This window comes from Aeromicrobium sp. (genome assembly GCF_023146395.1).
GTDB lineage: Bacteria > Actinomycetota > Actinomycetes > Propionibacteriales > Nocardioidaceae > Aeromicrobium.
In genome coordinates, this window is sequence record NZ_JAGLCD010000014.1 from 1 (window position 1) to 52,880 (window position 52,880).

50 protein-coding genes and 1 riboswitch are annotated in these 52,880 nt (G+C 72.7%); of the genes, 15 read left to right on the forward strand and 35 right to left on the reverse strand.

What is annotated here, in order from left to right; genetic code table 11:
* Window positions 1–281 precede the first annotated feature (281 nt).
* Complete coding sequence (locus KAG51_RS11095; RefSeq protein WP_290583621.1) at window positions 282–902, forward strand: hotdog domain-containing protein; 621 nt, start codon at window positions 282–284, stop codon at window positions 900–902.
* Between the two features lie 112 nt (window positions 903–1,014).
* Here the strand turns inward: KAG51_RS11095 and fdxA are convergent, their stop codons facing one another.
* Both fdxA and KAG51_RS11105 read right to left on the reverse strand, forming a co-directional pair.
* Complete coding sequence (gene fdxA, locus KAG51_RS11100) at window positions 1,015–1,338, reverse strand: ferredoxin (protein WP_290583623.1); 324 nt, start codon at window positions 1,336–1,338, stop codon at window positions 1,015–1,017.
* Entirely contained in the window at window positions 1,335–1,868 is a 534-nt protein-coding gene (locus KAG51_RS11105) for a flavin reductase family protein (RefSeq protein WP_290583625.1), read from the reverse strand. Before KAG51_RS11105 ends, fdxA begins: the two co-directional genes overlap by 4 nt.
* 104 nt (window positions 1,869–1,972) lie before the next feature.
* On the opposite strand from KAG51_RS11105, the gene KAG51_RS11110 reads away from it, so the two are divergent.
* Entirely contained in the window at window positions 1,973–2,554 is a 582-nt protein-coding gene (locus KAG51_RS11110) for a copper resistance CopC family protein (RefSeq protein WP_290583627.1), read from the forward strand.
* A gap of 50 nt (window positions 2,555–2,604) precedes the next feature.
* Here the strand turns inward: KAG51_RS11110 and KAG51_RS11115 are convergent, their stop codons facing one another.
* Window positions 2,605–3,462: a 3-hydroxybutyryl-CoA dehydrogenase gene (locus tag KAG51_RS11115; RefSeq protein WP_290583629.1), complete on the reverse strand. Its 858-nt coding sequence runs from the start codon at window positions 3,460–3,462 to the stop codon at window positions 2,605–2,607.
* Window positions 3,463–3,560: 98 nt separating this feature from the next.
* On the opposite strand from KAG51_RS11115, the gene KAG51_RS11120 reads away from it, so the two are divergent.
* Together KAG51_RS11120 and KAG51_RS11125 are read left to right on the forward strand one after the other, a co-directional pair.
* Window positions 3,561–3,956: a hypothetical protein gene (locus KAG51_RS11120; RefSeq protein ID WP_290583631.1), complete on the forward strand. Its 396-nt coding sequence runs from the start codon at window positions 3,561–3,563 to the stop codon at window positions 3,954–3,956.
* Between the two features lie 90 nt (window positions 3,957–4,046).
* Complete coding sequence (locus KAG51_RS11125; protein WP_290583633.1) at window positions 4,047–4,970, forward strand: haloalkane dehalogenase; 924 nt, start codon at window positions 4,047–4,049, stop codon at window positions 4,968–4,970.
* A gap of 46 nt (window positions 4,971–5,016) precedes the next feature.
* Here the strand turns inward: KAG51_RS11125 and KAG51_RS11130 are convergent, their stop codons facing one another.
* The 13 genes from KAG51_RS11130 to dnaK form a co-directional block, all read right to left on the reverse strand.
* A complete protein-coding gene (locus KAG51_RS11130) occupies window positions 5,017–6,462 on the reverse strand; it encodes a hypothetical protein (protein ID WP_290583635.1) in 1,446 nt (481 codons plus the stop codon).
* A complete protein-coding gene (locus tag KAG51_RS11135; RefSeq protein WP_290583637.1) occupies window positions 6,459–7,199 on the reverse strand; it encodes a hypothetical protein in 741 nt (246 codons plus the stop codon). The genes KAG51_RS11130 and KAG51_RS11135 overlap by 4 nt, the downstream gene beginning before the upstream one ends.
* On the reverse strand, window positions 7,196–7,603 hold the full coding sequence (locus KAG51_RS11140; RefSeq protein WP_290583639.1) for a hypothetical protein: 408 nt from the start codon (window positions 7,601–7,603) through the stop codon (window positions 7,196–7,198). The genes KAG51_RS11135 and KAG51_RS11140 overlap by 4 nt, the downstream gene beginning before the upstream one ends.
* Window positions 7,604–7,677: 74 nt before the next feature.
* Window positions 7,678–9,051 carry an FAD-dependent oxidoreductase gene (locus tag KAG51_RS11145; protein WP_290583641.1) on the reverse strand — a complete coding sequence of 458 codons (1,374 nt, stop codon included), beginning with the start codon at window positions 9,049–9,051 and terminating at the stop codon, window positions 7,678–7,680.
* Window positions 9,052–9,159: 108 nt separating this feature from the next.
* Complete coding sequence (locus tag KAG51_RS11150) at window positions 9,160–9,681, reverse strand: 2'-5' RNA ligase family protein (RefSeq protein WP_290583643.1); 522 nt, start codon at window positions 9,679–9,681, stop codon at window positions 9,160–9,162.
* Between the two features lie 22 nt (window positions 9,682–9,703).
* A complete protein-coding gene (locus KAG51_RS11155; protein ID WP_290583645.1) occupies window positions 9,704–11,809 on the reverse strand; it encodes a VWA domain-containing protein in 2,106 nt (701 codons plus the stop codon).
* A gap of 16 nt (window positions 11,810–11,825) precedes the next feature.
* Window positions 11,826–13,241 carry a sigma 54-interacting transcriptional regulator gene (locus tag KAG51_RS11160; RefSeq protein ID WP_290583647.1) on the reverse strand — a complete coding sequence of 472 codons (1,416 nt, stop codon included), beginning with the start codon at window positions 13,239–13,241 and terminating at the stop codon, window positions 11,826–11,828.
* Window positions 13,242–13,308: 67 nt separating this feature from the next.
* On the reverse strand, window positions 13,309–17,787 hold the full coding sequence (locus KAG51_RS11165; RefSeq protein ID WP_290583648.1) for a lamin tail domain-containing protein: 4,479 nt from the start codon (window positions 17,785–17,787) through the stop codon (window positions 13,309–13,311).
* Window positions 17,788–17,962: 175 nt separating this feature from the next.
* On the reverse strand, window positions 17,963–18,208 hold the full coding sequence (locus KAG51_RS11170) for an RDD family protein (RefSeq protein WP_290583716.1): 246 nt from the start codon (window positions 18,206–18,208) through the stop codon (window positions 17,963–17,965).
* Window positions 18,205–18,603, reverse strand: a complete 399-nt coding sequence (locus KAG51_RS11175) for a MerR family transcriptional regulator (protein ID WP_290583649.1) — start codon at window positions 18,601–18,603, stop codon at window positions 18,205–18,207. The genes KAG51_RS11170 and KAG51_RS11175 overlap by 4 nt, the downstream gene beginning before the upstream one ends.
* 76 nt (window positions 18,604–18,679) lie before the next feature.
* Complete coding sequence (dnaJ, locus tag KAG51_RS11180) at window positions 18,680–19,789, reverse strand: molecular chaperone DnaJ (RefSeq protein ID WP_290583650.1); 1,110 nt, start codon at window positions 19,787–19,789, stop codon at window positions 18,680–18,682.
* A gap of 76 nt (window positions 19,790–19,865) precedes the next feature.
* Window positions 19,866–20,516, reverse strand: a complete 651-nt coding sequence (gene grpE / locus KAG51_RS11185) for a nucleotide exchange factor GrpE (RefSeq protein WP_290583652.1) — start codon at window positions 20,514–20,516, stop codon at window positions 19,866–19,868.
* Window positions 20,513–22,354 (reverse strand): molecular chaperone DnaK, encoded by a 1,842-nt coding sequence (dnaK, locus tag KAG51_RS11190; protein WP_290583654.1) that lies wholly within the window; start codon window positions 22,352–22,354, stop codon window positions 20,513–20,515. The genes grpE and dnaK overlap by 4 nt, the downstream gene beginning before the upstream one ends.
* Before the next feature lie 263 nt (window positions 22,355–22,617).
* Between dnaK and KAG51_RS11195 the strand changes: the two genes are divergently transcribed.
* Window positions 22,618–23,691, forward strand: coding sequence for a porin PorA family protein (locus tag KAG51_RS11195; RefSeq protein WP_290583656.1), 1,074 nt, complete (start codon window positions 22,618–22,620; stop codon window positions 23,689–23,691).
* Between the two features lie 76 nt (window positions 23,692–23,767).
* On the opposite strand, the gene KAG51_RS11200 is transcribed toward KAG51_RS11195, so the two are convergent.
* From KAG51_RS11200 to KAG51_RS11220, 5 genes are all read right to left on the reverse strand, one after another.
* On the reverse strand, window positions 23,768–24,169 hold the full coding sequence (locus tag KAG51_RS11200; protein ID WP_290583658.1) for a DUF6157 family protein: 402 nt from the start codon (window positions 24,167–24,169) through the stop codon (window positions 23,768–23,770).
* A 62-nt stretch (window positions 24,170–24,231) separates the two neighbouring features.
* Window positions 24,232–25,809, reverse strand: a complete 1,578-nt coding sequence (locus KAG51_RS11205; RefSeq protein ID WP_290583660.1) for a hypothetical protein — start codon at window positions 25,807–25,809, stop codon at window positions 24,232–24,234.
* Window positions 25,806–26,702 carry an ABC transporter ATP-binding protein gene (locus KAG51_RS11210; protein WP_290583662.1) on the reverse strand — a complete coding sequence of 299 codons (897 nt, stop codon included), beginning with the start codon at window positions 26,700–26,702 and terminating at the stop codon, window positions 25,806–25,808. The genes KAG51_RS11205 and KAG51_RS11210 overlap by 4 nt, the downstream gene beginning before the upstream one ends.
* A 47-nt stretch (window positions 26,703–26,749) precedes the next feature.
* Window positions 26,750–27,868 carry a glycosyltransferase family 4 protein gene (locus tag KAG51_RS11215; protein WP_290583664.1) on the reverse strand — a complete coding sequence of 373 codons (1,119 nt, stop codon included), beginning with the start codon at window positions 27,866–27,868 and terminating at the stop codon, window positions 26,750–26,752.
* Between the two features lie 64 nt (window positions 27,869–27,932).
* Window positions 27,933–29,117, reverse strand: a complete 1,185-nt coding sequence (locus KAG51_RS11220) for an MFS transporter (RefSeq protein WP_290583666.1) — start codon at window positions 29,115–29,117, stop codon at window positions 27,933–27,935.
* 116 nt (window positions 29,118–29,233) lie between these two features.
* On the opposite strand from KAG51_RS11220, the gene KAG51_RS11225 reads away from it, so the two are divergent.
* Both KAG51_RS11225 and KAG51_RS11230 read left to right on the forward strand, forming a co-directional pair.
* The gene (locus tag KAG51_RS11225; RefSeq protein ID WP_290583668.1) at window positions 29,234–29,842 is read left to right on the forward strand and encodes a hypothetical protein; all 609 of its coding nucleotides are present in this window, start codon (window positions 29,234–29,236) and stop codon (window positions 29,840–29,842) included.
* 46 nt (window positions 29,843–29,888) lie between these two features.
* Window positions 29,889–31,292 (forward strand): amidase, encoded by a 1,404-nt coding sequence (locus KAG51_RS11230; RefSeq protein ID WP_290583670.1) that lies wholly within the window; start codon window positions 29,889–29,891, stop codon window positions 31,290–31,292.
* A 107-nt stretch (window positions 31,293–31,399) separates the two neighbouring features.
* On the opposite strand, the gene map is transcribed toward KAG51_RS11230, so the two are convergent.
* Entirely contained in the window at window positions 31,400–32,170 is a 771-nt protein-coding gene (gene map, locus KAG51_RS11235) for a type I methionyl aminopeptidase (protein ID WP_290583672.1), read from the reverse strand.
* A 64-nt stretch (window positions 32,171–32,234) separates the two neighbouring features.
* Here map and KAG51_RS11240 point away from each other — a divergent pair, with 64 nt between their 5' ends.
* Window positions 32,235–32,900 (forward strand): SGNH/GDSL hydrolase family protein, encoded by a 666-nt coding sequence (locus KAG51_RS11240; protein ID WP_290583674.1) that lies wholly within the window; start codon window positions 32,235–32,237, stop codon window positions 32,898–32,900.
* A 43-nt stretch (window positions 32,901–32,943) separates the two neighbouring features.
* Here KAG51_RS11240 and KAG51_RS11245 read toward each other — a convergent pair whose 3' ends face one another.
* From KAG51_RS11245 to KAG51_RS11280, 8 genes are all read right to left on the reverse strand, one after another.
* Window positions 32,944–33,321, reverse strand: coding sequence for a hypothetical protein (locus KAG51_RS11245; protein ID WP_290583676.1), 378 nt, complete (start codon window positions 33,319–33,321; stop codon window positions 32,944–32,946).
* A 98-nt stretch (window positions 33,322–33,419) separates the two neighbouring features.
* On the reverse strand, window positions 33,420–34,271 hold the full coding sequence (locus KAG51_RS11250) for an SDR family oxidoreductase (RefSeq protein WP_290583678.1): 852 nt from the start codon (window positions 34,269–34,271) through the stop codon (window positions 33,420–33,422).
* Window positions 34,258–35,481, reverse strand: a complete 1,224-nt coding sequence (locus tag KAG51_RS11255) for an acyl-CoA dehydrogenase family protein (RefSeq protein WP_290583680.1) — start codon at window positions 35,479–35,481, stop codon at window positions 34,258–34,260. Before KAG51_RS11255 ends, KAG51_RS11250 begins: the two co-directional genes overlap by 14 nt.
* 1 nt (window position 35,482) lies before the next feature.
* The gene (locus KAG51_RS11260) at window positions 35,483–35,941 is read right to left on the reverse strand and encodes a MaoC family dehydratase (RefSeq protein ID WP_290583682.1); all 459 of its coding nucleotides are present in this window, start codon (window positions 35,939–35,941) and stop codon (window positions 35,483–35,485) included.
* Between the two features lie 115 nt (window positions 35,942–36,056).
* Window positions 36,057–36,749 carry an energy-coupling factor transporter transmembrane component T gene (locus tag KAG51_RS11265; RefSeq protein ID WP_290583684.1) on the reverse strand — a complete coding sequence of 231 codons (693 nt, stop codon included), beginning with the start codon at window positions 36,747–36,749 and terminating at the stop codon, window positions 36,057–36,059.
* The gene (locus KAG51_RS11270) at window positions 36,746–38,170 is read right to left on the reverse strand and encodes an ATP-binding cassette domain-containing protein (RefSeq protein ID WP_290583686.1); all 1,425 of its coding nucleotides are present in this window, start codon (window positions 38,168–38,170) and stop codon (window positions 36,746–36,748) included. The genes KAG51_RS11265 and KAG51_RS11270 overlap by 4 nt, the downstream gene beginning before the upstream one ends.
* 15 nt (window positions 38,171–38,185) lie before the next feature.
* The gene (locus KAG51_RS11275) at window positions 38,186–38,821 is read right to left on the reverse strand and encodes an ECF transporter S component (RefSeq protein WP_290583688.1); all 636 of its coding nucleotides are present in this window, start codon (window positions 38,819–38,821) and stop codon (window positions 38,186–38,188) included.
* Window positions 38,812–38,942: riboswitch (TPP riboswitch) on the reverse strand. It overlaps the preceding gene by 10 nt.
* Window positions 38,943–38,995: 53 nt before the next feature.
* Complete coding sequence (locus KAG51_RS11280; protein WP_290583690.1) at window positions 38,996–39,433, reverse strand: FxLYD domain-containing protein; 438 nt, start codon at window positions 39,431–39,433, stop codon at window positions 38,996–38,998.
* Window positions 39,434–39,592: 159 nt separating this feature from the next.
* Between KAG51_RS11280 and KAG51_RS11285 the strand changes: the two genes are divergently transcribed.
* From KAG51_RS11285 to KAG51_RS11315, 7 genes are all read left to right on the forward strand, one after another.
* Window positions 39,593–40,135, forward strand: coding sequence for an NUDIX hydrolase family protein (locus tag KAG51_RS11285; protein ID WP_290583692.1), 543 nt, complete (start codon window positions 39,593–39,595; stop codon window positions 40,133–40,135).
* A complete protein-coding gene (locus tag KAG51_RS11290; RefSeq protein WP_290583694.1) occupies window positions 40,132–40,590 on the forward strand; it encodes a GNAT family N-acetyltransferase in 459 nt (152 codons plus the stop codon). Before KAG51_RS11285 ends, KAG51_RS11290 begins: the two co-directional genes overlap by 4 nt.
* Window positions 40,591–40,633: 43 nt before the next feature.
* A complete protein-coding gene (locus KAG51_RS11295; protein WP_290583696.1) occupies window positions 40,634–41,812 on the forward strand; it encodes an MFS transporter in 1,179 nt (392 codons plus the stop codon).
* 110 nt (window positions 41,813–41,922) lie between these two features.
* Window positions 41,923–43,539 carry a sigma-70 family RNA polymerase sigma factor gene (locus KAG51_RS11300; RefSeq protein WP_290583698.1) on the forward strand — a complete coding sequence of 539 codons (1,617 nt, stop codon included), beginning with the start codon at window positions 41,923–41,925 and terminating at the stop codon, window positions 43,537–43,539.
* Between the two features lie 72 nt (window positions 43,540–43,611).
* A complete protein-coding gene (locus KAG51_RS11305) occupies window positions 43,612–44,223 on the forward strand; it encodes a class F sortase (RefSeq protein ID WP_290583700.1) in 612 nt (203 codons plus the stop codon).
* A 133-nt stretch (window positions 44,224–44,356) separates the two neighbouring features.
* Window positions 44,357–44,881 carry a hypothetical protein gene (locus KAG51_RS11310; RefSeq protein ID WP_290583702.1) on the forward strand — a complete coding sequence of 175 codons (525 nt, stop codon included), beginning with the start codon at window positions 44,357–44,359 and terminating at the stop codon, window positions 44,879–44,881.
* 182 nt (window positions 44,882–45,063) lie between these two features.
* A complete protein-coding gene (locus tag KAG51_RS11315) occupies window positions 45,064–48,192 on the forward strand; it encodes a heterodisulfide reductase-related iron-sulfur binding cluster (protein ID WP_290583704.1) in 3,129 nt (1,042 codons plus the stop codon).
* 165 nt (window positions 48,193–48,357) lie between these two features.
* On the opposite strand, the gene sigJ is transcribed toward KAG51_RS11315, so the two are convergent.
* From sigJ to KAG51_RS11340, 5 genes are all read right to left on the reverse strand, one after another.
* A complete protein-coding gene (gene sigJ, locus KAG51_RS11320) occupies window positions 48,358–49,248 on the reverse strand; it encodes an RNA polymerase sigma factor SigJ (protein ID WP_290583706.1) in 891 nt (296 codons plus the stop codon).
* Window positions 49,241–50,050 carry an NAD(P)H-binding protein gene (locus tag KAG51_RS11325; RefSeq protein WP_290583708.1) on the reverse strand — a complete coding sequence of 270 codons (810 nt, stop codon included), beginning with the start codon at window positions 50,048–50,050 and terminating at the stop codon, window positions 49,241–49,243. Before KAG51_RS11325 ends, sigJ begins: the two co-directional genes overlap by 8 nt.
* An 82-nt stretch (window positions 50,051–50,132) precedes the next feature.
* The gene (locus KAG51_RS11330) at window positions 50,133–50,948 is read right to left on the reverse strand and encodes an ABC transporter permease subunit (RefSeq protein ID WP_290583710.1); all 816 of its coding nucleotides are present in this window, start codon (window positions 50,946–50,948) and stop codon (window positions 50,133–50,135) included.
* A complete protein-coding gene (locus KAG51_RS11335; RefSeq protein WP_290583712.1) occupies window positions 50,945–51,868 on the reverse strand; it encodes an ATP-binding cassette domain-containing protein in 924 nt (307 codons plus the stop codon). Before KAG51_RS11335 ends, KAG51_RS11330 begins: the two co-directional genes overlap by 4 nt.
* A 94-nt stretch (window positions 51,869–51,962) precedes the next feature.
* Complete coding sequence (locus KAG51_RS11340) at window positions 51,963–52,799, reverse strand: alpha/beta hydrolase (protein WP_290583714.1); 837 nt, start codon at window positions 52,797–52,799, stop codon at window positions 51,963–51,965.
* Window positions 52,800–52,880: the final 81 nt, after the last annotated feature.

The following is a 52,880-nucleotide window of genomic DNA, read 5'->3' on the forward strand; positions in this document are numbered from 1 at the left end:
GCGCCCGAGCCCGCCGACCCAGCTCGGCATAGGTGATCTCGCCCCACGACTGCGCCGGCTGGGCCGGCTCGTCGACGACCGCGATCCGGTCGGGATAGACCGTGACGGCACGGTCGAGAAAGTCACTGATCGTCAAGGGATAGAACACGGGCACCTCCGGGAGTGGCGTGGCTCACGTCATTCCTATCCTGCCCAGGGCTGCCGGCACGTTGCAGGCCGCCTGGCCACCTGGCCGGCGAGCGGCTGCGGACCTGCGCCGAGCGGTCGGTACCGTGCGGGACATGTCCTGGGAGACGATGTTCAGCAGCAACCTCGACGCCGACGACGCTGCGGCGTACGGCCGACTCGTCAGCAATCTCCGGGCCGCGCAGGACCGCGTGGCGGCGATGCGCTTCGACCGGGAGACGGTCGACGGGCTCGCCGACGACCTCGCCGCGTGGACCGAGCGCCTCGAACCGCTCGCCGGACCGGAGTCCGAGCAGACCAACGGCCGCGTGCCCAGCCTGCCGGTGCGAGGCCACGCGATGGTGCCGGAGCTCCGCGTCACCTCCGCCGGCGGCGGCCGCGTCGACGGCACCGTGACGTTCGGCCGCTGGTTCATGGGCGGTGGCATGGCCGCCCACGGCGGCGCGGTGGCGCTGCTGTTCGACGAGGCCCTCGGCATCCTGGCCTCGGCCAGCGCGAAAGCGATCACCCGCACGGCCTACCTGCGCACCGACTTCCGGGCGCTGACCCCGATCGACACCGCGCTCGGGGTGTCGGCATGGATCGACCGCGTGGAGGACCGCAAGATCTTCGTGCGCGGCGAGATCCGCCACGGATCGGTCGTGTGCGCGGAGGCCGACGCGCTCTTTCTGCGCCTGCGTCCCGACCAGGGCCTCGGCCGCCGCACCGACGGCTAGCCCCAGCGTTCGGTCCCCGTGGGAGCGGTGAGCAGGCAACCTTCCGATTGAGTCGAAAGGTTGCTGACTCACCGCTCCAAGGTCGGTGCAGGCAGGGTCAGTGCTGGTTCGGTCAGTCCTGGTTCTGGGGCGGGAGCGAGGCGATCAGCGGGTGATCGGCGTCGATGACCCCGGTGCGGGCGGCGCCGCCGGGCGAACCGAGCTCGTCGAAGAAGTGCACGTTCGCGTCGTAGTAGCTGGCCCACTCCTGCGGCGTGTCGTCCTCGTAGAAGATCGCCTCCGGCGGACACACCGGCTCACACGCCCCACAGTCGACGCACTCGTCAGGGTGGATGTAGAGCATGCGCTTGCCCTCGTAGATGCAGTCGACCGGACACTCGTCGACGCACGCGCGATCCTTCACGTCCACGCACGGCTGGGCGATCACATACGTCATCGGGACAGGTCCTCTCGATCGAGCGCGGATCCGACCACGCGGTAGGCGCGGTCGAGGTGGAGCAGCGGCTCCGCGGGCGGGCCGATCGTCGTGGCGACGACGTCGACCAGCACGAGGGTCGAGCCCGCCACCGGCACGGTCTGCCGGACGGTGCCGGCCAGGCTCACGACGGCGTCCGGCAGGTGCGGCGGGGCGTCCGCGGCGACGACCCAGCCCTGCTCCGGGGTGAAGCGCGGCTCGCCGCTGCGGGCGAAGGCGTCGGCCAGCGCCGCGCGCCCCACGGGCAGCACGTGCACCGCGACGTCACCGGCGGCCAGGATCGCTCCCGCCGACCGGGTGGCCGTGGAGACCGAGAACGAGACGACCGGTGGCTCGGCCGACACCGAGGCGAGGCTCGACACCGTCAGGCCCACCGGTCCCGCGGGCGTCAGGGCGGTGACGATCGCGACGCCCGACGGGTACAGGCGGAAGGCCTGCCGCAACCAGGCGGCCCCGGGCGGGGGAGCGCTCGCGGGTGTCACATCGTCCATGAGCACCGACGGTAGGACCTCAACCGTGGTTGAGGTCAAACCGGCGACGTGTGACGCAGGACACCCCTGCACGGATCCTGGACGACGTCCGTAGAGTGAAAGCCGTGTCGACCCTCCGTACTGCCGCCCTGACCGTCGCCTCCGGCCTCGTCCTGCTGCTCACGCTGAGTCCGCTGCCGGCGTCCGCCCACGACGAGATGATCGAGGCCACGCCGTCCCAGGGCGCGTCCCTCGGCCCGGACGATCCGCCGTACGCGGCGTTCCGGTTCTCGGGGAACATCTTCCCCGAGGCCGCCTTCGTGTCCGTGGTCGATCCGTCCGGCGCCGACGTGTCGGTCGGCGAGGCCGTCGTGGCCGGCGACACCGTCTCGCGGGAGTTCAAGCCCGGCGCCCCGGGCACCTACACGGCCTCGTACCGCGTCACGTCGTCCGACGGCCACCCGATCGACGGGTCGGTCAACTTCACCTACAACGGACCCGGCCCGAGCGACCCCAGCCCCGACACCCCGAGCGACGCCACCCCGGGCGCCACGGACGGGTCGGGCGAGTCGGACGACGCGTCCTCCTCGGCCGACGCCACGACCGACCGCGACTACTCGACCGTCGCGATCATCGTGGTCGCCACGGCCGTGCTGGTCATCGGCACCGCCGTCGCGATCAGCACCCTGCGGCGCCGGCGTCGCTGAGGCCCGCGGCCTCTGTCGATTCGCGAGGACCCGGTCGGGTCGGCGGTGGGTCAGCTGTAGGGGTAGAAGCCGTGCCCGGACTTCTTGCCGAGCAGGCCGGCGTCGACCATGCGGTCCAGCAGCGGCGGCGGCGAGTAGAGGGGCTCCTTGAACTCCTCGTACATCGACACCCCGATCGCGCGGATCGTGTCGAGGCCGATCAGGTCCGACAGCGCGAGCGGACCCATCGGGTGCCCGCAGCCGAGGACCATGCCCTGGTCGATGTCGGCCGCCGAAGCGTAGCCGGCCTCGTACATCCGGATCGCGCTCAGCAGGTACGGCACGAGGAGGCTGTTGACCACGAAGCCGGCCCGGTCCGTGGCCTCGATCGGCTCCTTGCCCAGACCGTCGGTCACGTAGCCGCGCATGCGCTCGAGCGTCTCGGGGCTGGAGGTCAGCGACGGGATCAGCTCGACGAGCTTCATGACCGGCGCCGGGTTGAAGAAGTGCACGCCCATGACCCGGTCGGCGCGGCCCGAGACGGCACCGAGCTTCACGATCGGGATCGACGAGGTGTTGGAGGCGAGGATCGCGGACTCGTCGGTCACGATCTGGCCCAGGCGGCGGAACAGGTCGAGCTTGATGTCCTCACGCTCGCTCGCGGCCTCGATCACGAGCTGACGGTCGGCCAGCGACTCCAGGTCGTCGGTGAAGGTGATGCGACCCACCGTGGCGTCGAAGTCCTCCTGGGAGATCTTGCCGCGACCCAGCGCCCGCTCCAGCGAGGACGTCACCCGCGACTCGGCCGCCTTCGCGGCATCGGCCGAGACCTCCACCAGCACGACATCGATCCCCGCGCGCGCGTTGACCTCCACGATCCCGGAGCCCATGAGGCCCCCACCGATGACTCCGACCCGCTCGACCGACATGCTGACTCCCGTTCATGAGGTTTCCCTCATATTCTCACGCCGGGCCTCAGCGGCCGTGGCGCACCCCGCCGGGGTCGTGCCCGTGATGGGATGAGCCCATGCGTCGTCCGGCCCTGCTGCCCCTGCTGATCGCCCTCGTCCTCGGCGTGAGTGCGTGCGGCGGCTCGTCCGGCGGCGGGCCCGACCCCTCGGCCACGCCGTCCGGTGAGGCCACGTCCTCCGCGGCCCCCGAGGCCCTCTCGAACTTCTCCTGCGTGCCGGGCGAGGACGGACTGTGGTCGGCCACGGGCACGATCTCGAACTCCGGCGACGAGGCGGAGTCCTTCACGGTCGACGTCTACATCGGCCCGGCCGACGGCCAGGAGCGCCCCGTGAACCGCACCGAGCTCGCGAACGTGCAGCCCGGCGGGTCGACCCCGCTGTCGGTCTCCGGCCTCGCGGCCCAGGGCGAGCCCGCGACCTGTCACGTGCGGGTCCTGCGCGCGCAGCCCTGATCGGCGAGAACCCTCGACATCGGTGAGCCACCGACCTAGTTTGTGACGCATGCACCGGCCACCAGGTCCCCCATCGTCGAGCAGCGCCTCGTGAGCGGCCCCACCGACGCGGGGCCGCGGCCCGGCGTCCACCGCACCCCGGACTCGCGTTTCAGCGACCTCCCGAACTTCGACCACGTCCCCCACTACCGCACGTGGGACGGCCTGCGACTGGCTCACGTCGACGTCGGCGAGGGATCGCCGGTCGTGCTGCTGCACGGGGAGCCCACGTGGTCGTTCCTGTGGCGCCACGTCATCGCCGAGCTCGCGCCGGCCGGGTACCGGTGCATCGCGCCGGACCTGCCCGGGTTCGGGCGCTCGGACAAGCCGTCCGACGACTGGTTCACCTACGACCGGCTGGTCGCCTCGGTCATCTCGCTCTTCGAGGACCTGGACCTAAACGACGTCACGCTCGTGGTGCACGACTGGGGTGGTCCCGTCGGGCTGCGGGTCGCCACGACCGAGATCCCCGAACGCATCTCCCGCCTGGTCGTCATGGACTCCGGGCTGTTCACGGGTCACCAGCGCATGGGCTCGGCCTGGCAGGCGTTCCGGGACTTCGTCGACGCGACGCCCGACCTGCCGATCGGCATGCTCGTGTCGGGAGCCGTCGCGACGCCGATGAGCGACGCCGTCCTGGCGGCCTACGAGGCGCCCTTCGACAGCATCGACGCCAAGGGCGGAGCCCGGACGCTGCCGGGCCTGATCCCCCAGGCTCCCGACGACCCCGGGGCGGCCGAGGGACGCGCAGCCGTGCAGGCGCTCGCCGCCGACACCCGACCCGCGCTGCTGCTGTGGGCCGATCAGGACCCCGTGCTCCCGTTGGAGGCCACGGGCCGGCAGATGGAGCAGCTCCTGACCCTGCAGCAGCCGTTGCAGGTCGTCGAGAACGCCGGCCACTTCCTCCAGGAGGACGCCGGTCCCGCGATCGGTCGGACGATCGCCCGCTGGCTCGACTCCGCCGGCCCGGCCTGACGGACCGGCGCGACAGGCTCCCGCTCCCGCGTCACGGGCCTCGGCGTCAGCCGCCCGCCATCGCGCCGATCTGATACTGCTGCGCCTGCCCGGAGCCGAAGAAGCTGCGGTTGTCGTCGCGCCAGCGCTCCAGCGAGGAGTCGTGCGACGCATCGGCGGCGGCGCCGGTCGCGGCGTAGTTGTCGAGGGAGTGCGCTCCGCCGGGACCGCGGTCGGCCGCGTCCCCGCCACCGCCCTCGGCGTCGCTCAGCTCACGACGCACCGTGGTCCACTCCGGGCGGTCGGGGTTGTCGGCGCCGTCGAGCATCGGCACGACGTCCTGGGTGTGCTCCAGCGACAGCACCGAGACGCCGTCGGGGACGTCGATCCGGCCGACCGGCGACCCGCCCGTCACGACGCTGGTGATCGAGAACTCGCGCTGCAGGTCGGGGTCGGCCGCCATCGTCATCGCGGTGATGCCGCCCTGGCTGTGCCCCGTGAGCATGACGGGCGCTCCGGGCGTGATGCCGGCCTCGCGCATCGCATCGGCCACGAGCCCCGCCATGACGGTGTCGTCGCCCGCCATCAGGGCCACGTTGGTGGTGAGGTCGACGGGGTTGTCGCCGCGCTGCGACGACCAGTCCTGCGTGCCCGGGATCTGGACGACGTAGGACGGCGGGTGGCCCTCCAGCGTGATGATCTGGATCCGGCCGTCGTGGGCCGAGGTGACCGCCTGCTGGTCGAAGATCGTCTCGACCGCGTGCCGTTCGTCGATCCGCAGGTCCGACGGGCCTCCAGCCGCCGCGACCCCGAACTCGCCCGTGTCACGCAGGTGACCCAGGTTGCGCGCGAGCGCGGCGAGCCCCGCGACCGAGGTCTCGTAGTCGCCGCTGGGCCAGCGGCCCCGCGTGAGCCCCATCAGCGCCAGCGGCCCGAGCGGCACGAGGGCCGCCAGCGTGAAGCTCGTGCCCTGGACCGCGCCGGGCGCCATCCGGGTGAGGGCCTCGAGCAGCCACGGGTCGTCGTAGGCGAGCTCCTCGACCTCGTTCAGCAGCTCGTCCTTGTCGCCGAGCAGCAGCATCACGAGCTCAGGGTTGGTGATGAGCACCCCGGCGGCACCGACCGCGGCGACGGGCAGCACCGCGCCGAACGTCCAGCCCCCGGCGGTCCACAGCGCTTCCTCCCCGGCCGCGAGGGTCGCGTCGGCGAAGCGGTAGACGTCCACCGCGACGCGCAGGTAGCGCGCCGTGACCTCGACCTCGCCCCCCGCCCACAGGGCGCCGTCGGGACCGCTCGAGGCCTCCACGATCGCGACCTGGACGGCGGCGACCTCGCCGGGGCACAGGACCGCGGCCTGCCACACGTCGCCCTCGCCGAACATCCCCGCGAGCCCGGTGCCGACCTCGCGCAGGTCGTCGCCCGCCAGGTCGAGCACGTCCGCCTGCGTCAGCATGTCCTCGTAGCTCGCCGCGACGCCGCCGGCGCCGCCCGAGACCTCGATGTCGCCCGTCACGACGCCCGCTCCCGTGCCACCAGCGCGGCGTCCCAGGCGCCCGCCAGCATCGAGGTGGTGGCCGCCGTCAGCTCGGCCCGGCTGCTCGCGGTGTGCGTGACCCGGCGGCCGCGCACCGTGAGGCTGACCCAGCCCCGGTCGGTCAGCAGCCACTGGCGCACCGCGTGCAGCGGCCCCCCACCCGTCGAGACCGTCATCGTGACGCTCGCCGAGGTGCCGCGGGCCAGCGCCTGCAGCACCGGCGGGACATCCTCCAGACCTGCGTGCCGCACCGCCGCCAGGGCGACGTCGGGATCGCTCACGGCCGTGCGCCCCGCGATGAGCGCCGCCTCCTGGTCAAGCGTCACGGGACCGCGGGGCAGGCGCCGCTCCTCGCCACCGGGCGGCACGAGCCGCATGACCTCCCGGGTGAGCTGACCCGGCGCGTGCGCGCCGAGCCGCACCCCGGGCACGGCCACCGGGCCCGCATCGCCGGCCACCACGGCGCGGATCGCCACACCCAGCGCGTGCTGGTCGGAGCCGAGCTGCGCGAGCACCCCCCGCTCCCCCGTCCCAGACATGACGGTGAGGCCGACGTCGGCGCGGCTCAGCGCCAACGCCGCGGCCTCGACCAGCGCGGGCTCGGCGGGCCCGCCGCCCGCGTGATCGTGACCGAGCGGTCGCAGCGGCACGCCGGCGCCGTCCAGGCCCGTGGCTCGCACGACGCCGGCCCACGACGCCTCGTCGAGGGTTCTCACAGTCCCGCCCACCTGAGCACGTCCCGCCCGGCGCCGGCCGCGTCGCGGGCGAAGCTCTCGGCGACGTCGAAGACCTCACCGGCCCCGTCGGCCACCGCGGCGGCGAGCTCCTCGACCGTGCGTCCCGCGGTGGCCAGGAGGCTCGTGAGCACCTGCTGGCGATCCTCCAGCGCCGCGGCCAGCTCGTCGAGGCGGTCGGCCGTGGTGCGGTACCGCTCGGCGATCACCGTGACCTCGCGCTGGCGGGCCTCGAGCTCGCCGCGGAACCGGTCGGCGGCGTCACTGACCCAGGCCACCGACGACGACTGCAGCACCTCGGCCGCGACGGCGTCGACCCGCTCGGCCCACGCCCGGACGCGACGCGCGTGCTCGCGCACCTCGCCCGGATCGCCACCGATCATCATCGGTCCACGGTAGGACGGCGGCCGGGCCGCGTCAGCCCCTCACGCGGAAGTGGGGAGAGGTCCCCATGACGGCGTCAGGACCGGGAGATGCTGACCATCTCGTCGCGCGCGACGACCTTCTTGCGCTCGCGCTGGTGCGTGTCGTTGGCCCCGAGCTCGACCTCGTGGGCGTCGAGCTTCTCCCAGCCCTCCCAGGTCGTGTACTCGATGCCGCGACCGTCGAGGTAGCGGTCGAACGCCGCCGGATCGGGCTGCTCGGCGGCCGTGAGCTGCGGCGCGTCGGCGACGAGCATCCCGATCGTCTCGGCCGCGTCCGACTTGGTGTGGCCGATCAGGCCGACCGGACCGCGCTTGATCCAGCCCGTGGCGTAGACGCCCGGGATGGGGCTGCCGTCGATGTCGACCACATGACCGCCGTCGTTGGGCAGCACGGCCGCGTTCTGGTCGAACGGCAGGCCCGGGAGGTTGTCGGAGTGGTAGCCGATCGCCCGGTAGACGGCCTGGACGGGCCAGTCCTGGTACTCGCCGGTGCCGCGCACGTTGCCCGTGCCGTCGAGCTCGGTGATCTCCGTGCGCAGGCCGACGACCTTGCCGTCCTCGCCGAGCACCTCGACGGGGTTCTGGCAGAAGTGGATGTGGATGCGGTGCGGTGCGCCCGAGGGCTCCTTCGCGAGGTAGTTCTGCAGCACGTCGACCACGAGCTTCTGGCTCTTGGCCGCCCGGATGGCCTCCATCGAGCCCTCGTCGAACTCGAAGCCCTCGGGGTGCACGATGACGTCGATCGTGGGCGAGTGCGACAGCTCGCGCAGCTCCATCGGCGTGAACTTGACCTGGGCCGGACCGCGACGCGCGAAGACGTGGACGTCCTTGGCGACGTTCTTCTGCAGGCCCGCGTAGACGTTGTCGGGGATCTCGGTCACGAGCAGCTCGTCGGCCGTCTTGGCCAGGATGCGGGCGATGTCGAGGCCCACGTTGCCGACGCCCAGGACCGCGATGGTCTCGGCGTGCGGCTGGAAGTCCCACTCGCGCGGGGCGTCGGGGTGACCGTCGTACCAGTACACGAAGTCGGCCGCGCCGTAGGAGCCCTCGAGGTCGATGCCCGGGATCGTCAGGTCACGGTCGCGGCGGGCGCCCGTGGCGAACACGACCGCGTCGTAGAACTGCTGCAGCTCCTCGAGCTTGACGTCGGCGCCGAAGCTGACGTTGCCGAAGAAGCGGATGTCGGGGTTGGCCATGACCCGCTTGAGCGCCTTGATGATCTCCTTGATCCGCGGGTGGTCCGGCGCGACGCCGTAGCGGATCAGGCCGAACGGCGTGGGGTCGCGATCGAGGAGGTCGACGGCCACCCCGTCGAACCCCTCGGGCAGCTCGGCCTTCGTGAGGATGTCGGCGGCGTAGACGCCGGCAGGTCCGGCACCGACGATGCCGACACGCAGCTTCCTGGTCATTTCGGGCACTCCTGAGGAGAAGACAACGAAGGCAAGCCTAAAGCGACCCGACAACTCCCGGGAAATCCAGTCCGCGATGTGGGTGCCGGTCGCGTGACCCGCGTCACATCAGCGGGCCCTCAGGACGCGGACGGCCTTGGCGTCGGAGTCCCAGTGGCGCAGGGCGCTCGGCTCACCGACGAGCTCGCGCGGGATGTCGGCGAGGAGGTCGAGCGCCTGCGCGAGCCGGGCGTCGTCGAGGCGCCGCGCGAGCGTGACGTGCGGGGTCCAGCGGCCGGGCCGCGTGAGGTCCGGTCGGCCCGGCGCGCCGGCCATCGCCGCGTCGACCGCGGCGTGGGTCGCGAGCAGCGCAGCGCTCGGGATCACTGCGCGCGACACCACCGAGGACCGCCGCCCGCGGAACACCAGGAGGCCCCCGAGCCGGATCTGATCCGGGAGGGGCACGGCCGTGAGACGGCCGGCCGTCGCGGCGTCGAGCGCCGAGGCGACGCCCAGGGTGACGTGCGGTGCATTCGTGAGGCCGAGGTGCAGCGCCTGGCTCGGCAGGCCCGCGGCGGCGAGCACCTCCCACTCCGCCCGGACGGCTGAGTCGAGCTCGTCGTCCAACGTCAGCTCGATGGTCTGCGGCACGGTCTCGACCGTAGCGACCGGATCAGCCGGCCCAGAAGCCGCGGCCGGGCCAGCCGCCCCGGAAGCCGGGGTCGGAACCGGGACCGAACCCACCGGCACCGCCAGTACCGCCAGGACCGCCGCCGCGGCGCGACCCGAGATAGGACTCCACGACCGCGACGCCGAGGTCGTCGAGCTCGGGCGAGACGACCGAACCGCCCACGCGACGCGCCATCTGGTCGATGAAGCGCGCCAGCCCCGGATCCTCGCCGAGGCGGAAGAACGTGGTCTGCGCACCGAGGCGCATCGAGGCCTCCAGCTCGCGCACCGACACCGCGATCGTGACCGGGTGCGGCGGATAGCTGAACCAGACGTCGCCGCTGCCCTCCAGGTGCGAGGTGGGTTCGCCGTCGGTCACGATCAGCAGCACCGGCTGGGCGTTCGGATGCTGGCGGAAGTGCCGGTTCGCCAGCAGCAGGGCGTGGTGCAGGTTGGTGCCCTTGGCGTACTCCGGCTCCAGGGCGGTCAGCTCCTCGATCTCCATCGTCTCGGCGTGGCGCCCGAACGCGACGAGCTGCAGCGCGTCTCCGCGGAACCGCGTGCTGATGAGCGTGTGCAGGGCGAGCGCCGTGCGCTTCATCGGCACCCACCGCCCGTCCATCGCCATCGAGAACGAGGTGTCGACGAGTAGCGCCACGCAGGCCTGGGTGCGGTCCTCGGTCTCCTGCACCTCGACGTCGCCGATCTGCAGCCGCACCCCGCCCGTGGACATCGACTCCGGCGTGCCGCCCTCGCCCACGGTGCGCTGGATCGCGTTGGTGACGGTGCGGGTGACGTCCCACGGCTCGGTGTCGCCGAACGCCCACTCACGGGTGGCGCCGGAGCGTTCACCCGCCGCGCCGGCCCGCCGTGTCTCGCGCTGGCCCCGGCGTCCCGACATCGCCTGCGCGACGTCGCGGAGCAGCGCCTTGCCCAGCTGGCGCATCGCCTTCGGCGTGAGCCGGAGCTGTCCGTCGGTGCCGCGCTGCACCGCCCCCGACTCGCGCAGGGCGCGTTCGAGGTCCTTGAGGGTCGACAGGTCGACGACGCCGTCGTCTCCGAGCTGTCGCGACAGGGCGTCGAGATCGACGTCGTCGAGGCTCGCACCGCGATAGGACTGCGCGAGCTGCTCGGCCAGCGCGTCGAGATCGGCCAGGTCCTGGAACACCCCGGTGCCGTCGCCGAGCCCGACGCCCTGCTCGCCGTCCATCGGCGTGGAGCCACCCCAGTCCTCGCCGGGACGCAGCGACTGCAGACTCGCATCGAGCCGGCCGAGCGCGTCGTTCAGCTGCGGCGACCCGAACGCCTGCGCCGAGAGCTGCATCAGCTCCTGACGCTGCTCGGGCGTCATCGAGCTCATCATGCGCTGGGCCGCCGCCGACCGTCGCGCCATCTGGTCGAGCAGCTCGTCCAGGTCCTGCGGAAGCGTGCCGTCGTCGGCGCGGAAGAACTCGCCGTGCTCGTCCATGAAGGCGTCGAAGTCGGCCTGCGTGTCGGTGCCCTCGCGGCGCTGGTCGAGCAGGTCGTTGAGGTCGTCGAGCATCCGGTTGACGGCGGCGCGGTCGGCGTCCGTGGCGTTCTCGAGCGCGTCCTTCATCCCGGCGAAGCGCTGGTCGAGCAGCTCGCGCCCCAGCAGGTCCTTGATGCGTTCGTAGTCCTCGCGCGCCTGCGTGCTCTTCCACGGGTAGGTCGAGAGCTCGCGCACCGCGGCGGCCGGCGAACCGGGCAGCGCATCGAGCTGCAGCTCGGCGAGGGCCCGCTCGCCGTCGTCGAGGTCGACGTCGCGCGCGAGCTGCCCACGCTCGGCCAGCACGGCCCGGTCGAGCAGCTCCTTGACCTCGGCCAGCGTGCCGTCGAGCTTGTGCCGCTGCATCAGGTCACGGCGCTTCTCGGCGACGCGACGCGCGAGGTCGTCCAGGCCCCGCTGGTCGGTGCCACCGCGCCGGAGGAACTCGCGCAGGGCGCGCTCGGGCGAGTACCCCGCCATGACGTCCTCACCGATCGCGTCCAGCGCCTCGCTGAGGTCGACCGGCGGCGCGAGCGGATCGGGGCCGCCGGTGTAACGGCCGTAGCGCGACGCGCGGGTCAGGCGCCGGTTCTGACGGGTCATGGATCGACTCCCACCCTCAGCCGTACACCGTCTCGCCGCCAGCCGAGTCCTTGGCGATCCGGCGAGCCAGGAACAGGCCCTCGAGCGCCAGCTCGATCGCGCTGGCCCGTTCGCCGTCGTCGCCGGCCCCGACGCGATCGGCGACCTGGTCGTAGAGATCGGACTCGCCCAGCACGGGCAACCCCGCCAGGAAGTCGCGGGCGCTGACCTGCTCGCCGGTGGCGACCAGGTCGCCGCCCTCGAGCGCCTCGACCACCAGATCGAAGTCGATCCCCGTGAAGAGCCCCTGGACCGTCGCGGCCGTGGCGGTGCGCAGGAGGTGGTCGAGCACGAGCTCCTCGCGACCCTCCTCGCCCGACTCGAACTCGATCTTGCCGCCGAGCACATCGACCGCGGTCTCCAGGTCGACGGGGCGCGCCACCGCCCGCTCCTCGCCCTGCCGCGTCGCGCGGTGCAGCGCGGCCGCCGCGATGGTCTCGGCTCCGGCGATCGCGAACCGGGCGCTGACGCCGCTGCGCTGGTCGACCGCCGACGACTCGCGCAGGGCGCGGGTGAACCGCGCCAGCACCTCGATGAGCTGGTCGGGCACCTCGGCGACGAGCTGGGCCTCCTGGCGGATGACCGCGATCTCGTCGACGAGCGCGAGCGGGTAGTGCGTGCGGATCTCGGCCCCGAACCGGTCCTTCAACGGCGTGATGATGCGGCCGCGGTTGGTGTAGTCCTCCGGGTTGGCGCTGGCAACGACCAGGACGTCGAGCGGCAGCCGCAGCACGTAGCCGCGGATCTGGATGTCGCGCTCCTCCATCACGTTGAGCATCGCGACCTGGATGCGCTCGGCCAGGTCGGGCAGCTCGTTGATGGCCACGATGCCGCCGTGGCTGCGCGGGATCAGTCCGAAGTGGATCGTCTCCGGGTCGCCCAGGCTGCGCCCCTCGGCGACCTTCATCGGGTCGACGTCGCCGATCAGGTCGGCGACGCTCGTGTCCGGCGTGGCCAGCTTCTCGGCATAGCGGGTGTCGCGGTGCCGCCAGACGACGGGCAGGTCGTCACCGAGCTCCTTGGCACGGCGGATGCTGGTCGTGGTGATCGGCGCGTAGGGGTGCTCGCCGAGCTCGGAGCCGTCGATGACCGGCGTCCACTCGTCGAGCAGGCCCACGAGCGTGCGCAGGAGGCGCGTCTTGCCCTGACCGCGCTCGCCGAGCAGCACGATGTCGTGCCCGGCGATGAGCGCACGCTCGAGCTGAGGCACGACGGTGTCCTCGAAGCCGTGCAGGCCCGGCCAGGGGTCGCGGCCCTCGGCGAGCGCAGCCAGCAGGTTGTCGCGGATCTCGACCCGCAGCGGGCGCTGGACGTGACCCGAGGCACGCAGCTGGCCGACGGTCGTGGGGGACGGGGCCGTGGGGAACGGGGCAGACGGGGACTGGGCAGTCACGACGCCGACGCTACTCCCGCCCTCCACGCCGCGCCCGGCGTCCGGCGCCGGCCGCACCGGCCCCCGGTCAGGTCGCCCGCCGACCGCGGGCCACCAACCATCCGCCGACAGCCACGAGGCCGATCGCGGCGAGCAGGAGCGACAGGTCGAGCGGGAGGCCGGTACCGGGCAAGGTCCGGTCGGTGCCGGCGGGCCCGGTCGAGCCACCCGCGCCACCGCCACCGTCGCCGGAGCCACCCGTCCCGCCATCGCCACCGGAGCCACCCCCGGAGCCACCGCCGGAGCCGTCACCGCCCGGGCCGGCCGCCGCCGGGACGAGGGTGAACGTCGAGACCGTGGTGTCGTGGGTCGCGCCGTACGGGTCGACCGTGTGGACGTACCAGCCGTGGTCACCGAGCTCAGTCAGGTCCCAGGCCATCGCGGCGACCGTGCCGCTCGGCACGTCCTGCACCGCGCCGATCTCCTGGGTCGTCAGGACCTCCGCCGTGAACCCCGACGTCGCGAGGGTCTTGTCGCTCGGGGTGATGCGCAGCGCGTCGTAGCCGATCTCGAAGTCCTGGTACCGGTACGGGTCGGGACCGGGCTCGAGCAGCGACGGGTCCTCGGAGTTGTAGACGTCCAGCGACGGCGAGTACGTGCGCACCCGCATCGACTGGCCCTCGTTGTCGAACTGCAGGAGCCGCAGGAAGCCCTGGCCACCCTCCGGCAGACCCTGGTAGTCGAAGAGCATCGCGTACACGTCGCGGTCGACCACGCCGTCGCCGTCGTCGTCGAACTGGTCGACCCGCGTGAAGGCGTCGTGATAGTGCCCCGACAGGACCATCCGCACGTTCGGGTTGGTCGCGACGACCTCGTCGAGGATCTGCTGCGGCACCGGGCCGAGCCCACCCGTCGTCAGCATGAACTCGTGCAGGTTCACGATCGCGACCCGCTCGGGGTAGCGCGCGAGCACGTCGTTCATCCAGGCGATGTGGTCGGCCTGCGGGTCCCAGCCCATGGAGAGCATCAGGAAGTCGATGCCCCCGGCCGAGATCAGGTCGTAGTGGCCGCGGTTGTCCTGGTACGAGCCGCCGTACCAGGGGTTGCCGGCGTACCGGGCCTCCCCGAAGAACGCGGAGTACTGCGAGTAGTCCGAGAGCCCGCTGCCGACGTCGTGGTTGCCCGCGAGCACGCCGTAGGGCAGTCCGGCAGCGTCGAGCCGCGCGTACTCGGCGTCGGCGTTGGCCCACTGGTACGGCTGGTCGTAGTCGTCGACGATGTCGCCGGTGTGGATCAGGTACTGGATGTTCTGGTTCTCGCGCTGCGCCAGGACGTAGTCGTGGATCGCCGTCTGGTGCTGCACGAACTCCTCGTTGTAGTACTGCGTGTCCGACTCCCACGCGATCGAGAAGTCGTAGTCCGACCGCGGGGTGTCGAGCGGGTTCGCCGGGGTCACGACCGAGTCGCGGGTGCTGAGGTCGGCACCGGCGAAGCCCTCCGAGTGCTGCACGAGCACCGTGATCGTGCCGTCGCGCACCGTCTCGCCCACGACGGCCGAGCCCTGCAGCGTGAAGGCCTCGTCGTCGACGCTCGTGCGGTGCCGGTCGAGCTCGATCCAGCGGGTGCCGTCGGTGGCCAGGGCGTACAGGATGACCTGCGAGTCCCGGTCGGCCGCGCCGTCCCAGGTGACCCGGACCCGCGCATCGGCGCCCGCCTCGGGCGGCACGGCGACGTCGAACGTGTAGTACGGCAGGGCGTCGGTGGCGGTGACCGGCGCGAGGCCGGCCTGGGCCGCGAGCTGCTGCGAGGCCAGCAGGCGGGCGGGCGAGGGCGCGGCCGGGTCGACCGGCGCCCCGCCACGCTCGAGCGAACGCGCGTCGTGGGTCGCGCCGCTCGCGGCCGTGACCTCGTCGTCGCCGAGCGCGAGCCGCTCCCCGCGACGGAACGAGACGTCGAGCGGATCGGCGGTGGGGTCCTCGACGAGCGCCTGCAGCACGACCTTGCCGACCTCGACCTCGGAGCCGTCGACCGGCGCAACGCCGTCGGCGCCCGGCTGCTCCTCGGGGACCACGAACGTCACGGCGCGCTCGGTGAGGTTGCCCACCGCGTCGGTCGCGACGACCGTGAGCACGTGGTCGCCCGCAGCGAGCACGACCGACGAGGTCGTGAACGGCAGCACGACCGGATTGCCGTCGAACGTGGCGACCAGGTCGACGACCCCCGAGCCGGCCCCGTCCTCGACGGCCGCGTCGAGGACGATCTCGCCCTGGTAGACCCGTCCGTCCTCGACGCTCGGCGTCACGACGGGGGCGGTGTTGTCGACGAGCACCTGCGCCGAGGCGCGGTCGGGGCCGTCGGTCGCCACCACCTCGTGGGCACCGTCGTCGACGGTCGTCGTGTCCCAGTCGTGGGCCAGCGCGGTGAAGGCGTCGTCGCCGAGGTCGAAGACCGACGCGTAGACGTCGTTCTTGCCGGCGCTGTCGCCCATCAGGATCAGCTGCGACGGATCGTCGTAGCCGGCCGGGCGCAGGGTGCGCCCGTCGGGCAGCACCAGGCGCATGCCCGAGATCACGAAGTCGTCGTTGTTCTCGGCCTCGTCGATCCACGGCCCGGCCTTGGTGCCGGCCCAGACGTCGACCGACAGCGGCTCACCCTGCGTGACGTAGGTCAGCGGCACGGGCACGGCGATCGTCTCGGTGCGCTCGTAGGTGCCCTCGTCGAAGATGTGCAGCACGTCCTCGCCGATGCGCACGCCGTTGCGGAAGTAGAAGTCGGTCTGCGAGGTCTCGAACACGAAGTACGGCGTCGACTCCAGCGACGCGCGGGTCTGGACCGAGACGCCGTCGATCGTGAGGTCCAGGCTCGGCGGGTAGCTCTCGCCCGCGGCCGAGACGGTCGTCGTGCCACCGACGAAGTCGCCGTCGGCCACGTTGAGGCGGACCGGGTCGGAGCTCGCGCCGTCGACCAGGACGCGGCGGGTCTCGGTGCGGGTCACCTGCGTGCCGTCGGAGGCCTCGACGACGTACTCGAACCACTGCTTCCCCGCGACGTCCGCCGGGTGCACGACCGTGCCGAAGGCCTGCGGGTCCGCCGCGGCGTGCACCAGGTTGAGCGAGCGCGGCTCGGTATCGACGTCGTTGCTGATCCGCGCCGTGACGGTGCGCACCTGGACGTCGTCGCTGATGCGCAGGTCGAGCACGAACCCGGTCAGGGGGTCGATGGTCGGCGCGGTGCGGTCCTCGACGACGGGCGGCGCGGTGTCGTCCGCGACGACCACGAGACCTCCGGCGACCTGGTCGACCTGAACCCGCCCCGGCGACGGGTCGCGGCGCGCGACGATCGCCTGCAGGCCGGGATCACCCGCCACCGGTCCGTAGAGGATCGCGACGTCGGCGTCGACGTCGTCGGCGCCCGCCATGTTGTAGTAGGCCCGGTTGACCGGGAACCCGGTGTTGGTGCGGATCGCCACGCCGCGCGCTGATCCGTTCGCCAGGCCCGCCGCGGAGATCTCGACCAGGTCCTCGCCCAGCGTCAGGTCGCTGCGGTGGTGGGCGTTGAAGTCGGCAGCGGTCAACGCGTCGTTCGCGCCGTTCTTGATCCAGAACGTCAGCGTCCGGCCGGCCGGGATCACGACGTCCGCCGGCACGGCCGGCCACGCCGCCTCGTTGGTGTTGGTCGTCGTGTCCTGCGGGTAGAGGTAGGTCAGCGCGTAGTCGGAGAAGTCGACGGGCCGGTCGGAGGCGTTGAAGACCTCGATGAACTCGAAGCCGTCGGAACCGCCGACGTTGGCGGTGTCGGGCACGATCTCGGTGATCTGCAGCGGTGCCGCGACGAGCGTCGGGTCGGGATCGAGCACCCCGATGTCAGCCGGCACCTCGGGCTCGGGGTCGACCGGGACCGTCGGCACGAGCGCCTCGGGCACGACCGCCCCGGGCGTCATCGGGGACTGGGTCGCCAGCACCGGTGCCGCCTGCCCGCGGGCCGCCGGCACCGAGAAGTCGACGCCGAGGTCGATCGCCTGCGACCCGGACGGGTAGTGCGACCACGTCACGATCCCGGCGGAGTCGCTGATGCGGATCCCCCGGTCGCCGCCGTTGGCCATGCCCGGCTGACCCGTGAGGCGCAGGATCTGTGTGCCGGCCGGGGCGCCGGTGGCCGCCCGGAACTCCTCGACCGTGCGCGCGAAGGAGTCGAGCCCGCTCGCCGTGTAGCTCAGCCACAGCACGACCGACTCCCCCGGAGCCACCGTCGCGGTGCCGTCGACCGTGAGCGCGACGTCGCGGGCGGTGTCGGTGCCGTCGACGTAGCTGTAGGCGAACGTGAACCCGTCGAGGGCGACCGGCACGCTGTCCGGATTCGTCACCTCGACGTACTCGAACTCGTCGACCCCGGACGGATTGGCCACGATCTCCGACACGAACAGCGGCGGCAGGTCCGCGGCCCGGGCCGGCGCGGCGAGCCCCGCCACCGCGGTGGCCGCGAGCAGCGCCGTGCCGAGCACCAGGTGCAGCAGCACGCGCCAGCGACGCGTCGAGGTGGTGGGCAGGGGCGAGGCAGCCAACGACATGTGTCTCTTCCGTCCGAGGAGGCACCCTCAGCGGCCCCCGTGCGGATCGGACGCTAAGCAGGCTCGACGAACGACAGCCGCCTCACCGGCGAACGCCAGGTGGACGGGCGACGTCCCCCTCCCCCTCCGGGGCGGTGAGAGAGCGTCCGTCTCGGCCGGCCGCGACCCTGCGGCGTCAGCGCTTGACGACGCGCGTGGACAGCATCATGTCGGCGAACGTGCGGTTCTCCCTGTCCCACAGCGGCCACAGCAAACCGAGGTAGCACGGGATCGCGTCGACGACGTGCACGATCTGTCGCGCGAACGACAGCCCGAACCCGAGCGGACGACCCGTCTGGGCACCGCGACAAAGTAGTACGACTGCCCCAGAGGCGCATCTACGCGGCCGATCAGCCTCACCGCTCCCGGCGACCGGGGTCAGCGGCGGCGGTAGAGCGTGACGTGAGCGGCGGTGGCGCGGACCGGGAGGTTCGCGACCGTGCCCAGGGCCCGGTGCGCGACCTCGAGGTCGGCCTCGAGCTCGGTGACCCGGGCCGCGAGCGCCGCGACCTGGCGCTCGAGCTCGATGACGCGCTTGACGCCCTCCAGACCGAGACCCTCGGCGGTCAGGTCGGCGATGCGGCGCAGCAGCTCGATGTCGACCAGCGAGTAGCGGCGACCGCCACCCCCGGTGCGGCCGGGCTCGACGAGGCCGAGCCGGTCGTACGCGCGCAAGGTCTGCGGGTGCAGGCCGGACAGCTCCGCGGCGACACTGATGACGAAGACCTTGGCCTCCGGCCCCGGCGGCGTGAACGGGTTGCCGACGTTGGGGTTCATGACCTCACCGCCTTCGAGAAGCAGAGAATAGGCGGCGCCGTCATGAAGGGACTCACGGTCGCTCGCTCGCGCTCGCTCATGACTTCACCGCCTTGAAGAGTTCCTCTCGAGGATCTCGTCCCGCCCGCGCGACGCGCAAGGCCTCCACGGCCTCGCGCTCGGCGTCGGACAGGCTGGCCGGCACGGCGACGTCGACCGTGACGAGCAGGTCGCCCCGGCGGCCCGACCGGGCCAGACCGCCCTTGCCGCGCACCCGGAGGGTACGGCCGTGCGGGGTGCCCGGCGGGATGCGCAGCGTGACCGACGTGCCGTCGATCGTGGGCACCGCGACATCGGCGCCGAGCGTGGCCTCGTCGTAGGCGACCGGGACCGAGAGCGTGAGGTGCTCGCCCTTGCGGCCGAACACCGGGTGCGGGTCGACGTGCACCAGCAGCAGGAGGTCGCCCGCCGGGCCACCTCCGGTGCCGGGCGCGCCCTTGCCCTTGAGGCGGATGCGCTGACCGTCCTGCACGCCCGCCGGGACCCGCACCTGAAGGGTGCGGCTCGACGGTGAGCGCCCCGACCCCGAGCACGTGGGGCACGCGTGCTCGACGACCATGCCGCGACCGCGGCATCCCTGGCACGGCTCGGTCATCGCGAAGACGCCACCGCTGGCACTGGTCTGCATGCCGCTGCCCTGGCACTTGGGGCACACCGACGGTGCCGTGCCGGGGCGGGCACCCGTGCCGTGGCACGTGCCGCACGCCTCGTCGCTGGGCAGGCGCAGACTGATCGTGACGCCCTCGACAGCCTCGCTGAAGCCGATCGACGCCTCCGACTCGAGGTCGTCACCGCGCCGCGCGGTGGACTGCCGGCGCCGGCGTCCACCGCCACCGCCGAACATCCCGCCGAGGATGTCGCTGAGGTCGAAGTCGGACTGCATGCCCGCACCGCCCCCGCTGCGGAACTGGCCGAACATCGACTTCTGCTCGTCGTACTGCTTGCGCTTGCCGGCGTCGGACAGCACGGCGTAGGCCTCGGAGACGCTCTTGAACCGCTCCTCCGCCGCCTTGTTGTTGGGGTTGGCGTCGGGGTGGTTCTCGCGCGCCAGCTTGCGGTAGGCCTTCTTGATGTCGTCGGCCGTGGCGTCCTTGGTGACGCCGAGGACCCCGTAGAAGTCCTTGCCGGACCAGTCAGTGGTGCTCACGTGGGCACCTCCCCTCGCGCTCGTCGTGTGGTGGGTGGGGGTGGTGGGCCGGCCCCGCAGGACCGGCCCACCTCCGTCAGGACTCCTCGGAACCGGCCTCCTCGGCCGGCGGCTCCTCAGGAGTGGGCTCGTCGGCATCGCCGGCCTCGGCGCCCTCAGCGGCCGGGGACGCCGGGTCGACGACTCCGACGATCGCGGTGCGGAGCACCCGGTCGCCGACGCGGAAGCCCGTGCGCATCACGAGCTCCACCGAGGTGACCTCGACGTCGGGCGACTCGCCCGCATGCGTGACGGCCTCGTGCAGCGACGGGTCGAACGGATCGCCCTTGGCGCCGAACGTCTCGAGGCCGTGCTTGGCGACGGCCGTCTGCAGGGAGTCGGCGACGGCCTTGAAGCCGCCCTCGAGCTGCTCGTGCTGCGCGGCCCGCGCGATGTCGTCGAGCACCGTCAGGAGCGACTCGAGGACCTTGGCCTCGCCCTGCGCCCGCACGAGCTCACGGTCACGGTCGACGCGCCGCTTGTAGTTGACGTACTCGGCCTGCAGCCGCTGGAGGTCGGCGGTGCGCTCGGCGAGCTGCTGCTCGGCCGTGGGCTCCGCCGACTCCTGCGAGCCCGAGCCCTCGGGCGCCGGCGTCGCAGGAGGCTGCTCCTGCGACGCCTCGCCCTCGGGCTCGGCCGCGACGTCCTCGGTGTGCTCCGGGTCGGAGTGCTCGGGTCCCTGCGTCACTTGGTGCCCTCGGTGTCGTCGTCCTCGACGATCTCGGCGTCGACGACGTCATCGTCAGCGGCACCGTCGGCATCACCGGACGGGGCGCTGGCGGCCTCAGCGGCCGCTGCCTCGTACATCGCCGTGCCGAGCTTCTGGCTCGACTCCGCGAGCTTGGCCGTGGCCGTCTTGATGGCCTCGGTGTCGTCGCCGTTCAGCGACTCCTTGAGGGCGTCGACGTCGGCCTGGACCTCGTTCTTGAGCTCGTCGCCGACCTTGTCGCCGTTCTCGGCCAGGAACTTCTCGGTCGTGTGCACGAGCGAGTCGCCCTGGTTGCGGACGTCGACGGCCTCGCGGCGCTGACGGTCCTCCTCGGCGTACTGCTCGGCGTCCTTGACCATCTTGTCGATGTCGTCCTTGCTGAGCGCCGAGCCGCCGGTGATCGTCATCGACTGCTCCTTGCCGGTGCCGCGGTCCTTGGCCGAGACGTTGACGATGCCGTTGGCGTCGATGTCGAACGTGACCTCGATCTGCGGCACGCCGCGCGGCGCCGGCGGCAGGCCCGTCAGCTCGAACGTGGCGAGCAGCTGGTTGCCCGCGGCCATCTCGCGCTCACCCTGGTAGACCTGGATCGCGACGGACGGCTGGTTGTCGTCGGCCGTCGTGAAGACCTCGCTGCGCTTGGTCGGGATCGTGGTGTTGCGCTCGATGAGCTTGGTCATGACGCCGCCCTTGGTCTCGATGCCGAGGCTCAGCGGGGTGACGTCGAGGAGCAGGACGTCCTTGACCTCGCCCTTGAGCACGCCGGCCTGCAGGCTGGCGCCGATCGCGACGACCTCGTCGGGGTTGACGCCCTTGTTGGGGTCCTTGCCGCCCGTGAGGCTCTTGACGAGCTCGGTGACGGCCGGCATGCGCGTCGAGCCGCCGACCATGACGACGTGGTCGATGTCGCCGACCTTGACGCCGGCGTCGCGGATGACGTTGTTGAACGGCGCCTTGGTGCGCTCGAGCAGGTCGGCGGTGATCTTCTCGAACTCCGAGCGGGTCAGCGTCTCCTCGAGGAACACCGGGCTGCCGTCCTGCACCGTGATGTACGGCAGGTTGATCGACGTGCTGGTCGAGCTCGAGAGCTCGATCTTCGCCAGCTCGGCGGCCTCGCGGATGCGCGGCATCGCCATCTTGTCCTTCGTGAGGTCCAGGCCGGTCTTGGACTTGAAGCCGTCGACGATCCACTTCACGACGGCCTCGTCCCAGTCGTCGCCACCGAGGTGGTTGTCGCCGCTGGTGGCCTTGACCTCGATCACGCCGTCGCCGATCTCCAGCAGCGAGACGTCGAACGTGCCGCCACCAAGGTCGAAGACGAGGATCGTCTGGTCCTCGCCCTTGTCGAGGCCGTAGGCCAGGGCGGCCGCGGTGGGCTCGTTGATGATGCGGCTGACGTTGAGGCCCGCGATCTCGCCGGCCTCCTTCGTGGCCTGACGCTGGTGGTCGTTGAAGTACGCCGGCACCGTGATGACGGCGTCGGTGACGGGCTCGCCCAGGTACGACTCGGCGTCGCGCTTGAGCTTCTGCAGGATGAAGGCGCTGATCTGCTGCGGCGTGAAGTCCTTGCCGTCGAGCGACTGGGTCCAGTCGGTGCCCATGTGGCGCTTGACCGAGCGGATCGTGCGGTCGACGTTGGTGACGGCCTGGTTCTTGGCGACCTTGCCGGTCAGGACCTCGCCGTCCTTGGCGAAGGCCACGACCGACGGGGTGGTGCGAGCGCCCTCGGCGTTCGCGATGACGGTCGGCTCGCCGCCCTCCAGGACGGCGACGACGGAGTTGGTGGTACCGAGATCGATGCCGACGGCACGTGCCATGGTGGGGTCCTCCTGGGGATCGGGTGGATCGTGGCGGGCGGTCGACTGCTGTGTCGCGACCGCCTTGACGTTTCTCAGTCAGATGACTTGAGTCTGATCGTATCAACTTCGATCAAGGCCGTCGCATTCCCGTCCCCGGCACCGACCGGCGCGGAAGTTGGATCTGACACCGGCGGGGAGTACCGTGATCCATGTCACTCGTGAGGGACGAGAGACTTCGATGCGTCGGCCCCTGGGCGACGTGTGTCCGAGGGAGTTGCACCATGGCCAAGCGCCACACCGATTCGTCGACCGCTCGCGCAGGTCGCGGCACGGCATTCACCATCAGCGGCCTGCTGCTCGTCGCGCTCGCCGCGCTCACCGTCTTCGTGATCGCACCGAAGCTGACCCAGCTGCCCGGAGACTTCAGCAGCACCGTCACCTACGACGGCGAGTCGGCGCAGCTCGATCCCGCCACGCTGAAGCTGGACGAGCCGACCTCGGTCGACGCCACGCGTGAGGTCGAGGTCACCGAGACCGACGGCTCCACCGCCACGATCCGCAGCATCTCGACGGCCAACCTGCCCACCGGCGCCTCGGTGACCGACAAGACGTTCGCGATCAACCGCACCGACTACCAGCAGGTCGAGGGCGTCGACGGGGTCGACGACCAGAAGGGCGGCATGGTCCTGTCGCACGTGCGTCACCCCAACAAGGAGCCGTTCACGGTCTACGACGCCACGACCGACGCGGCCCAGAAGGTGGAGTTCGTCCGCGAGGAGACCATCAAGGGTCGCCAGGCGTACTACTTCGAGGGCACCTCGATCCTCCCGGTCAAGGCCGAGGGCACGCTCGAGACCCTGCAGGCCTCGGTCGGTCAGAGCATGGGCACCGACGGCACCGTGCTGCCGAACGCCACGGTCGCGAGCTTCGTGTCGCTGCTGGACGGCGCCGACGGTCAGGCCCTGCGCGACGCCGTCGCCCAGGCCGGCCCGGAGATCCCCGCCACCTACATCTCGACCAACACGACGCAGATCTGGATCGACGCCGAGCTCGGCTCACCGCTCAAGACCGGCCAGGACCAGACGATCTCGCTGTACGCCGACTTCGGCGCCGAGCCCTACCCGCTGCTCGAGCTCAACAGCCTGCAGCTCATGGCCGACGACGCGTCCGTCACGCGCCTGGTCGACACCGCGGCGTCGAACGCCTCGAAGATCACGCTCGTGCAGTCGTACGTGCCGATCGGCCTGGCCGTGCTCGGGGTGATCCTGCTGGGCGTGGGCGCCGTCGCCGCCCGGCCCACCCGCACGACCAGCACCGTCGTCGAGGACCGCGAGCTGGTCGGCTCCGGCCGTTAGTCACGTCACGACAGGACGGCCCGTCACGCGCGAGCGTGGCGGGCCGTCCTGCGTCGTGGCGTCGGTCTGGCTCCGGTCACCGCCGCGACGAGCGCATGCCCTGCAGCTGCGTCAGGTCGGCGCGGGCGGCGAGCTCGCGGTACTCCGCCGACTCGACGGCGTACAGCGCGATCCGCCCCTGCGCGTCGTGATGCAATCCCCAGCCGTACGTCTTGACCAGGGGTGACGTGCGCAGGCAGGGCTGGCCCGTGGCGAAGAACTCCTCGCGGGCGATACCGCGACGCTGCCCCTGCGAGGCGTGCACGACATCGTCGGAGGTGTGCACGTACGGGTCGTCGACGAGCATCTCGTACTGGATCTGCGCGACCGTGGGCGCATCCCTGGCCGGTGGCACTGCAGCCGTGACGGCCTTGGTGTCGGGCGCGACCGCGATGAACGTGTCGACGTAGTTGGTGGTGTGCGTGCGGGCTGCCGACATGGGTGAACCTCCGTCGAGCCAGATCGTGCCACCCACCGCCGACCGGAATCAGCCGTGCGACCTCACCGGGGGACGTCGCGGCGCCGGAAGGCCAGCACCGCGAGCCCCAGCAGCAGCGCGGCGACCCCGCTCAGCGCCAGCTCGGGCACGATCTCGAACCGCTCGCTCGGCACGCCCGGAACGTGCGTGAAGGGCGAGACCTGCTGCAACCACTCGGGCATCCCCACGGCCGCGCCGACCTGCCCCACCACCGTCGCGACCACGAGACCGCCCCACGCCAGCACGGTCCATCGTCCACCCACGGCCTGGCCGAGCACGCCGAGCGCCACGACGACCCAGACCGCCGGGGCCTGGACCACCGAGGCGGCCACGGCGTCGCCGAGGTCGGCACCTGCAACCCCCGTCGCCAGGCCCACCACCGCGAGCGCGGGGAGGACTCCGGCCCCGGCGACGGCGGCCGGCGCCAGGAGAGCACGCGTCCGCGAGGCGCTCGTGGCGAGCACCTGCTCCAGACGCCCGCCCGTCTCGTCGCCATGGACCCGCGTGACGAGGGCGAGCCCCCAGCCGGCCACCGCCAGGCCGCCGATCGAGGCCATGGCCCCCACGAACACGTCGGTCAGGGCGCCCGCTCCCCCGAGGCGGCGAAGGGCGTCGGCCAGACCACCCTCGGCCGCACCGAGGCGGTCGATCGTGGGCACCAGGCTGCCGACGAAGACGCCGAACCCCACCAGCGCGAGGGTCCAGACCACCGCCGGACGGGCCTCGAGCCGCAGGGTCACCGCCACCGGAGTGCGCAGCGAGCCGGCCGAGGCGGGCCCGGGACGCGGCGCGAGCAGGCCGGAGCCGAGGTCCCGACGTCCACGCAGGACGATCGCCACGACCATCAGGCCCAGGGCCGCGACGGCCGCGGTCAGGAGCGGCCACCACGACACCGCGCCGAAGGGGTCGATCGCCTCGGCCCAGCCGAAGGGCGTGAGGCGGTCGACGACGTCGCTGTGCCGGACGTCGGCCGCACCGCGCACCGCGTACGCCGCCAGGACGATCCCGATCGAGAGGCCGAGGGCGGCCCGTGACGCCTGGGCGACCTGCGCCGCCACCGCGGCGACCCCGGCTCCCGCGGCCCCCACGCACAGCACCTGCGCCCCGGCCGCGACGGCGTCGACCGCCCCCGCGCCGGCGCCGGCCGCCAGCCCGACCGCGGTGCCGAGCGCCGCCGCCAGGACGACGAGCGAAGCGGCCACGGCTCCGGCCCCGAGCGCGGCGAGCCGGCCCACGGCAGCAGCGCCGACGAGCTCGGCCTGGCCCTGCTCCTCCGCGCGGCGCGTGACGCGCACCAGCACGGTGGCCGCGAGCACCGCCACGACCGCCAGCATGAACAGCCCGACCCGCCAGAGCGTCGTGCCGCCGATGCTGCCGGGATGCTCGAAGGGCCCGAGCAGCACGCGGAAGGCCGGCGTCTGCGCCACGGTGCCCTGCAGTCCGACCCGTTCGCCGACCGTGCCAGCGATCTGCCGGATCTGCGAGGCCGTCGCGACGTAGGTCGCGGCGTACGCGACGAGCGCGCCGAGGATCCACCGTCGTTCGGTGCTCAGCGCGAGCCTCGTCAGACCGGCCGTGCCGGCCCAGGCGCGTGACCTCATGCGTCCTCGGCGGCGCCGTACTGGCGCAGGAAGAGCTCCTCGAGCGAGGGCGGCTCGATCGTCAGCGCCGACGGCGCGAGGGCTGCCACGGCACCCACGACCTCCGCCGTCGCGGCGTCCTCGATCGTGCAGACGACCCGGTCTCCGTCGACCTCGAGGTCGTGGACCCCCTCGAGCCGGCCCAGCACCTCGGCGCCGCTCGCGATGGTCGCGGTCAGCCGGGACCGGGTGACCGATCGCAGCTCGTCCAGGCGGCCCGCCAGCACGGTGCGCCCCGAGCGCACGATCGTGACGGTGTCGCACAGCTGCTGCACCTCGGCCAGGATGTGGCTCGACAGCAGGACCGTGGCGCCGCGCCCGGCGGCCTCGCGGGTGCACCGCTGGAACTCGGCCTCCATGAGCGGGTCCAGGCCGGACGTCGGCTCGTCGAGCACGAGCAGGTCCGTGTCGGCCGCGAAGGCCGCGACGAGGGCGACCTTCTGCCGGTTGCCCTTGGAGTACGTCGACGCGCGGCGCGTGGGATCGAGCTCGAAGCGCTCGATCATCTCTGCGCGACGGGGTGCGTCCTTGATGCCGCGTAGGCCCAGGAGCAGGTCGATGACCTGGCCTCCCGTGAGCCGGGGCCACAGCGCGACGTCGCCGGGCACGTACGCGAGGCGCCGGTGCAGGTCGACCGCGTCGCGGAACGGGTCACGGCCGAAGACCTCCGCTCGTCCGCCGCCGGCGCGGTGCAGGCCGAGCAGGATCCTGATCGTGGTCGACTTGCCGGCGCCGTTCGGGCCGAGGAAGCCGGCCACCGTCCCGGTCTCGACCTGCAGGTCGAGGCCGTCGAGGGCCGTGGTCGATCCGTAGTGCTTCACGAGTCCGCGGACGTCGATCGCGAGGTCGGGCATAAGGAGATTGTGCACCTGCCTCGCCTGCCCCCGGCAGCGCCCGAGCGTCAGCCCACCCGCGTGAGCAGCGGGCGGTCCCAGGCCGCGTGGACCTGCACCATCGACTCGACCGTGGCCGCCCACGGATACCCCTCGGCCCGTCGTCGCGCGGCACGTCGGCGACCGCGCTCCGGCAGCGCCGCGACCCGTTGCACGGCGTCGGCCAGCGGACCCGCGTGCGGCGCGGCCCACGCGCCGCACGCGGTGTCGACGAGCTCGCGCGCTCCGCCGACGTCCGCGGTGACGACCGGCGTGCCGCACGCGAGGGCCTCGAGAACGGCCAGACCGAAGGTCTCTCCGGGGCACACCGACAGCGCGACGTCGGCCGCCCCGAGGCGGGCCGCGAGCTCGGCCCGGCCGGCGACGTGACCGTGGAACTCGACGGGCGCGCCGGCGGCCAACGCCCGCAGCTCGCCCAGGTGCGGACCCGTGCCGTAGACGTCGAGGCGGACGTCGACGCCGCGGCGGTGCAGCTCGACCGCGGTCGCGACCGCCAGGTGCGGGGACTTCTCGCGCGACAGCCGTCCGGCCAGCACCAGCCGCAGCGGCCCCTCGGAGACCCGGCGCCGCGCCGGACGGAACTGGGCGAGGTCGACCCCGAGCGGCACGGTGCGCACGGGGCAGCCGGCTGCGTCCGCCACGCCCGCGAGCTCGGCCCTGGCGAACTCCGACGTCACGACCACCTGGTCGAAGGAGCGCACGAGCACCCGGTTCAGCACGGCGATCGACGCCTTGGCGCTGGTGTCGCGGCGGGTCCGCATCGCCATCATGTCGCTCATCCGCTCGTGCGAGAACAGGACCGCTCCGACCCGCCGGCGCCGGGCCCAGCGGGCCACCGGCAGCAGCGTCGTCTTGTCGTGCACCTCGACCGAGGTCGGGGCGAAGGAGTCCAGCACGTCCAGGACCCGCCACGGCTCGACGATGAGTCGGTAGTGCTCACCGACCCGGGGCGCTCGGACCTGGACGACGTCACCGTCCGGGGTCGACCACCGGTCGTCGCGGGGGCCGGGCAGCACCAGGAGTCGCTCGACGCCGTGACGGCGGTACCCGGCGCCGATCGCCTCCACCGCGGTCTTCATGCCGCCCGAGGTCGGGCCGACGAAGTTCGCGAGCTGCACGATGCGCACGTCGAACCACGGTGCCGGCCGGCGGTGAATCTCCGGTGACCCGGTCGTGGACCGGCCCTGACGCTCAGACGTCGGGCTGGACCCCCTTGACCCGCAGGCCGAGCACCCCCGCGACCACGCAGGCCATCGCGACGCATCCCATGAACGGCGCGAAGATCGTGTCGACGCCCCACCGGGTCGCCGCGACGCCTGCCGCGATCGTGGGCAGCGCCAGCGCCCCGTAGGCCAGGACGTAGAAGGCCGACATGACCTCGCCGCGATGAGCGGCCGGCAGCACCTGCCCGAGGTGGCGCAAGGAGCTCCCGAACGCCAGCCCGAAGAAGAACCCCAGGAGCACCGAGCAGAACCCGAGGAACCAGGCGTCGCCGAGGTGCACCGCCAGGACGCACAGGCCGAGGCTGGCCGCGGTGCCCAGGTCACCGACGATCGCCGACCGGCGGGTGTCGCGGTCCCCGGCCGCGACCTGGCTCGCGGCCGCGGCCAGCGCCGATCCGCCGACCACGGCACCGCCGAACACCAGGTTGTCGGTGCCGACCGCGACCGAGGCGATCGACGGGTACAGCGACAGGAAGACCCCGAGCACCGACCACGCGGCCATGACCCCCAGCGCCGCGAAGGCGAAGTCAGGCGCGATCGCGGCCGGCACGCGCGGCCGGGCGACGTGGAGGGCGACGGTCGGGTCGACGTCGTGGGTCTCGCGCATCAGCACGATCGCGAGCAGGGCCAGCGCGCTGAGGAACGCCAGCGCCGCATACGGCACCACGAGGGGCGCGGGCCCGTACTGCGCGTCGACCGACGTCCCCAGGATCGCGATGCCGATGCCGACGTTGAACGCGACGCCGGTGCGCCGACCGGACGCGGCTCCGTCGTCCGGACGCAGGTCGAGCAGCGCCGCGCTGCCGACCACCACGATCGCGCCGACCGAGAGCCCGTGCAGGACCCGGGCCGCGATCAGCGCGGCGACCGAGCCCGCGACCATGAACACCGCCAGGCCGACGAGCAGCCCGGTCACGGCCACCAGCAGGAGGGGCCGCCGGCCGTAGCGGTCGGAGATCGATCCGGACACCAGCACGCTGACGAGCGCGGCGAGCGCGTAGGCCGCGAACACGACCGTCGTCGTGACCGGCGCGAAGTCCCACTCGTCGGCGTAGATGCCGTAGAGCGGCGAGGGCGCTCCGGAGATCCCGAGGCCCAGTCCGAGGATGCCCATGAGCGCCGGGTAGACCCACCGCTGGGACGTGGCGTGCATCGAGATCCCTCTCCGCGCCCGCCCGCTCGGGACCGTGCGCCCGATCAGGCTAGACGTCGCCCGCCGGCCGGCCCCGCCCTGGTGCGGCGGGACGAGGGTCGGCCTACAGTTTCGCCATGACTTTCCGCCGCCTGCTGGTCCTTCCGCTTCTCCTGCTGGCCGCCCTGCTGGTCGGCTGCGGTTCCGACGACTCCGACTCCGACAACTCCTCGACGTCGTCGGACAGCGACTCGCAGAGCGACGCGGCCGACGACGAGGACGCGAAGCAGGAGGACCGCGACGACGCCGTCGGCACCGACGACTTCAGCTTCATCGCGCCGGACGGCTGGGAGGACATCAGCGACGACCCCACCGTGGGCCGCGCCGAGATCGCCTACCGCGACGAGGACGCCGTCGGCAGCTTCGCGGCCAACGTCAACGTCATCCGGACGCCGGGGCCGAAGATGTCGGTCTCGGACCTCGAGGAGGCCGGGATCGCCGAGCTCGAGGCCGGCGGCTTCCAGGACGTCCGGGCGGACGACCCGTACAAGGTCGACGGGGTGCGGTCCGCGGTGGTCAGCTCGACCGCCACGCAGCAGGGCATCACCTACCAGACCCGCCAGTACTACGCGCAGTACGACGGCGCGTACTACATCATCACGTTCTCCTTCAGCCCCGACGAGGACGAGGACGAGATCATCGACGTCAGCGAGTCGGTCATCGACTCGTGGCGATGGGAGTCCTGAGGGCTGCAGCCCCGACGGTCTCGAGCGACCGGCCTAGGCTCGGAGCATGAGCGAGCTCCATGAGCTGGACGCCCACGACCTCGCCGCGGCCCTGCGCCGGCGGGAGGTCTCGGCCGCGCAGGTCGTGGCCCACCAGGCCGAGCGGATCGCGACCCATGACCCGCAGCTGCGTGCCTTCGTGACGCCGACGATCGACACGGCGTCGGAGCACGCCGCCGCGGTCGACCTGGCGGGCACCGCCGGAGACGGGTTCACCGGGGTGCCGATCGCGGTCAAGGACCTGACCTCGACGGCCGGGGTCCGCACGACGCTGGGGTCGTCGCTGCTGGCCGACGCGGTGCCGGACGTCGACGCGCACGTCGTGCGCCTCGTCACTGCCGCCGGGCTCCCGAGCCTGGGCAAGACCAACACCCCGGAGTTCGGCCTCTCCTCCTACACCGACAACGATGTCGTCGGCGCCACCTCCACCCCGTGGCGGCTCGGGCTCAACGCCGGCGGCTCCAGCGGCGGTGCGGCCGCCGCGGTCGCGGCCGGGCTCGTGCCGTGGGCCCTGGGCAGCGACGGCGGCGGGTCGATCCGCATCCCGTCGAGCTGCTGCGGGGTCGTCGGGTTCAAGCCGACGCGCGGGCGGGTCAGTCCGGGCCCGGTCGGCAGCGACTGGAGCGGGCTGGCGTCCGACGGGCCGCTCGCCCGCAGCGTGCGGGACGTCGCGGCCCTGCTCGAGGTGATCGCCGTGCCACAGGTGGGCGACTCCCGCTACGTCGGCGGGCCCGGCGGCTTCGCGGAGGCGGCCCGACGCGCCCCCGGGCCGTTGCGGATCGCGGCCTGGGCCGATCCGTACCTGCCCGGCATCGAGACCGAGCCGCAGGTCCGCGCGGTGTGGGAGGACGCCGTCCGCCTCCTCGCCACGCTGGGTCACGACGTCGACGTCGTCGAGAACCCCTTCCCGGCCGAGCTCGAGACGCAGTTCAACGTCGTGTGGAGCAGCGGGATGGCGGCGGCACCGATCCCGCCCGAGGCCGAGTCGCTCCTGCGCCAGAACACGCGGTACTGGCGCGAGCGCGGCTCGCGCCACAGCGCCGCCGAGCTGGCCGGGGCGATGCAGTTCCTGGAGGCGACGACGCGCGAGGTCATGACCAGGCTCGCCGGCTACGACGCGTTCCTGACCCCCACGCTCGCGATGACGCCGCAGCCGCACGCCTGGTTCACCGAGCCCACCGACCCGGCAGAGGCGCACCGCCGGGAGCTGCTCTTCACGCCCTTCACCGCCGTCTACAACATGGCCGGCATCCCCGCCGCGAGCGTGCCGTTCTTCGGCCAGGTCGACGGACTGCCGGTGGGGGTCATGCTCGGCGGGCACCAGGGCAGCGACGCCCTGCTGCTGTCGCTCCTGGCTCAGCTCGAGGACGCGACCGGGTGGTCGTCACTCCCGATCGACCCGCGACCCTAGCCCCCGCCGATGGGCGGTGAGCTGGCGTCCATCCGGATCGACCGAACGGACGCAGGCTCACCGCTCGCCGGACCGAACGGACGCAGACTCACCGCTCGGGGGTGGGGTCAGGAGCGGGCGGTCATGACGATCGGGTCACCGTCGGTGATCGCGATCGTGTGCTCGACGTGGGCCCCGCGCGAGCCGTCGGCGCTGCGGATCGTCCAGCCGTCGGGGTCCATCACGATCTCGTCGGTCGCCTGCAGGAACCACGGCTCGATCGCGATGACCAGGCCCGGCTTGAGCGGAAAGCCGCGACCCGGCCGACCGTCGTTGGGGATGTGCGGCTCACCGTGCATCGTGCGACCGACGCCGTGCCCCCCGAACTGCGTGTTGATGCGCAGGTCGTTCGCGCGGGCGACGTCGCCGATGGCCCGGCCGATGTCGCCGACCCGGTTGCCCGGGCGCGCCACCGCGATGGCCGCGTCGAGCGCCTGCTGGGTGACGTCGATCAGCCGCAGGTCCTCCTCGCGCGGCTCGCCCACGACGACGCTCACCGCGGAGTCGCACACCCAGCCGTCGACGCTGACGGCGAAGTCGAAGCTCACGAGGTCGCCGTCGGCCAGCGCGTAGTCGTGCGGCAGACCGTGGAGCACCGCGTCGTTGACCGAGGTGCACAGCACCTTGCCGAACGGGCCGCGCCCGAACGACGGCGCATAGTCGATGTAGCACGACTCCGCGCCGCGCTCGGTGATCATGCGGTGCGCCAGGGCGTCGAGCTCGAGCAGGTTGACGCCGACGTCCGCAGCCTCCTGGAGTGCGGTCAGCACCTCGCCGACGAAGCGGCCCGCCGGCCGCATCTCGTCGACCTGGGTCGGGGTCAGGAGCTCGATCGCCATAGTGCGATCAGCCTACGTCCGCATGCCCCGGGCCGGATCGGGTGGCGCCCGGTTGAATGGTGCCGTGACGTCGTTCGACTACTCCAACCTGAGCGGACGCCCGCCCGGGCTGTTCCTTCGCTCCGCCGCCCGGGTGTCGCGCGGCGTCCGCGACGTGCAGGCCCAGGTGGCCCCGTACGCCGCCTGGTGGGAGCAGCAGAACCGCGCAGCACTGACGGACGACGGACCGCTCTGGGTCGTGCTGGGCGACTCGATGTCCCAGGGCATCGGGGCGTCCGCACCGGACCGGGGGTGGGTGGGTGCGCTGCGCGCCCGACTGCCGCACCGCGTCGTCAACCTGTCGGTCTCCGGCGGCCTGATCCGCGACGTCATCGACCGCCAGCTCCCCGCCCTGCGGTCGCTCCCGGTCGTCCCGGACCTCGTGACGGTGATGATCGGAAGCAACGACCTGTTCAACCGCCGGCAGCGTCACCTCGTCGAGGCCCATACGGCCGAGCTGGTGGCCGAGCTGCCGGACGGTGCCGTCGTCGCGTCGCTCCCGCAGCCGCGGCGGGCCGCGCGCGCCTTCAACGAGGCCGTGACCGCGACCGGACGCTTCCGGCTGGCGGAGTTCCGCGATCCGCGCCTGCGGTCGTGGTCCGGACGCCTGGCGGCCGATCGCTTCCACCCCAACGACGCCGGGTACGCGGCGATGGCCGAGATCATGGCCGAGGCCGTCGACCGCACCTGAGGGCGCCCGCGCGGCTCGCCCCCGGTCGGCTGCGCCCGGGTGGCTAGGCGCCGGGCGTCTCGCGCGCCGCGAGGTTGAACGTGACGACACCGAACGTGATCGCCACGACGGCGACGGAGGCCAGGGAGCTCGAGCCGAAAACCGTGCCGTCGTCCGCGGAGGTCACGGCCGAGGCGAGGCACGCGCCACCGATCAGGGAGGTGATCATGGCGACGAGCGGCCGCGTCGCGGCCGGCTCTCCCGCGCTCCACCCGGCGTACGCGATCCCGGCGACGACGACCGCTGCGACGAGCAGCACGATCCGCAGCGGCCACAGGGCACCCTCGGGCCAGTCGATCTCAAGCAGCTGGTCCAGGAAGAACACCACGGCCACGACGAGGAGCGCCACCGAGAGGACCCGACTGCGCACACCAGTTCCCATGCGCCGAACCCTAGCCCGCCGCCCTCGCCCGATGTGCTGGCGCATCCACCGAATCACGGGGGCCGAACGGTGGAGTGCTCAGCACATCTGGTGAGCGGTCAGCCCTCCAGGCTCGTGCGGAAGCGCTGCATGCCGCTGATCCAGCGGTCGCGGTCGGCCGCCTTCTGCTGCTGCATCCGGTCGACCTCGGGATGCGGCAGCGCGAGGAAGCGTCCCTCGGCCAACGCCGCGAGCGCGACCTCCGCGACCTCGCGCGCCTCGATCGGCTCACCGGCCGACACGACCGAGCGCATGCCGAGACGCGCATCGGGCTGGGCGCTGGTCTCGCCCTCCTCGAGCATCGCGGTGCGCACGCCCATCGGGCACACGGCCGTGACCTGCACACCCTGGTCGCCGTAGGTGGCCGCGAGCCACTCCGCGAAGCCCAGGGCCGCGTGCTTGGTCGCGGAGTAGGTCGGAGACCCCAGCTGGGTCAGGAGGCCCGCGGCGGACGCCACGCTGACGAACGCACCACCGGCACCACCGGAACGGGCGGACTCGACCCAGCCGGGCACGAGGGCCCGCGCGGCGGCGACGTGGCCGAGGACGTTGACCTCCCACGACAGCGACCAGTCCTGCTCCGTCGACTCCAGACCGAAGCCGCGGAACACGCCCGCATTGGCCACGAAGACGTCGACCGGCGCCGGGGCCGCGGTCAGCAGCGCCGCCACGCCGGCGTCGGTGCTCGTGTCGCCGGCGTGGTGCCGGACCCGGTCGCCGAACTCCGCCCGCAGGTCGGCGGCCGTGGCCTCCACGCGCGCGGCGTCGAGGTCACCCAGCACGACGTGGGCCCCGCGCTCCAGCAGCACCCGGGCGAACGCCGCCCCGATACCGCCGGCCGCGCCGGTGACGACCGTCGACGCGCCCGTGAGGTCACCATCGACCCGGCCGGCCACGTCAGTGCTTCCCAAGCTCGGCCTTGGCGAGCGAGTTCTTGTGCACCTCGTCGGGGCCGTCGGCCAGACGCAGCGTGCGGATGCCCGCCCACATCTCGGCGAGCGGCGTGTCCTGGCCGACCCCGGCGGCGCCGTGGGCCTGGATCGCCTTGTCGATGATCCAGTTGACGACCTCGGGCGTCGCGATCTTGATCGCCTGGATCTCGGTGTGGGCCCCGCGGTTGCCCACGGTGTCCATGAGCCACGCGGTCTTCAGCACGAGCAGCCGCAGCTGCTCGATGCGCACGCGCGACTCCGCGATCCAGTCGCGGATGACGCCCTGGTTCGCGAGCGGCCGACCGAACGCCGTGCGCTCCTTGACCCGCAGGCACATGAGCTCCAGCGCACGCTCGGCCACGCCGATCGAGCGCATGCAGTGGTGGATGCGACCGGGCCCGAGGCGCGCCTGCGCGATCGCGAAGCCCTGCCCCTCCTCGCCGATCAGGTTCGAGGCGGGCACGCGGACGTCGGTGAACCGCACCTCGGCGTGACCGCCGTGATCGCGGTCGTGGTAGCCGAACACGTGCATGCCGCGCACGGCCTCCAGGCCGGGGGTGTCGCGGTCGACGAGGATCATCGACTGCTGACGGTGCCGCTCGGCCGACGGGTCGGTCTTGCCCATCACGATGAAGACCTGGCAGTTCGGGTTCATCGCGCCCGTGATGTAGAACTTGCGGCCGTTGAGGACGTAGTCGCTGCCGTCGCGCACGATCGAGGTCTCGACATTCGTGGCGTCCGACGAGGCGACGTCGGGCTCGGTCATCGCGAAGGCCGACTTGATCTGGCCCTCCATGAGCGGGCCGAGGTACTTCTCCTTCTGCTCGGGCGTGCCGAACATGTGGAGGACCTCCATGTTGCCCGTGTCGGGGGCGGCACAGTTGAAGGCCTGGGGCGCGAGCTGGATGCTGCGGCCCGTGAGCTCGGCGATCGGCGCGTACTGGAGGTTGGTCAGGCCGGCGCCGTTGTACTCGGCGTGCTCGCCGGGCAGGAAGAAGTTCCAGAGCCCCGCGGCCTTGCCCTTCTCGCGCACCTCGGTGATGGCCTCGGGGATCGTCCAGTCGTCCTCGCGCTCGCGGCGGGCGAGCTGCTCCTGCAGCGCGGCCTCGGCGGGGTAGACGTGCTCGTCCATGAAGCCCGAGACCTGCTCGAGCAGCGCGGTGGTCTTCTCGTCGAATCCGAAGTGCATGTCAGGCTCCGGCCATGACGTAGACGACCTCGGCGACGACCGCCGGCTTCTCGGCGCCCTCCCGCTCGACCACGAAGGAGATCGTCGCCTGCGTGCCGATCGCGATGTCGGCGATCTCCTTGAGGGTCGCGGTGGCGCGCAGGCGCGAGTCGACCGGCACCGGGTTGGGGAACCGCACCTTGTTGGCGCCGTAGTTGACGCCCATCGCGAGGTTCTGCACCTCGTAGATGCTCTGCGCGAAGACCGGCAGCAGGCTCAGCGTGAGGTAACCGTGGGCGATCGTCGTGCCGAACGGGCCCTTGGCTGCGGCCTCGGGATCGACGTGGATCCACTGGTGGTCGCCCGTGGCGTCGGCGAACGTGTCGATCTGCTCCTGGGTGACGGTGACCCAGTCGCTGGTGCCGAGCTCGGAGCCGACGGCAGCCTTGAACTCGTCGAGGCTGGAGAAGACGCGGGGCATGGAGTTCCTCCCGGAATCAGATGAGGGGCGCCGTAGGTAAGCGCTTGCTTAGTTCGCACCCTAGTGGCCCACGCCACTCCTGACCACCCCTGGGGGCGGGATCTCCGGAGGGCCGTCAGGTCAGCAGCATCGTGACCGGGGCCACCGCGCCGAGCGCGACGGCCAGGGCGAGGCCGACCGTGTCGGCGCGCGTCCACGGGGCCGGCTCGGCCCAGGTGCGGTCGTGCGCTGTGGCGAAGCCCCGGGCGTCCATCGCGACCGACGTCCGGCTCGCGCCGCGGAGGGCGTCGGCGAGCAGGGCGAACGTCATCGAGCCGGCGTACCGCAGGGCCGTGACCGGGTTTCGGGTCGGACCGAGCCCCCGCACCCGCCGCACGCGGGCGAGCTGCTGCCAGGTCCCGGTGAGCCCGCTGACCCGCTGCAGGGCCGCGACGAACGCGGCGACGAAGCGGTCGGGCCCGTGGAGGCGCTGCGCGACGTAGTCGCCGAGGCGTGCCGGGTCGACGAATCCCACCGCGACCGCCCCGGGCCAGGCCAGCACCAGGATGCGCAGCGCCGCGACCGGCGCGTGGTCACCGTTGCCGAGCCGCCAGGCCGAGTACCCCACCAGCCCCGCCGAGACGCCGCACAGGGCCAGGCACGCCACCGGGTAGCGCCAGCTCGGCAGCAGCAGGAGGGCCGCAACCGCGTAGGCGGTCGTCGCGGCGAGCGCGGCGGGCAGGTCACGCACGGCGAACGATCCCGCGAGCGAGGCGAACCCGAAGGCGAGCAGCACCACGGGGTTGAGGCGCTGCACGCCCGCCCTCACGTCCGCACCCCGGCCCGCAGATCGACGACCTCGTCGGCGAGGTCGACCAAGAGGTCGTCGTGCGTCGCGGTCGCGACGACCACGCCCGCTGCGGCGGCCGCGACCGCGATGCCCGCCACCGCTGCCCACGTGACGCGGTCCTGGCCCACGGTCGGCTCGTCGAGCAGCAGCAGTCCCGGCCGGTGCGCGGCGGCGGCGAGGATCGAGAGCCGGCGCTGCTCGCCCCCCGACAGCCGGTACGGATGCGCCCCCGCGAGGTGCCCGAGCCCGACGAGCTCGAGCCAGGCCTGCGCGTCCACCGCCCGGCCGGAGCGTTGGGCCGTCAGCGCCACCTCACCGGCCACCGTCGGGGCGAGGAAGCCGTGCTCGGGCACCTGCGGCGACCAGCCGACGTCCCGCGCGAGGTCGCGCGAGCGGCGCGACGCGAGGGTCGGGTCCAGGCCGGTGACCGACCCGCCGTCCGGGTCGAGGAGTCCCCCGAAGGCCGCCAGCAGGGTCGACTTGCCGGCGCCGCTCGGCCCGGTCAGGGCCGTCAGCGCCCCGGGGGCGACCGCAGCGTCGACCCCGCACAGGGCCGTCGTCGTGGTGGAGCCACGCAAGGACCGCGAGCGCAGCCGCACCGTCAGGTCGGACGCGGTCAGCGTCGGCAGCGGGCGCTCGGGGCGGACCAGCGCCGGGTCGACCGTGATCGGCCGGGGAGCCGGAAGCCCCGGCATCCACACACCGAGCTCACCGAGCCGGTCGCGGTGGTCGCGGAGGAACTCGTCCGGCGTCGTGTCGGCCACGACCGATCCGTCGTCGCCGAGCACCACGACCCGGTCGACCAGGTCGAGCCAGGGCTCGAGGTGGTGCTCCACCACGACGAGCGTCGCGCGACCGCCGCCGACCGTGCGACCCACCGCCTCGCGCACGGCGGACGCGTGTGCCGGGTCGAGCATCGACGTCGGCTCGTCGAGCAGCACGACGTCGGGCTCGAGCGCGAGCACCCCGGCCAGCGCCAGGCGCTGCAGCTCGCCCCCGGACAGGGCCGCGGTGGGGTGGTCGCGCCCCTGGTGCAGGCCCACGGCCGCCAGCCCCGCGTCGACCCGGCGCCACGTCTCGTCCCGGTCCAGGCCCACGTTCTCCGGCCCGAACGCGACGTCGCGGCCCACCCGCTCGGCGACCACGGCGTCGCCGGGCTGCTGCGGGACGAACCCCACGCGGCCGTCCACCCGCACCGATCCGCTCAGCTCGCCCGCGATCGTCGTGCCGAGCGCCCCCACGAGCGCGTGCAGCAACGTCGACTTCCCCGCGCCGCTGGGGCCCGCCAGCAGCACCCGCGAGCCGGCCTCGACGTGCAGGTCGAGATCGGCGACGACCGGGACGCGACGACCGAGCGGCCGCCACGTGAACCCCTCGAGCCGAAGCTCTCCCCGGACCATCGGGGGGCTGCGGCCTCAGACCTCGTGCCGCGCGAGCAGCTCGCGCCCCGGACCGAAGGAGTCCAGCACCCCGGCCCGCGCGAGGGCCTGGGTCAGCAGCCAGCCGCCCACGCCGGCGACCACGGCCCCCGAGAGGGCGAAGAATCCCAGGTGCGCCAGCCGGTCGCCCGTGTCGAAGACGCCGTCGTAGAAGGCGAACCACTCGTAGACCGACTCGATCGCTCCGGCGGCGGCGCCCATCAGCACCGCGACCGGCAGCCCGAAGCGCCGGTACAGCAGGAGGGCGACGACGAGCTCGGCGCCGAGGCCCTGCCAGAAGCCCGACACCAGCACGCTCATGCCCCACTCGGTGCCGCCGGGCACCAGGCCGGAGACCGCGGCAGCGGCGATCTCGGTCGCGAGCGCTGCGCCGGGACGCCGGATGATCAGACCGCCCATGACGCCGGCCAGCAGCCACGGGCCGCCCAGCAGGCCGACGCTCGGCGGGTAGGAGAACACCGCGACGCCGCTGAGCCCGGCGTACGCCTTCCCCCAGGCCCAGAACGTGACGCCGAGGGCGACCGCCAAGGTCGCGATCGTGACGAGGTCGATCGTGCGGTAGCGCACGAGACGTGCGACGGACGTGTCGCGGGTGACGGGTGCAGCACTCATCGAGGACTCCCTTCGCCGGTGCTAACCGGGGCAGGTTCGGAGGGTCTGCGGCTGCGCCAGGTTCCTGGCCCGCACTCTCAGCGCCCCTGCCCGAAGGCCCGGCGCTCCCCTGTCTGGTGGTGCCACCCTACCCACCGATCGCCGCGCACCGCCCGCACGGGCCCGGGCACGGGCTCAGCCGCCCGGCGCGCGCACCACGTAGTACGTGCAGGAGCTGACGCCGTCCGGCACCTCGGCGGTGACGATGAAGTCGGCCGACCCGCCCGGCGCGACATGGGACATCCGCACGACACCGCGCTGGACGACGTCCGCCTCCTGGTCGATCCAGCTCACCGCGACGACGTAGGTCACGGACTCGTTGGTGGAGTTCTCGACCTTGCCGCGCACGACGTGCGGGCCCGGCGTCGTGGCGCAGTGATCGAACGTCGCGTCGGCCACGGCCCCCACGGCGCCGCTGAGCTCCGGGACAGGCGGGAGATGAGCGGCGTCTCCGCCCGGTTCGACGACGGCGTCGTGGGGCGAGGACGACGGCGGCGGGTCGTCGGAGCACGCCGCGGGCACCACGGCCGACGACAGGGCGACCGCGACGACCGCGACGAAGCGACGGATCACGCAGCACCTCTCGGTCGTCGGGTCGGCAGGTCGGTGGAGTGGCAGGAGGCGATCACCCCGGGAGACCACTTCACGGTAGCGAGGCGATCCAGCGCCCCCGTGCGGCGCGCGCCGGCTGCGGTTCCGCGTCCGCTTCGGGCCGTGGGTGAGAATGGCGCCATGAGCGTGCGCACCCCTGACCCCAATCCCGGCTGGCTCTCGGACATCGCCCTCGACGAGACACGGGCGCGGGTGCCGATCCTCTACGTCGAGGCCATCCCCGTCCGTGTCGACGCCCTCGGCCAGGTCGAGCACGTGGGCCTGCTGCTCGGCGGCTCGATCACGACCGGCGCGATGTCGCGCACGATCGTCTCCGGCCGCGTGATGCACGGCGAGTCGCTGCGCGACGCCCTGCTGCGCAACTTGGAGAAGGACCTCGGCCCCACCGCCTTCCCCCAGCTTCCGGCCTCCACGGTGCCGTTCACGGTCGCGGAGTACTTCCCCCTGCCCGGCGTCACCCCGCTGCACGATCCCCGCCAGCACGCCGTCTCGCTGGTCTACGTCGTGCCCGTCACGGGCGAGTGCAACCCGCGCCAGGACGCCCTGGAGCTGTCGTGGCTCACACCCACGGAGGTGCTCTCCCCCGGGATCCTCGAGGAGCTCGAGGGCGGGCGCGGCACCCTCGTCAAGCAGGCGCTGGCGCACCTCGGCGCTCTGGGGTGACCACCTTGGTCGTCCGCGAGGCGACCCCCGACGACCTCGGCGACGTCCTCGCGCTGATGGCCCAGGACGCCCGCAGCCCCGGCACCCCGGTCTCGTCCGTCGCCAGCCCTCGGCAACGGAGCGCACTCGACGAGCTCGTCGCCGACCCCGCGCACCAGGTGCTCGTGGGCCTGGTCGACGGGGTCGTCGTGGCCACCGCGCACGTCACGTGGCTCCGGGTGCTCTCCGCCGACGGCGGGTTGTACTGCCAGGTCGAGAACGTGCGCACCGACGAGCAGCACCGCGGGCGCGGGATCGGCCGTGAGCTGATGGCGTGGATCGAGGCGGCCGCGCGCGACCGTGGCGCGGCACGCCTGCAGCTGACCACGCACCACACGCGCACCGACGCGCACCGCTTCTACGAACGGCTCGGTTACGAGCCGAGCCACGTCGGGATGAAGAAGTACCTCGACTGACCCCGCACCCCGGTGACGGCCGCCACGGGCGGACACTGGCCGGGTGAAGCGTGCGCCGACTCCCTGGTTCATGCTCGTCGTCGGCATGGTCGCGCAGATCGCCGGCACGATCGCCGCGAACGCGCCGCTGTTCCTGATCCCCTACCTCTATCTCGAGCAGGGGCTGACGCTGACGCAGGCCGGACTGATCGCCGCGACGCCGGCGGTCGGCACGACCATCTCGCTCGTGGCCTGGGGCGCGCTGGTCGACCGGCTCGGGGAGCGCGCCGCGATGTCACTGGGCCTCGCGGGGGTCACCCTCGGGGCGCTCGCCGCAGGCCTCGTCGACGGCTACCTGCCGCTCGGCGTCTGCTTCTTCGTGATCGGGCTGTTCGCCGGCTCGACGAACTCCGCCAGCGGACGCCTGGTCGTGGGCTGGTTCCCGGCGCACCGCCGGGGCACCGCGATGGGCATCCGCCAGACCGGCCTGCCACTCGGCATCGGCGCCACCGCGCTGCTCGTGCCGCCCCTGGCCTCGGCCGAGGGCATCGGCACGACCCTGCTCGTCGTCGCAGCGATCTGCGCCGTGGCCACGGCCGGCTGCGTCCTGCTCGTCGTCGACCCGCCGCGCCCCGATCGCGGCGAGGCCCGGTCGACCGGCCAGCTCGACAACCCCTACCGCCGCGACTCGCGCCTGGTGCGGATCCACCTCGCCTCGACGCTGCTCGTCGTCCCGCAGTTCACGGTGTGGGGCTTCATGCTCGTCTGGCTGATCGAGACCAAGGACCTCAGCGCCGCCGCGGCCGGCGGACTCGTGGCCGCCTCCCAGCTCGTGGGCGGCGCGGCCCGCATCGGCGTCGGCTGGTGGTCCGACCACGTCGGGAGCCGGCTGCGGCCCATGCGCCAGGTCGCGGTCGCCGCCGCGCTCGTGATGCTGCTGCTCGGCGTCGTCGAGTCGACCTGGGTCGCGATCGTCGTGGTCGTGGTGGCCACCGGGGTCACGGTCGCCGACAACGGTCTCGCCTTCACGGCCGTGGCCGAGATCGGCGGCCCGTACTGGGCCGGCAAGGCCATGGGGTGGCAGAACACCGGCCAGTACCTGGTGAGCGCCGCGGTGCCCCCGGTCATCGGGACCCTCGTGGCTCACCAGGGCTACGCCGTGGCCTTCGCGACGGTCGCCGTGCTGCCGGTGCTGGCGATCCCGCTCATCCCCCGCGAGCCGGCGCGCGGCGCAGATTCCTGACGAGAACCTGCAAGAGATCGAGAGCTCGCGACTCCCACCCTCGACGAACGACGAGGAGCGGAGATGCGCGATGTCGACCACGGTGGGCCGTCCGGGCCTAGGATCCGGCCATGACCGCGGTCACCGGACCCTCGGACCCGCAGCTGGTCGCCGGCGTCCTGGCCGGCGACCGCGAGGCGTTCGCGGCGGTCTACGACCGGTACGGCGACCGCCTCTACGACTACGCGCACTCGATGCTGCGGCAGCGGGAGGAGGCCGAGGACGCGGTCGCGGACGGATTCGTGCTGGTGGCCGAACGGCTGGGGCAGCTGCGCGACCCGGAGCGGCTCCGGCCGTGGCTCTACGCGATCGTCCGCAGCGAGTGCCTGCGCCGGCTGCGGTCGCGCCGACGCGTGGCCTTCGGCGGCGACGAACGGCTCGTCGAGATGGCTGACTCCGACCGCAGCCCGGAGGAGGAGGCAGAGCTCACGGCGCTGCGCCGGCTCGTGTGGGACGCCGCGGCCGGCCTCGCCGAGCGGGACCAGAGCATCCTCACCCTGCACCTGCGCCACGGCCTCGAGGGCGCCGAGCTGGGCGAGGCGATGGGTGTCAGCACGTCCCAGGCCTACGTGCTGCTGAGCCGGTTGCGCGACCAGGTCGAACGCTCGCTCGGCGCCCTGCTGGTCGCGCGGCTCGGTCGCGACGACTGCGCCGACCTCGACCGGCTCCTGGCCGACTGGGACGGGACCTTCTCCCCGCTGATCCGCAAGCGCGTGGCCCGGCACGTCGACGGGTGCGACGTGTGCGGCGAGCGCCGCCGGATCGTCGTCAGCCCCTGGGCGCTGCTCGCCGGCGTGCCGCTGCTCGCCGCGCCCGTGGCGCTGCGCGACCGCGTGACCGAGACCCACCTGGTCGCCTCGACAACCATGACCCGCACCGAGTCGGGGGGAGGCGTGACGGGCAGCGGCGCGCTGGCCAGGCCGGTCACGACACGGCGTGCGCTGATCGGCTCGGGGGTGCTCGCGACCCTCGCGATCATCGCCGCGCTCATCTGGTCGAGCGGCGCCGAGGAGGCCGGGGACGCCCCGGGAACGACGTCGGACTCGACACCCAGCGCCTCCGCGACCGCGGCACCTGCCCCGACCACCACCCCACCACCGACGGTCGTCGTGTCCGGCACCCTGACCCTCTCCACCACGACCCTCGACCTCGGCACGAGCGCGACCTCCGGCAGGTTCCGGCTGACCAACACCGGCGGCACCGACGTCACGGCCGATCTCACGGCATCGGCCCCGTGGGTCTCCGTGCCCGGATCCGTCACCGTCCCGGCCGGCAGCGCTCGCGACGTCACGGTGCGGGTCGATCGCGGAGCCGTCGCCGAAGGGATCTCGACCGCCGACGTGACCGTGCGCTGGGCCGAGGGCTCGGCCCGGGTGCGGGTCGTGCTGACCCAGGACCGCCCGCCCGTGGTGGGCGCGCCCACAGCGTCGCCGGGTGCCTGCAACGTGCCGGTTCCTGTCAGCGTCGACGTGACCGACACCGACGTCGCGAGCGTCCGTCTCGACTGGCAGGGCCCGTCGGGTCCCGGCTCGGCGACGCTCACCAGCGCCGGCTCCACGTGGTCGGGCGAGATGGGACCGTTCCCGATCGGCGGCACCGTCACGTTCCGCGCCACCGCCGTCGACGCCAGCGGCAGCACCACGACGGGACCGGCGTCGACCATCGACGTCCTGCCCTGCCCTGGCTAGATCCTCAGGAACTGCAAGAGATCGACGCCCCACGGCTCCCACCGGTGTCACCCACCACCGGAGGTACCTGCCATGTCCCGTTCCACGCCGTCGTTCCGCCATCACCTCGCCCTCGCCCTCGCCCTCGCCGCGCTCGCGATCCATGCGCCCGACGCACCCCGGCCGACACCGCCCACCGCTCCCGCAGCGGACGTCGTGACCGACGCCGTGGCCGGCGGAGCGGCCGCAGCCCGTCCCGCCCTGGCACCGGTCGGCGATCCGCTCGCGGTCCACATCGCTGCGATCGATGTCGACCTGCCGCTCGGCGCCGTGGGCCTCAAGCCCGACGGCGCGATGCAGACCCCCGGCACGGGCGAGGCCGCCTGGTACTCCCCCGGCCCCCGTCCCGGTGAGCCCGGAGGTGCGGTGCTGGTCGCCCACGTGGCGGGTCGCCACGGACCGGACGTCTTCTGGCGGCTCGGCGAGCTGCGAGCGGGTGACGTCGTGACGGTCGATCACACGCTCGGCACATCGACGTTCGTCGTCGACCGGGTGACGCAGACGGCCAAGGGGGCCCTGCCGGTCGAGGACATCTGGGGTGACAACCAGCGGCCTCTGCTGCGTCTCATCACGTGCGGCGGGAGCGTCGATCCGGCGACCGGCCGGTACCGCGACAACACCATCGTCTACGCCCACCTCGGGTAGCGGGGTCGAGCCGTGCTGGCCGCCGAGGACGACGCTCTCAGAAAAGTTCGTCGCAGAAGTGCAAGAGATCCTCCGGCCGCGGCTCCTACCTCCGACAGACACACCCACCCCACCTTCACCAAGGAGCACCACCATGAACCGCATCGCCCGCACCCTCGCCACCTCGGCCCCGCTCGTCGCCGCTCTCGCGGTCGGCGGCCTGACCCTGGGGGCGGGGGCCGCAGCGGCCGAGCCCGTGCCGCTCGGTCCGACGACGCTCGCCGTCCCCGACCCCGGACCGGTCGACCCGAACCTGCCGGACGGCCCCGGCGACCTCACGAACCCCGAGCCCGGCCCCGTCGATCCGACCGTGCCCGACGGCCCTGACGACCTCACCGCACCGACGCCGTGCCCGACGCACGGCGACTGCGGTCCCGACCCGGTCGACGGCCCGGACGACTTCACCGCGGGCGACCCGGAGCCCGGCGACCCGGGCGACGACTCCTCCGGTGGCGCGGGCCAGGACGGCTCCTCCGTGCCGACCCCGACCCGTGTCGACGCCGGTGTCGCCCCCACCGAGGACGGCCAGGGCCTGGAGTGGCTGCTCCTGGGCGGGAGCCTGGTCGGCCTGTCCGGTGCGGCGTACGGCGCCCGCCGGCTGATCGGCCGCGCCGCCTGATCGACACCCTGCCGCCTCGACGCCCCGTCACCCGTGTGGTGCCGGGGCGTCGAGGCATCTCCCCCGCCGATCCCGGCGTGTGATGCCTCACGTGACCGGCGGGTATGGCATGCCTTAGTGCGCGGACTCGCTACTCGCGAGTTAATGTCAGCCCAACTGTCAGCATGGAGATTGGGGCCCTGATGCAGCTCGTCGCCATCATCGTGTCACTGGGACTGACGGCGGTCGCCGTCCCCATGGTCACGCTCACGGTCATGCGGATGCTCCGCGTCATCCGCGCCGGCCAGCCGGCGATCGGTCGCAGCGATCGCCCTGCCCAGCGGGCGCTCGTGGTGCTCAAGGAGACCGCGCTGCACACGCGCATGCTGCAGTGGACCTGGGTCGGCATCCTGCACTGGTTCGCGTTCGCGGCCTTCATCCTGCTGAGCACCGCGGTCGCGCAGGCCTACTTCCAGCTCTTCGACCCCGAGTTCGTCTGGCCGATCATCGGTCACTTCTTCCTCTACGAGTGGGCCGCCGAGTTCCTCGGCCTGCTCGGCGCCCTCGCGATCATCCCGCTGTTCGTCTACCGCCTGCGCAACCTGCCCTCGCGCAAGGGCCGCGACAGCCGCTTCTTCGGCTCCACGATGTGGCAGGCCTTCTTCGTCGAGGCCATGGTCCTGCTCGAGAGCGCCGCGATCCTGTTCGTGCGCGGCGCCGAGTACAACCTCCTGCAGGCCCACGGCGGCGAGGACGCCGACTACGCGACCGGCTTCCACTTCCCGATCGCGCAGTACTTCGGCAACCTCTACCCGACCGGTGCCGAGTCGATCGGCACGCTCGAGAACATCATCTACGCGATCGCGCTGTTCAAGATCGCCTCGGCGATGATCTGGCTGATCGTCATCGCCCGGAACATCACGATGGGCGTGGCCTGGCACCGCTTCACCGCGTGGTTCAACATCTTCTTCAAGCGCGAGGCCGACGGCGGCACGGCGCTCGGCGGCCTCGTGCCGCTCTACGTCGGTGGCGAGCCGATCAACATGGAGAAGCTCGAGGACCTCGACGAGGACGACTTCAACAAGCTCGGCGTCGGCAAGGTCGAGGACTTCAGCTGGAAGGGCCTGCTCGACTTCACGACCTGCACCGAGTGCGGTCGCTGCCAGAGCCAGTGCCCCGCGTGGAACACCGAGAAGCCCCTCTCGCCGAAGCTGCTCATGATGGGCCTGCGCGAGCACGCCTACGCCAAGATCCCGCTCCTGGACATCCCCGAGGACCAGCGCACCGAGGAGCAGCAGGCCGAGATCGACCGCCCGCTGATCGGCGACGCCGACGCCTACGGCGTGATCGACCCCGACGTCCTGTGGTCCTGCACGAACTGCGGCGCCTGCGTGCAGCAGTGCCCCGTCGACATCGAGCACGTCGACCACATCGACAACATGCGCCGCTACCAGGTGCTCGTGGAGTCGAACTTCCCGGCCGAGCTGAACAACATCTTCAAGGGCCTGGAGCGCAAGGGCAATCCCTGGAACATGAACCCGCGCGACCGGATGAAGTGGGCCGAGGGCCTCGACTTCGAGGTCAAGCAGGTCGGCGTCGACGTCGACGACCTCGACGAGGTCGAGTGGCTGTTCTGGGTCGGCTGCGCCGGCGCCTTCGAGGACCGCGCCAAGAAGACCACGCAGGCCGTCGCCGAGCTGCTCGACATGGCGGGCGTGACGTTTGCGGTGCTGGGCGACGGCGAGACGTGCACGGGCGACTCCGCGCGCCGATCGGGCAACGAGATCGTGTTCCAGCAGCTCGCGATGGAGAACGTCGAGACCTTCAAGGAGATGAAGGTCAAGAAGGTCGTCTCGACCTGCGCCCACTGCTTCAACACGCTGAAGAACGAGTACGCGGACTTCGGCATCGAGCTCGAGGTCGTGCACCACACGCAGCTGCTCAACCGCCTCGTGCGGGAGAAGAAGCTGACCCCGGTCGCCGCGTCCGAGGGCACCGTCGCCGGCGCGAACATCACGTACCACGACCCGTGCTTCCTGGGCCGTCACAACCAGGTCTACGAGGCGCCGCGTGAGCTGCTCGAGATCATCCCGGGCGCGACGTTCACCGAGATGCCGCGCAACAAGGAGACCTCGTTCTGCTGCGGCGCCGGCGGTGCCCGCATGTGGATGGAGGAGACGATCGGCTCGCGCATCAACGTGAACCGCACGGTCGAGGCCGTCGCCACGGGCGCCGACAAGATCGCCACCGGCTGCCCGTTCTGCCGTGTCATGCTGTCGGACGGCCTGACCCTGAAGCAGTCCGAGGGCGAGGCCCGCGAGGAGGTCGAGGTCATCGACGTCGCACAGATGCTGCTGGCCGCCGTGAAGCGGGCCCCGGCCCCCGAGGAGGAGGCCGCGGTCGTCGCCGAGGCCGAGTCCGCCACGGCCGCAGCGGCGACGCCCGAGGCGAAGGACGCCGGCAGCGGGAGCGGCGACGGCACCGACGAGGCCGCGGAGGTCGTCGAGGAGCAGAAGCTCGACGAGCCCGACCCGGCCGAGCAGGAGACGTCCGACCAGGCCGCGGCCGCCCAGAACAACGTCCCCACCGATGCCGAGGGCGACGGGTCGGCCGACGAGTCGCCGCTGCCGGAGCAGCCGCGCAACGCCGACGCCCGCGACCAGGCGGCCGACGACGAGGGCGGCGAGACGCTCGAGCAGTCCGAGGGCGAGCCGGGCGAGCGCGCCGGCGACAGCGGCGTGGTCGAGGACAGCGCTGACGCCGCCGAGGCTGCCGAGGAGCCGGAGGCTGCCGAGGAGCCGTCGACGGAGCCGGAGACCGCCGAGACCGACGACCGGGAGGCCTCCGAGAAGGAGGAGGGCGCCTGGGCGAACGTCGGCGCCGTCAACACCGACCTCCTGCCCGACACCCCGGCCGCCAGCGCCGATGCCACCCCGGCCGATGACGTCGAGGAGCCGGAGGCCAAGCCCGAGCCGGGCGACACCACCGACCCCGACGCGGAGTCCGCACCGTCGGCCCAGCCCGAGACGGAGTCCTCGCCCGCCGAGGACGAGCCGGCTCCGGCAGCCGACGAGCCCGTCGAGGAAGGTGCCCGCGAGGAGGAGGCCGAGACGCTCGACGACACGGCCGAGGCCACCGACCCCGAGTCCGGATCGATCTCGCCGGACGCGCCCGAGGGCATCGTGTCGGTCGAGGACGGCTCCGATCCCGAGGTCGAGTCCGAGGACGTCGCCCCGCTGACCGACGCCAACCCGAGCGGCGCGGACCTGACCGCCTCGGCGACCGAGATGGCCGCGGACGACGACGCCGACGAGGCGAAGAAGTCCGACTGACCGAGGTCACCCGCCCGACCAGACGGCGATCACCCCACCCGGGGTGGTCGCCGTCTCGCATCTGCGGGGGGGGGGGAGCCAGCAACCTCACCCCAGGGCCAGAAGGTTGCTGGGCCACCGCCCCCGCGGGCGAGAGGTTGCTGGCTCACCGCTCTTCTGGATCGCTCAGCTCGTCCAGGCGCCGAGCTTGGCGGGATTGGCCTGGATCCACACGTCGCGCACGACCTCGCCGACGACGTTCAGCATGATGACGAACGGCGCGGCACCCGGCTCCCGCAGCACGATCGCCGCCCGGCCCTCCACGACCTCGATGCTCGGTTCGACCACCCGCCCCTCGCGGGCGATCTTGGCCATGATCCCGAACAGGAACCGGGCGACCCGGTCGCCGCCCTGCACGGGCCGCCGGGCCATCCCGGCACGTCCACCGCCGTCGGTCACGAGCGTGACGCTCGGGTCCAGCACGGCCACGAGGTCGTCGAGCCGGCCCGAGCCGCAGGCCGCGAGGAAGGCCTCGACGACACGTTCGTGATCGGCCGGCGAGGCCTCACGTACCCGGCGCTCCCGGAGGTCGCGGCGCGCCTCCGAGGCGAGCTTGCGGGCCGCCTGGGGCGTGCGGCCGACCACCTCGGCGACCTCGACGAAGCTCAGCCCGAAGAGGTCGTGCAGCACGAAGCTGACCCGCTCGGCCGGCGTCAACGACTCGAGCACGACCATCAGCGCGCTGGTCACCTGATCGTCCAGGCTCACGCGCTCGGCCGGGTCCGCGGCCGCCGCGGCGGCGGGAAGGTCGGCACCGGGTCGCGGCTCGGGAAGCCACTCCCCCGTGTACCGCTCGCGGCGCGCCCGCGCCGAGCCCAGGACGTCCAGACAGATCCGGCCCACGACCGTCGTGAACCACGCGTCGACGTTGCGCACCGCCTCGCGCTCGGCCGGCGTCAGCCGGAACCAGCGCACGTACGCCTCCTGCACGGCGTCCTCCGCGTCGGCGGTCGTGCCGAGCAGGCGAAAGGCCGCCGCGAGCAGGCGGCCCCGGTCGGCGTCCTCGGCCTCAGGCACGCGGCGCCCCCTGGTCCGCCTGGTCCGCCTGACCCGCCTGACCCGCCTGACCCGCCGGCTCGTCCTGGCTCTGCAGCCACTCCGCGAACGTGGTGGTGCCGTGATCGGCGTCGGGCGAGGAGACGAGGGTGCCGTCGCGCATCGCCCGGCCCAGCGCGCCGGGCAGCGGCACGCCGAGCACGGGGCGCCGGTCGCCGCGGTGGCGGGCCCACGCACGGGAGAGGTCGGCCATCCACGCGGTCTCGGGGCCGCCGAGGTCGGCGACCCGACCTGACGGCCCGGCCCCCACGAGCTCGACGAGCCGTGCCGCGACGTCGCGGGCCGCGACCGTCTCGCTCCGCATGCGCGGCACCAGCACGAGCGAGCCGACCGTGGTCGAGCCGTGGACCTGACCGGCGAACTCGTGGAACTGGGTGGCTCGCAGCACGGTCCACGGGACGTCGCCGGCGGCCACGAGCTCCTCCTGGAGCACCTTGCCCGCGTAGTAGCCGTGCGGGGCACGGTCGACACCCACGATCGACAGCACCACGTGGTGCCGGGTGCCGGCCGCCTGCTCGGCCTCGAGCAGGAGCCGGGTGCTCGTGCCGAAGAACGTGCGCGACTCCTGTGCGTCGAGGGTGAAGGTCGAGGCGACGTCGACGACGGTCTCGACGCCGACGAGCGCCTCGGCCAGCCCGGTCCCGGTGGTCAGGTCGACGCCCGCTCCGCGGCTGAGCACCACGACGTCGTGCCCGGCCCCGCGGGCGAGCTCGACGACGTGGGTGCCCACGGCTCCGGTTCCTCCGGCGACGGCAATCCTCATGGGGTGATCCTCTCGGGAGAGGCGGGAGCCTGTCTCCCGCTTCACCCCCTTCGACGACGCAGCCGCCCCCGATGTGAGCCGGTCAGGCGTCGCGGCGCCGCAGCGACCAGGCCGCCACGGCCACGACCGCCGCCACCTGGGCCAGGAAGACCGCGTACCCGGTCCACGGGTCGAGCAGGTTCGGGTTGAACGAGACCGCCGCGGCGACGCCACCGCCGGTGTTGTGCGGCATGAGCTTCTCCAGCCACTCACCGAACGTCCCGGGCACCAGCAGGACCATGGGTCCGACGACGAACAACGTGCCCAGCAGGATCGAGACCGCAGCGGCGGTGTGGCGCACCAGGAAGCCGACCGCGACGGCCAGCACTCCCAGGCCCGCGAGGTAGAGCCCGCTGCCGTACATCGCGCGCAGCACGTCACCCTCGAGCGGCAGGCCGATGCCCTGGGCCTCGAAGAACGGGTTCGTGCCGGCGTAGCCCAGGAGGGCCGTGGCGGTGCCGGCGACGAACAGCAGTCCCGCCACCAGGATCGACTTGGCCAGCATGACGCGACCCCGTGACGGAACGGCGGCGAACGAGCTGCGGATCGTCCCCGACCCGTACTCCGCGGTCACGACGAGGGCGCCGAGCACGACCGCGGCGGCGGGCGCGAGCATCATGCCCCACGTGATGAAGGCCGCCGGGTCCTCGTCGGCCTGAGGGCTCGCGAGCCACTCGGCGTTGAGCGCGCCGAGCAGCGTCGTGAGACCGGCACCGATCACGACGAGCGCGACCAGGGTCCACCAGGTGGAGCGGACGGTCGTGAGCTTGAGCCACTCGGCGCGCAAGGCGGCGCCGAGGCCGGGGGCCGGCTGCTCGGTGCTGGTGGTCTGGCGGGACGTGTCGACGATCGCGGTCATGCCGCAACCCCTTCCGTGGCGTGGTACTCGACGGCATCGGCCGTCAGGGTCATGAAGGCGTCCTCGAGCGAGGAGCGCACGAGGGAGAGCTCGTGGAGCGTGAGGCCGGCCGCGCCGAGGAGCTCGCCGACCGCGGCCGGGTCGCCGGCGTGCACGTGCAGGGCGCCGGAGTCGTCGGGCTGGACGGTGACCTCGACCCCGTGCTGCCGCAGCAGGTCGGCGACCTGCGTGGCCTGCGGCGACCGCACGAGCACGTGACTCGCGGCGTGGTGGCGCATGAAGTCGGCCATCGAGGTGTCAGCGAGGATCTGGCCGCGACCGATCACGATGAGGTGGTCGGCCATGAGCGCCATCTCCGACATCAAGTGGCTCGAGACGAACACCGTGCGGCCCTCGTCGGCGAGACGTCGGGCCAGGCCCCGCACCCACCGGATGCCCTCGGGGTCGAGACCGTTGACCGGCTCGTCGAGCACGACGACCCCGGGGTCGCCCAGGAGCGCGGCGGCGATGCCGAGCCGCTGCCCCATGCCGAGCGAGAACTTCCCGACGCGGCGGTCGGCGACCTCGGTCAGTCCGACCAGGTCGAGCACCTCGTCGACACGGGCGGCCGGGATGGCGTTGCTCGCGGCCATCCAGCGCAGGTGCCCGCGGGCCGAGCGTCCCGGGTGGACGGCCCCCGCCTCGAGGAGGGCGCCAATTTCGCGCAACGGCGCGCCGGACGTGCCGTGGGCCCGTCCGTTGACCGTGACGCGGCCGGCCGTCGGGGCGTCGAGGCCGAGGATCATGCGCATCGTGGTCGACTTCCCGGCCCCGTTGGGTCCGAGGAACCCTGTGACACGGCCGGGCTCGACGGTGAAGTCGATCGCGTCGACGGCGGTGGCGCCGCCAAAGCGCTTGGTGAGCTGGTGAGCGTGGATCATGCGCCCAGCCTCGGTCCGGCGCAGGCCTCGCCACATCCGGGACGTTCCCTGGTCCGACCCTGATCTGTCCCTGAGGAGGTCGAGGCCGTTCGGCTCAGCCCGCCGCCGCGTCGAGCACGTCGAGCAACGTCGAGGCGGCCGGCGTGCCGGGCTCGGTGGCCGCGAAGTGACCACCCGAGACCTCGGTGAGCGTCGCGTCGGCACCCGCGGCGGTGGCCCGGTCGACGTAGTCCTGCGACTGCGAGATCGGGACGAGGTCGTCGTCAGGCGCGTGGACGCAGCGCACCGGCACGCCGAGCGGGATGCGCGACGTCGGGTCGGCGAGCGGCCACGTGGACCCGTCGGGCGGGCCGCCCATCAGCTCGTCGGCGGCGCCGTTGCCGAGCAGCTCGTCGTGCGAGGCCTGCAGGTCGAGCACTCCGGCCAGGCTGATCGCCGTGCCGATGGCGACTGCAGGCGCGCTCCAGGCCGTGCCTTCCAGCGCGGGCCGGCCTGCGGCCCAGACGGCGAGGTGCCCTCCGGCGGAGTGGCCCAGGGTCACGACGTCGGGGGTGCGGAGCCAGTCGGCGAGGGCGTCGATGCCAGCGGCGACGTCGTCGAACGTCTCGGGGTAGCCACCACCCCCGCCGACGCGGCGGTACTCCAGCGAGGCGACGTCCCATCCCCGTCCGGCAGCGGCCTTGGCGAACGGCTCGAAGTAGGTGAGGTCGAACTGCTGCTGCCAGAACCCGCCGTGGATCACCACGACCGTGCCGACCGGGACACCTGAGCCGGTGCGGCGCCACACGTCGACGAACTGCGACGGGTGGTCTCCGTAGGTCAGCCGTTGATCCGTGCTCTCGGACGGGGGCCCGGGGTCACCGCCACCGGGAGCGCATGCCGCGGCCAGGGCAAGGAGCCCCGTCGCGGCCAGCAGCTGTCGTCGATCCACCGTGCCACTTCACCGCATCATGCTTCGGCCCGCCACACGAGTCTCACGTCCTGAGTGGGTGGTCGCGCGGGGAGGTCTCGC

Bases quoted from the DNA above. Each gene is read 5' to 3' on its own strand.
- KAG51_RS11195 (WP_290583656.1), top strand. From the start codon at position 22,618: ATGGCCAAGCGCCACACCGATTCGTCGACCGCTCGCGCAGGTCGCGGC.
- dnaK (WP_290583654.1), bottom strand. From the start codon at position 22,354: ATGGCACGTGCCGTCGGCATCGATCTCGGTACCACCAACTCCGTCGTC.
- KAG51_RS11210 (WP_290583662.1), bottom strand. From the start codon at position 26,702: ATGCCCGACCTCGCGATCGACGTCCGCGGACTCGTGAAGCACTACGGA.
- KAG51_RS11260 (WP_290583682.1), bottom strand. From the start codon at position 35,941: ATGCCCCGCGTCTTCTCCAGCCTCGACGAGTTCAAGGCTGCCGTCGGC.
- KAG51_RS11175 (WP_290583649.1), bottom strand. From the start codon at position 18,603: ATGAACCCCAACGTCGGCAACCCGTTCACGCCGCCGGGGCCGGAGGCC.
- KAG51_RS11275 (WP_290583688.1), bottom strand. From the start codon at position 38,821: ATGAGTGCTGCACCCGTCACCCGCGACACGTCCGTCGCACGTCTCGTG.
- KAG51_RS11270 (WP_290583686.1), bottom strand. From the start codon at position 38,170: ATGGTCCGGGGAGAGCTTCGGCTCGAGGGGTTCACGTGGCGGCCGCTC.
- KAG51_RS11330 (WP_290583710.1), bottom strand. From the start codon at position 50,948: ATGACCGCGATCGTCGACACGTCCCGCCAGACCACCAGCACCGAGCAG.
- KAG51_RS11255 (WP_290583680.1), bottom strand. From the start codon at position 35,481: ATGCACTTCGGATTCGACGAGAAGACCACCGCGCTGCTCGAGCAGGTC.
- KAG51_RS11205 (WP_290583660.1), bottom strand. From the start codon at position 25,809: ATGAGGTCACGCGCCTGGGCCGGCACGGCCGGTCTGACGAGGCTCGCG.
- KAG51_RS11105 (WP_290583625.1), bottom strand. From the start codon at position 1,868: ATGGACGATGTGACACCCGCGAGCGCTCCCCCGCCCGGGGCCGCCTGG.
- KAG51_RS11095 (WP_290583621.1), top strand. From the start codon at position 282: ATGTCCTGGGAGACGATGTTCAGCAGCAACCTCGACGCCGACGACGCT.
- KAG51_RS11305 (WP_290583700.1), top strand. From the start codon at position 43,612: ATGTCCCGTTCCACGCCGTCGTTCCGCCATCACCTCGCCCTCGCCCTC.
- KAG51_RS11245 (WP_290583676.1), bottom strand. From the start codon at position 33,321: ATGGGAACTGGTGTGCGCAGTCGGGTCCTCTCGGTGGCGCTCCTCGTC.
- KAG51_RS11140 (WP_290583639.1), bottom strand. From the start codon at position 7,603: ATGATGATCGGTGGCGATCCGGGCGAGGTGCGCGAGCACGCGCGTCGC.
- KAG51_RS11315 (WP_290583704.1), top strand. From the start codon at position 45,064: ATGCAGCTCGTCGCCATCATCGTGTCACTGGGACTGACGGCGGTCGCC.
- KAG51_RS11120 (WP_290583631.1), top strand. From the start codon at position 3,561: ATGCGTCGTCCGGCCCTGCTGCCCCTGCTGATCGCCCTCGTCCTCGGC.
- KAG51_RS11285 (WP_290583692.1), top strand. From the start codon at position 39,593: ATGAGCGTGCGCACCCCTGACCCCAATCCCGGCTGGCTCTCGGACATC.
- KAG51_RS11300 (WP_290583698.1), top strand. From the start codon at position 41,923: ATGACCGCGGTCACCGGACCCTCGGACCCGCAGCTGGTCGCCGGCGTC.
- KAG51_RS11310 (WP_290583702.1), top strand. From the start codon at position 44,357: ATGAACCGCATCGCCCGCACCCTCGCCACCTCGGCCCCGCTCGTCGCC.
- KAG51_RS11155 (WP_290583645.1), bottom strand. From the start codon at position 11,809: ATGACCCGTCAGAACCGGCGCCTGACCCGCGCGTCGCGCTACGGCCGT.
- fdxA (WP_290583623.1), bottom strand. From the start codon at position 1,338: ATGACGTATGTGATCGCCCAGCCGTGCGTGGACGTGAAGGATCGCGCG.
- map (WP_290583672.1), bottom strand. From the start codon at position 32,170: ATGGCGATCGAGCTCCTGACCCCGACCCAGGTCGACGAGATGCGGCCG.
- KAG51_RS11165 (WP_290583648.1), bottom strand. From the start codon at position 17,787: ATGTCGTTGGCTGCCTCGCCCCTGCCCACCACCTCGACGCGTCGCTGG.
- KAG51_RS11115 (WP_290583629.1), bottom strand. From the start codon at position 3,462: ATGTCGGTCGAGCGGGTCGGAGTCATCGGTGGGGGCCTCATGGGCTCC.
- KAG51_RS11325 (WP_290583708.1), bottom strand. From the start codon at position 50,050: ATGAGGATTGCCGTCGCCGGAGGAACCGGAGCCGTGGGCACCCACGTC.
- KAG51_RS11230 (WP_290583670.1), top strand. From the start codon at position 29,889: ATGAGCGAGCTCCATGAGCTGGACGCCCACGACCTCGCCGCGGCCCTG.
- KAG51_RS11200 (WP_290583658.1), bottom strand. From the start codon at position 24,169: ATGTCGGCAGCCCGCACGCACACCACCAACTACGTCGACACGTTCATC.
- KAG51_RS11225 (WP_290583668.1), top strand. From the start codon at position 29,234: ATGACTTTCCGCCGCCTGCTGGTCCTTCCGCTTCTCCTGCTGGCCGCC.
- KAG51_RS11220 (WP_290583666.1), bottom strand. From the start codon at position 29,117: ATGCACGCCACGTCCCAGCGGTGGGTCTACCCGGCGCTCATGGGCATC.
- KAG51_RS11335 (WP_290583712.1), bottom strand. From the start codon at position 51,868: ATGATCCACGCTCACCAGCTCACCAAGCGCTTTGGCGGCGCCACCGCC.
- KAG51_RS11145 (WP_290583641.1), bottom strand. From the start codon at position 9,051: ATGACCAGGAAGCTGCGTGTCGGCATCGTCGGTGCCGGACCTGCCGGC.